Here is a 56,668-nt window from a genome sequence, read left to right as displayed (position 1 = left end):
CAGTGGTGGTCGCTGTTCACCAGCCTCTTCTTCGCCACCAACCCGCTGGCTTACATCGCGGCGTCGCTGATGATGGTCCTCCTGCTGGGACTTGCCGAGCGCAGGCTGGGCCGGCGGGCCGCCGTCGGACTGTTCTTCGGCGGCCAGTTCGCGGCGGTCACCGTGTTCCTCCTGGTGACCCAGCTGGCAGGATATGTGGGGGACGGCTGGCTGGACACCATGGCCGATGACAACCTGATTGGCCCCTACGCCCCTGTGCTGACCGCCGGCCTGGCCGCCAGCGCCCGGATCACCCTGCTGTGGCAGCGCCGGCTCCGCACCGTGGTGCTGTCCATTTCGCTCCTCCTGGTTCTTTACGTGGGACATGCGGAGACGGTGATCGGCCTGATCGGCGCGCTTCTTGGCCTCCTGGCAGGCTGGTGGATCCAGGGGGACCAGGGCCGCCTCCACCGCCACCGCTCCACCGGGCGCGAGACCAGGAACCTGCTGGCCCTCACCGTCGCGGTGTTTGCCGTGGGACCCATCCTGACCGGCATCACGCGGGCGCCCACGGGCCCGTTGGCCCTGCTGCGCGACGTCGTGCTGAGCCCGATGCCCACCCTCAGCCAACTGGTGTTCAACTGCGGCGCCACGGTTGACGCGTCCTGCCTGGAGACCGGTCGGGCGGGATTTGCCGGTCCGTTCGGTTTGGCGCTGGCGGTGGTGCCGGTGATCCTGCTGCTGATCTGCGCGGACGGCATGCGGCGCGGCCGCCGGCTGGCGCTCAACATCGCCCTGGCCATCCAGCTGGCTGTTACCGCGCTGGCCGCCGTCTACCTTGCCCTGTTCGCCCTGGTCCCGTCCCGCCTGCAGGGGACGCATGCCACGCCGCTGTCCTCGGCCTTCGCGCACGTGCTTCCGCTCGTGGTTGTCCCGTTGCTGCTGGCGGTGGTCCTGTGGCTGAACCGGCGGCAGTTCCGCGTGCAGACCCGTCCCGGCGCCCGCCGCGTGCTCGGTGCTGTTGTGTGCGGAACCTGGCTTGCCCTGGCCAGCTCCTACACCGTGGCCTGGTTTTTGTCCGGGGGCCTGGCCCGCGACGGCGGGTTGCTGGGCCTTTTCGCCGAGCTGGCGCGGCAGTATGTTCCGGTGCCCATTCCACAGCATTTCCGCCGGGTCTTTCCTGAGCAGGACAGTGCCGAGGCGCTGTTGTTCGCCTATTCCGGTCCGGTGTTCTGGCTGGTAGCCCTGGTGGCCGTGTGGTGGGTGCTGGTGGGCCGGCACCACGGCCTCAACTTCGGGCGGCAGGACCGGGACCGCGCCCGGGACCTGCTCCACCAGGGCGGGGGCCCACTGTCATGGATGGCACTCTGGGAGCCCAACACCTACTGGTTCAGCCCCGACGGCGCAGGTGGTATGGCGTTCCAGCAGCACGGGACCGTGGCGCTGACCCTGGGCGGTGCGATCGGCGACCGCGGGGCTGAGCAGCGGGTGACCGAGGGATTCCTGGATTACTGCCGCAGCCAGGCCCTGGTGCCTGCGCTCTATTCCTGTGACGACACCATGTGGCCGGTACTCAGGGAGCGCGGTTTTTCCCGCGTTGCCGTTGCCCAGGAGACCCGCCTGGCGCTGGATGAGCTCGAGTTCAAGGGCAAGGAGTGGCAGAACGTCCGGACAGCGCTGAACCGCGCGGCGAAGCTCGGGGTTCACGCGGTCTGGGGCTCGTACCACTCATTGCCGCCGGCGCTGCGGTCACGGCTGAACGAAGTGTCCGAGGAGTGGGCGGCCACCAAGTCGGTTCCGGAAATGGGCTTCACGCTAGGGGGAGTCGACGAACTCGATGACGAGGAGGTTCTCTGCTGCCTGGCGGTGGACGGCAACGGCACGGTCCACGGCGTGACCAGTTGGCTGCCCGTGTACGACGGCGGGCGGCTGGTGAGCCGGACCCTGGACGTCATGCGCCGGGGCAGCGAGGGATTCCCGGGCGTGATGGAATTCCTGATCGCCTCGGCTGTCCTCGAGTTGCGGGACTCGGTGGACATGATCTCCCTTTCCGGCTCGCCGCTGGCCAGCCGACCGGACGGGCAGCCGGGGACGGGAGCCGCCGCGGAGGAAACGGGGACGGCGGACGGAAGCACGGAAGCGGGCGCCACCGACGAGGGCGCGCAGAACCTCGTCAGGATCCTGGATCTGGTAGGCCACGCGCTTGAACCGGTCTACGGGTTCCGCTCCCTGGCGGCGTTCAAATCGAGGTTCAAGCCGGAGTACCGGGCGCTCTACCTGTACTACCAGGACCCGCTGCACCTGCCCGCCATCGGCCGCGCGCTGACCCGGGCCTACCTCCCCGGCCTGTCCCTGGCACAGGGTGCCCGGCTGGTCCGTAAATTGGTCACCTAAAGGCCGTTAAGCCATCCTGGAAATGCCCCGCTGGATAGTGCCCGGCAGTAATGTGGCATTTACGCTGCCAAATTCTCGGAAATACAAAATGGTCCCCGGCAGAATTGCCGGGGACCATTTGTCGCTGACAGCCGCGGAAGCGGCCGGGCGGTTTACTTAGACGACAGTTACGCCGGTGGCCTGGGGGCCCTTGGCACCCTGGCCGATTTCGAACTGAACGCGCTGGTTCTCGTCGAGGGTCTTGAAGCCGCCGGTCTGGATTTCGGAGTAGTGAACGAAGACATCGCCATCGGAGTCGTCCGGGGTGATGAAGCCGAAGCCCTTTTCAGCGTTGAACCACTTGACGGTTCCCTGTGCCATTTATTTCTCCTCATTGTGGAACTTTTTAAGACCGGCACACCTCGTGCCGCCCTTGGTCACTCCGCGAGAAGAATCCTGGATTGCCACGCCCGGAAAGGGGCCCGACGCTGCAGGAGCTTCGCGCTCGCAACATGTCTTGCGAGCATGAAAAACACCTACACAAAGACTGAGATAAGAATTTCATGCCTGTTCCCGCAGGTCAACGGCCCGAACAGCAAAAAGGCGAAAATTTAGGTAAAAAACAGGTGACGAAGAGACCTGCTTCGAATGCTGCCATTTAGGTGCCTGAAGCAACAATGGAAACGGCTAGAAGAGCCGGGATTCGCTGTCGTCCACTCCGCGCATCGCGTCGTAGTCAAGCGTTACGCAGTCGATTCCGCGGTCGTTGGCCAGCACCTTTGCCTGCGGCTTGATCTGCTGGGCGGCAAAGATGCCGCGCACAGGTGCCAGCAAGGGATCGCGGTTGAGCAACTCGAGGTACCTCGTGAGCTGCTCCACGCCGTCAATGTCTCCCCGGCGTTTAAGCTCAATGGCCACCGTGGCGCCGTCGGCGTCCCGGGCCAGGATGTCCACGGGACCAATCGCCGTGAAGTACTCGCGCCTGATGAGGGAGTAGCCCTCGCCCAGGGTTTCAATCTGTTCGGCCAGCAGCCGCTGCAGGTCAGCCTCCACGCCGTCCTTGATCAGCCCCGGGTCCACGCCCAGGTCATGCGAGGACTCGCTGATCTTTTCGTGGATGTTGATGATCAGCCGGTCATCGGTCTTGGCGGACTGGACGGTCCACTGCTCCATTACGCCGAGCTCCAGGTCCACCTCGTCCGGGGACGAAACCCGGAGCGTGGCCGGAGGGCTCATCCAGTTCAGCGGCTTGTAGGAACCGCCGTCGGAATGGACCAGCACCGAGCCGTCCGCCTTCACCAGCAGGAGCCGGGTGGCGAGGGGGAGATGGGCTTTGAGCCGGCCAACGTAATCAACGGAGCAATGGGCTATCACAAGTCGCACGCCGTACAGACTATCGCGTGGGCCGGGGCCGGCAGTGTCCGACGGCGGGACGCACCTTGCGGGGCGCGATCCAGGGGCAGTGGCGCGGCTGGGGCAGAATGGATACATGCCGCGCTCCAACCGTCCCCGCCGTCCCGCTTCCGGCCGGGGTCCCGTTTCCGGCAGAGGCGCAGGGCGGAAAAGCAACGGCGACGTTCCCGAGCTGGACCTGGAACGTGCGCGGGCCGGAATCGCCCGCAGGGAGAGCGCCCCTGACGGTGAGTGGATGGTGCGCACCATGACCGCCAGGAACGCTGAGAAGACCTACATCTGCCCGGAGTGCTCCACAGCGGTGCTGCCGGGGGTTGCGCACCTGGTGGTCTGGAAGGACGACCACCTCTTCGGCGCCGCCGCCGGCCTGGCCGAGCGCCGGCACTGGCACACCAACTGCTGGCTGACGCGCAGCTACCGCTACCGCTGAGCGGGGTGCCCGTCGAAGGTACCGGCGGGGAACGCCGGATGCCCCCGCTGTCGCTAAGCTGGCAGGCATGACTTTTGATCCGGCGTCGTACCAGTTCACCCAGGCCCAGGGCCCCGTTCCCATCCGTGCCTCCACGGTCCTGCCCGCCCGGCGCGAGAACATCGAGCTGCAGACGGAGGACGGCCACACCCTGGTGGGGGAGCTGGCCCTGCCCGAATCCGGTCCGGTGAAGGCCACGCTGATCACGCTCCACCCGCTGCCCACGCACGGCGGCTTCATGGACTCCCACGTCTTCCGCAAGGCCTCCTACCGGCTGCCGGCGCTGGCCGGCATCGCGGTACTGCGCTTCAACACCCGGGGTACCGCTTCTCCCCGGGGCACCAGCAGCGGGGGCTTCGAGGAAGGAATCGGAGAACGCCATGACGTTGAGGCGGCCGTCCGTTTCGCCGTCGAACGGGGCCTGCCCAACCGCTGGCTCGTGGGATGGTCCTTCGGCACGGAACTGGCCCTGATGTACGGTGCCGTGGAGCCGGTAGCCGGCCAGATCGAAGGCGCGGTACTGCTGTCGCCACCACTGCACCGCGCCACGGACAAGCACCTGCAGCTGTGGGCGGAGTCCGGCAAGCCCCTCACCGTCCTGGTGCCGGAGCACGATGACTTCCTGCAGCCTGCGGAGGCCACCGCCCGGTTCAGTATGGTGCCGCAGGCCCGGGTGGTGGGCGTGGCCGGGGCCAAGCACCTGTGGGTGGGGGAGAAGTACGCTGCCCGGGTCCTGAACGACATTGTGGTGCAGGTCAGTCCCGGGCAAGGCGCGGAGTTGCCGCACGACTGGGACGGCCCGACGGCGACTGCCGGGGCCTAGCACGCACGCCCGGCTGGGCGGCGCTACAGGCCGCCGCCGGACAGCGGGGTCAGTGCTGGGTTTGCCGGACCCTTAGTGCTGGTCCTGCCGGACAATGTAGATCTCCCGGACCAGCAGCAGTACGGCGGCGGCGGTAGGGATCGCGATCAGGGCCCCCAGGACGCCCAGGAGGCTGCCTCCGGCGATGACCGAGATCACCGCCACGGCACCGGGCACGGCAACCGCCTTCTGCATGATGCGCGGTGAGATGAAGTACGCCTCGAACTGCAGGTAGGCGAAGTAGCAGATGGCGTAGATGGCGGCCACCTGCCAGCCTTCGGTCAGGGACACGAGGGTTACCACGATGCCTGCGATCATGCCGCCCACCAGGGGGATAAAGGCAAGCAGGACCACTACGAACGCCAGGAGCAGCGCGAAGGGGACGCCCACGATGGACATCACCACGAAGGCAAAGGTGGCGTTGAGCAGCGCCACGCAGGCCTGGCCGATCACGTAGTTTCCCACTGAACGGGTGATTTCCTCCGAGAGGGCGGCCACGCGCTTTCGCCGCGAGCGTGGTGCCAGGCGGTAGCCCCACTTCTTCATGGCCGGCAGCGCTGCCAGGAAGTACAGGCTCAGTACCAGGACAATGAGGGCGCCGAAGAGGCCATTGGCCACGGTGGATCCGAAGCCCAGCACGCCGCCGAAAATGCCGCCCATCGCGGCGGGGTCGTTGACGAACTTGTTGACCTCCTCGGTGATGCGGTCGCGCACGCCGAACTGGTCGTCAAGGCTGCGGAAGAAATCCGAGTCCATGAAGTTGTGCATCCAGTCCGGTGCCTGCCGCACGATCTCGGAGACCTGTTCCACGATGGTGGGAATGAGCGTGGCGAAGAATCCGACGACGGCGCCCATCAGGACCGCCACCGAGACCAGGATTCCCGCCGGCCGGGGAATTTTGCGGCTCTCCAGCCAGCCCACCACGGGCTCCAGGCCCAGGGCGATAAACAGTGCCGCCACGATCCACAGCAGCAGCTGCGTAGTGTGGGAGCCGATCCAGTAGACCAACAGCGCCAGGCCCACGCCGACAGTACCCATGAAGCCCATGTACAGCGGATGCTGCGGTGACATGCGCGGACCCGGGTGGCCGAACTGGGGCTCCTCATCGCCGCCGTGCTCCGTGTCCGGGGCCTGCCCGGTGTATTCCGGCGGCATCTCGAACCGGAGCCGGGGCTGCGCCCCGGGCAGGGGCTGCCGAAGGCGGCGGACCACCTGTCCAAGGGCTGCTGCGGCAGTACCCCTGCGGCGGGCTGTTGCCGCCATACCGAGGGGAGGTACCGGAGCGGGGACAGGGCCCTTGGGATCCCCGGGATTTGCGGCTGCCGCCGAGGACGGGTCCGTCTTGTCAGTCACTGGTTCTAGGGGCCTGTTCCGTGCGTGGCTCCGCCTTCGCGGGCCGGTGTGATGATCATCGCAAACACTATCAGCAGGCTTGCCACCACCTGCCGAAGGCGCAGCCCGGGGGCCCGCAGGGAAGGGTGTGGAAGATCCGGACAGGGGCCCCTGGTAACAAAAAGGTTACTATTGAAGGCAAACCCCCGCTGATGATAGGTGTTTCCCTTGCGTTTAAAGACTGCAGCCGCACTTGTGCTGCTCGGCCTCCTGACACTTTTGGCCGGCATCGGCCAGAGAACCATCTGGGCTCCATCCGAGACGTTCACCGCCTCCGCGCCGGCCGACGCCGCCGCCGCGCCGCTGACGGTCATTGACCAGAAGCTGCGCACCCTGCATGGCGGAACCGTCAAGATCAACATCCAGGGCGACGGAAACTTCATGCTGGCATCAGGCCGCCCCGACGACGTCGATGCCTGGGTTGGGAAGACGGCCCACAACACCATCACCGGGGTTTCCGAAGACGAAAAGTCACTCCAGGTTGACCACGCCGACGGCGATGCTGCGGCCCCGAACCCGGCCGGCTCCGACCTGTGGGTGACCAACGAGAACGCCAGCGGTGAGCTTGAGTACACGTGGACCCCGCCGGCTGACGGCGAGTGGACCCTCCTGCTCGCCTCCGATGGCACCAAGCCGGCGCCTGCCTCCGTGTCCATGACGTTCCCGAACGACACCTCCACCCCCTGGGCTGTGCCGCTGATGGTCCTGGGCAGCCTGCTGATCGTGGCGGGAATCGTCCTGGCGCTGCTGGCAGCCCGCCGGAAGAACGGCGAAGGCGACGGTCACGGCAGCGATGGCCACAACAGCGACGGCGGCAGCAGCAGCTATGCCCGCCGCGCCCGTGCACGCAATGCCAAGCCGGCCGGCGCCGGCTCACAGAACGAGGGCGTACTGAACCCAGGGACACCAAACGGCACCCAAAACCAGGCGCCGTCGTCGTCCTCGTCCTCCTCCAAGGCCACCATGGTGGCAGCCGCCGTTGCTGCCGCCGTACTGGCAGGTTCCGCCACCGCCGCCCAGGCGGCCAGCCCCAGCCCGCAGCCTTCCGGCAGTGCCTCGTCGCCTGCCAAGGAAGCAGCCACTGTGCCGGTCCTGCTCGACGCCCAGTTCCGCCGGATCCTGGAGCAGGTCTCCAGCGCCACCGATGCCGGGGACGCAGCCAAGGATGCGGCGAAACTTGCCGGCCGGGTAGGCGGACCCGAACTGGAGATCCGCACGCAGAATTACAAGATCCGCTCCCAGGTTGGCTCCTACGAGCCGCGGATGCCGGTGCGCTCCACCAAGCTGCTGACGTACGTGGTCACCAGCGACCGGAACTGGCCACGTTCGGTGCTGGCCGTGACCCAGGGTGAAGGCAACGTGGTTCCGCAGATCCTCACCCTGGTCCAGCAGTCGCCGCGCGAGAACTACAAGCTGACGGAAACCACGCCCCTCCAGCCGGGCACCACGTTCCCCAACATCAACCGCGGGGGCACCGAAACCCTTGCCGCCTCGGACAAGTCCGGCCTGCTCTACAGCGGCGAGGAAGCGATGTCCGGACTCGCCGATCGTCTTACATCGGCCGACTCGCCCTTCAAGGACAAGCTGGTCGAAGGCCAGTCCTCGCCGTACATCGCGGACACCCTGTCCTACCAGGCCGAGGTGGTGAAGTCAGGCGAAAACGGCAACTTCTCCTTCACCCACAAGGTGGTTCCGGAAAATACCGTCGTGTTCCGCACCGCTGACGGCGGGGCCCTGGTCCTGGGCCGCATCAACTTCGGCTTCGAAGGCACTCCCAAGGCGGCCGGTGACAAGCTCAGCATCGGTGACGACGCCGCAGCCCTGGCCGGCGGCAAGGAAACCACCACGGGCATGGTCCTGAACTTCGCCGAATCCATGGCGGTCTATGTGCCCCCGGCAGGTTCCACGGACCCGATGAAGCTTGTTGCCGCCACCCGCGGCCTGGTCGGCGCCAGCTTCAAGTAGGGCCTGGACCTATTACCACCGGCAGCGGCCGGAGAGTGGCTAGAGTGGGAAACATGAGTTCGCCAGCTTCCCGCCCAGTCCCTCCTGCCGCTGCCAACCTGCTTAACCTGCGCGGCGCCGTCGACCTTTCTTCGCTGAAGCGCCCAGCAGCTCCGTCCGGCCCGGCTCCTTCCGGGCCCGCGGCGGGAACGCCCCAGGGGGCGCAGCCCGGCGGCCCCGACGGAGGGCCGGAACTCAAAGTCAACGTCACCGAAGCGAACTTCCAGCAGCTGGTTGAGCTGTCCGCGCAGGTGCCGGTGGTGTTTGCACTGTGGGCCCCCTACTCGCCGGAGTCCAGCAGGATGCTGGACACCCTTGACCGGGTGGTGGCCTCCTACGGCGGACGCCTGGTCCTTGGGGCGGCTGACATTGAAGCCTTCCCGCAGCTTGCCCAGGCCTTCCAGGTGCAGGCTGTTCCCACTGCCGTTGCCGTCCTCAAGGGACAGCCGGTGCCGCTCTTCCAAGGCGCAGCGGACGAGCAGCAGGTGCGCAGCCTCTTCGACGAACTCCTCAAGGTTGCCGCGGCGAACGGGGTCACCGGAAGCCTGGATGCGGGCGCGTCCGGCGCCCAGGAGCCTGCCCCGCTGCCGCCGCTGCACCAGGCGGCGTTTGACGCCATTGAGGCCGGCGACTACGCCGCAGCCGCCGAAGCCTACCGCCAGGCATTGAAGGAAATGCCGTCGGACCATGATGCCAAGGCGGGTCTGGCGCAGGTGGAGCTGATGGAACGGCTGCAGTCGGTGTCCGCCCAGGACAGCGACGCGCTGCGTGCACTTGCCGCCAACGAACCGGACAACCTGGACGCGCAGCTTGGCGTGGCGGACCTGGACGTGGCCGGCGGGCACGTGGAGGACGCGCTGAACCGCGTGGTGGCCTTCATTGGCAGGAATTTTGGCCCCGAACGCGAGGCCGCCCGCGTGCGGCTCCTGGAACTGTTCGACGTGGTGGGCGCCGGTGACGAGCGCGTGGCAAAGGCGCGCCAGGCACTCGCGCGGGTGCTGTTCTAATGCCGGCCCTGTTCCAGCCGCTGACCCTGCGTTCCATGGAGCTGCAGCACCGGGGCTGGGTGTCGCCCATGTGCCAGTACAGCTGCGATCCCGACGACGCCCCGGGCGTTCCGCACGACTGGCACCTGGTGCACCTGGGCGGTTTTGCCGTGGGCGGCGCGGCGATGATCCTCACCGAGGCCGCCGCAGTGAACGCCGAGGGCCGGATCAGCCCCCGCGACGCAGGCCTCTACAACGACGAGCAGGCGGCGGCGTGGGAGCGGATCATTTCCTTCGTCCACCGGAACGGCGTGGCCGGCACCAAAATCGGGGTCCAGCTGGCCCACGCCGGCCGGAAAGCCTCCACGTACTGGCCTTTTTCCGGCAAGCACGGCAGCGTCCCGGTGTCCGAGGGAGGCTGGGAGACTGTGGGCCCGTCCACCACGTCCTTTGAGGGCTACGCGGCGCCTGCCGCCATGACCGTGGAGCAGATCCACGGCGTCATCGACGACTTTGCCGCCGCCGCTGTCCGTGCTGTGGATGCCGGTTTTGACACCATGGAGATCCACGGGGCGCACGGCTACCTCCTGCACCAGTTCCAGAGTCCGCTGATCAACCAGCGTGAGGACGAATGGGGCGGGGACGAGGCCGGACGGAACCGGCTGATGCTGGCCGTGGTTGATGCCGTCAGGGCGGTAATTCCTGATTCGATGCCGTTGCTGCTCCGGGTCTCGGCCACCGACTGGGCGCCGGGCGGCGTGGACCAGGCGGCGTCGGTCCGGCTGGCCCGGGACGCGGCTGCCCACGGTGTGGACCTGGTGGACGTCTCCAGCGGGGGAGCTGTTGCCCACCAGCAGATCAAGCCGGGGCTTGGCTACCAGACCGGTTTCTCGGCAGCCATCCGCGATGAGGCCGGCATCGCCACCGGCACGGTGGGCTTGGTGACCACTCCCGGCCAGGCGGAGCACGCCATTGCCACCGGACAGGCCGACGGGGTCTTCATCGCCCGGGCCGCGCTGCGCGATCCGCACTGGTGGCTCCGTGCCGCCTTCGAGCTGGGCCACGACCTTCCCTGGCCGCCCCAGTACGAGCGGGCTGTCCCGCGGCGCACCTTCTAAACCGTATCTTTTGACGCAGGGAGTCCGGCATGGCGCGCAGCGGCGGGAATGATCAGCGAAACCCGGTTGAAGGGCAGCTGGAAGCCAAGATCCTGGAACTCCTGGCGGCCAGGGCGGCAACCTCCACCATCTGCCCGTCCGATGCCGCCAGGGCCGTGGGAGGCGACGAATGGCGCCACCTCATGGAACCGGCACGGGAGGCCGCCCGGCGCCTGGTCGACGCCGGCCAGGTGCACATCACCCAGGGCGGAACCGTCGTCGATCCCGCCACGGCGAAGGGCCCGATCCGGATCCGCAAGGTACGCCCGCCGGCCACACCCGGTCAGCCCAGCAACTCGTCCACGTAGCACCAGCGCCAGTCTTCGCCGGGCTCCGCACTGCGCATGACGGGGTGGCCCGTTTCCTTGAAGTGGCGGCTGGCATGGCGGCCGGCTGAGGAGTCGCAGCAGCCAATGGTCCCGCAGGCCAGGCACATGCGCAGGTGCACCGGCGAGGTTCCCTCCCGTTCGCACCCGGCGCAGGCAGGGCTGTCGGGGACCGGTGCCGGCAGGGCAGCCGTAAGGTGGTCGCACACGCCGCCCGGCTGGGACAGCCCCTCGCCGCCGCCGCCCTCGGCGGCGGAATCGAGCTCATTGAAGGAAGCGTCCAGCATGGACTCCTCCACGTCCAGCCGCTCCAGGACTTCGCTGAGCACTTCATGGGCAAAGTCCCCGCCGCGCCTGAGCTCCAGCACCTTGTCCCGCTCAGCCTCCAGCATGGCCATCCGCAGCTGGGCGTAGCGCTGGCTGGGGGTTGCGGCCTCGGCCGCCGGCCTGCCCAGGCGCTCCCAGGCCGCCAGCCCGCGTTCCTGGGTCCGGCGCCGGAGCATGTCCATGACCTCCGGCGGGTCGCTCTCCCGCCGCAGCTGTTCCAGCCGCTCCATTCCTGCCGCCGTGGCCAGCTGCATCAGCGAGGCCTGGTTCAGGGCGTCCTCCCGCCGGTCCGGCCCCGGCACCCCCAGCGCCCGCACCAGGGCGGGCAGCGTGAATCCCTGCAGCACCAGCGTGCCGCCCACCACCACCATGGCCGCCAGGACCAGCACGTTGCGGTGCTCCAAATCATCGGGCAGGGTCAGGACGGCGGCCAGGGTGACCACGCCGCGCATGCCGGCCCACGACACGATGGCCGGGAACTGCCAGGGCGGTGCCGGGTCTGCCCGCTGCACGGAAGGGATCAGGCGGGGCAGGTAGGTGGCCGGGAAGACCCAGACGGGCCGCAGTACCAGCACGGCCAGAAGGATCACCGCGCAGCCAAGCCACACGCGCCCCGCGCCCAGGGAATCGTCCTGGACGCTTTCGACGATGGTCCGTACCTGCAGGCCGATGAGCAGGAACACTGAGTTCTCCAGGAGGAACTGGATGGTGTCCCAGTTGCTCCTGGCGCTTTGCCGCGCGGCGCCGTTGGGCATGGACGGTGCCTTGGTGCCCATCACCAGGCCGGTGACGACGACGGCGAGCACGCCGGACGCGTGGATGGCCTCGGCGGGCAGGTAGGAAACGAAAGGTGCCATCAGTGATGTGGAAGTGTTGATGGCCACGTTGTGGACACGTTTCCGGATTTCAGTGAGGACATACGCGACGGCGAGGCCCACCGCCAGGCCGCCGCCGGCGGCCACCACGAACCCGCCGGCGACGTCCAGGGCGGAGACCGAACCCGCGATGGCCGCTACCGCTGCCCGCAGGCACACCAGCGCCGTGGCGTCATTGACCAGCGATTCGCCTTCCAGGATGTTGACGATCCGGCGGGGCATTCCCACTTTGCGGGCAATGGCCGTGGCGGCTACCGCATCCGGAGGCGCCACCACGGCGCCCAGGGCGAAGGCGGCGGCCAACGGGATTTCCGGAAACAGCCACCACACCACCACCCCCACGCCCAGGGTTCCGAAGATGACGTACCCCACGGACAGGAGCCCTATGGAACGTCGGTTGGTCTTGAAGTCGAACAGCGACGTGCGGAACGCGGCCGCGTAAAGCAATGGCGGGAGCAGGCCAACCAACACCAGCTCCGGGTTCAGCTCAACCGGCGGAATGAGCGGCAGGAACGATCCCGCCACCCCGGCCAGCACCAGCAGCAGGGGAACGGGGATATTCAGTTTGCGGCCCAGGGCGCTGCCGGCACACACCACGGCAACGATCACCAGCAAACCCAACGCGATGTCCATTCCGTAAGTTTCGCACCCCCGCGGCGCTGGTCCGCCGACTAGGCTGGCACCATGACTGCTCCGACACCTGATCAGGCGCCGAATCCCGGGCCAACGGCGGCCCTTTCCCTCCGCGGGCTGGCGAAACGGTTCGGCAGGAAAATCGCGGTGGACGGCATCAGCCTGGAAGTCCCGGCGGGTTCGTTTTTCGGCATCGTGGGTCCCAACGGTGCAGGCAAGACCACCACGCTGTCCATGGCCACCGGCCTCCTGCGCCCCGACTTCGGAACTGCTGTGGTGCATGGCGTGGACGTCTGGCAGCACCCGCTGGAAGCCAAGCGGTTCATGGGCATCCTGCCCGACGGTGTCCGCTTGTTCGACCGGCTCAGCGGAGAGCAGCTGATCACGTATGCCGGGCTGTTGCGCGGCATGGACAAGGCGGTGGTGGCCGCCCGGGTGGGGGAGCTGCTGGCGGCCATGGACCTTACCCAGGACGCCGGCACGCTGGTGGTGGACTACTCCGCCGGCATGACCAAGAAAATCGCCCTGGCGTCCGCCCTGATCCACGCCCCGCGGCTCCTGGTGCTGGATGAGCCCTTCGAAGCCGTCGATCCGGTGTCGGCAGCGAACATCCGGTCCATCCTGGACCGGTACGTCGCCTCCGGTGGAACGGTCATCGTTTCCAGCCACGTCATGGACCTGGTGCAGCGCATGTGCGACCACGTCGCGGTGGTGGCCCGCGGCCGGCTCCTGGCGGCGGGAACGGTTGACGAAGTGCGCAACGGCATGTCCTTGGAGGACCGGTTTGTACAGTTGGTGGGCGGGCACAGCCACACGGAAGGGCTGGAATGGTTGCGCACCTTCTGAGGCTCAAGCTCACGCTGCTGCGCAACGGACTGCGCCGCAGCCCCTGGCAGCTGGTGGGCATGGCCATCGCGGGACTCTACGCGCTGGGAGTCGTGGCAACACTGGTCATCGCGCTCGTCCTGCTCCGGGGGGCCGGACCCGTGACCGCCCATACAGCGGTGGTCCTGGGCGGTTCCGCCGCAGTTCTGGGCTGGGGTGTGGTTCCGGTGGTGGCCTCGGCCACGGACATGACCTTGGACCCGGCCCGCTTCACCACCTTCGCCATACCCATGAAGCAGATGCTCGCCGGCCTGGCGCTCGGCGGGTTGATCGGCATTCCCGGCCTGGCCACCGCGCTGGTGGCCCTGTCCACGGTGGCCACCTGGTCCCGCGGAGTGCTGCCCGCGCTCGCAGCCCTGCTCGGCGCATGCCTTGGCGTCATGACCTGCGTGGTCCTCGCCAAGGCGGTCACCACGGCTACGGCAAGCCTTGCTGCCTCCCGGCGGTTCAAGGACATCAGCGCCATCGCGTTCATGGTGCCCCTGGTCCTGCTGGGCCCCATCGTCGCAGGCGTTGGGCGCGGCATCTCCGCCTCCACCGGGTTCCTCCCGGAGTTCGCCCGGAGCCTCTCCTGGACGCCGCTTGGCGCCCCGTGGGCCCTCGGCGGTGACATCGCGTCCGGGCGTCCCGCGGAGGCCGGGGTGAAGCTGCTGCTTTCGGTGGTTGTCCTGGGCGCCCTTGCCTGGTGCTGGAAGCTGCTGCTCGAGCGTGCGCTGGTCACCCCGCCCTACGCCGGTGCCGGGAAGCGCAGGGGCGGGAAGCTGGGGCTGTTCGGCGTGCTGCCTGCCACCCCCGCCGGTGCGGTGATGGCAAGGTCGCTCACTTACTGGCTCCGGGACCCGCGCTACTCCGGTTCCCTGGTGGTCATCCCGCTGCTGCCCGTGGTGCTGGCGTTCCAGGGAACGCAAACCGGAAGCTACGGCAGCCTGGCCTTCCTGGCCCCGCTGGCCGCGTTCATCCTGGCCTGGTCAATCTCCGCCGACGTCTCCTACGACAACACCGCCTTCGCGCTGCACCTGGCCACCGGCGTCCGCGGCGTGGCCGACAGGCTGGGCAGGGCATTGGCGTGCCTGACGTTCGCCCTGCCGGTGGTGCTGGTGTTCTCGCTGGGCTACGCGGCGTTCACCGGCAACTGGACGGCGTTGCCAGGACAGCTGGGGCTCAGCCTGGGAATCCTCTTCACCGGCCTGGGCCTGTCCTCGGTGGTGTCTGCCCGGTACACGGTCATCGTTCCATTGCCCGGGGACAGCCCGTTCAAGAAGCCTCCCGGCAACGTGGGGCAGACCATGGCCGTGCAATTCGTGGGAATGCTGGTCCTGATTGTCCTGGTCCTGCCCGAGGGCGCGCTGCTGGTGGCAAACGCAGTGACAGGGAACATCCTGTTCGGCTGGCTCACCCTGGCGGCGGGTGTCGTCCTGGGCCTGGTCCTCTTCCTGGCCGGTGTACGGCTGGGCGGCAAGTGGCTCGATGCGCGCGGACCCGAGCTTCTGGCACAAGTCACCGTCAACCGCTGACAGCTCAAGGAAAGGAACACCATGGAGATAGTGATCCTTGGCGGCAGCAGGCAGATTGGAAAGCTCGCTGCCGACGCCATTGAACAGCTCATCCGGCGCAAGCCCAACGCTGTCCTGGGCCTGGCCACGGGCTCCTCGCCGCTGCCCGTCTACGATGAGCTCGCCGTCCGGCACGAACAGGGCCTGGACTTCAGCGGGACCTCTGCTTTTGCACTGGACGAGTACGTGGGCCTGCCCGCCGGCCACCCCGAGTCCTACCGTGAGGTGGTCCGACGGGAGTTCACCAACAGGGTGAACATCGCGCCGGAGAACGTCCATGGCCCCGACGGAACCGCGGCAGACATCCCCGCTTCCTGCGAAGCCTATGAACAGGCCATCATTGCGGCCGGCGGCGTGGACCTGCAGCTGCTCGGCGTGGGCACCGACGGTCACATCGGCTTCAACGAACCAGGCTCTTCCTTCGCCTCCCGGACGCGGATCAAAAGCCTGATCGAACAGACACGCCGGGACAACGCCCGGTTCTTCGACAGCCTCGCGGAGGTGCCGCACCACGTCATCACCCAAGGCCTGGCCACCATCATGGCAGCGCGCCACGTGGTCCTCGTGGCCACGGGCGCGCAGAAGGCCCAGGCCGTACGCGATTTCGTGGAGGGTCCCGTCGCCGCCATCTGCCCCGCATCCATACTGCAGTTCCATCCGCACGCCACCGTCCTGCTGGACGAGGCCGCTGCCTCGGCCTTGAAGCTGGCGGATTTCTACCGCCATACCTACGAAAACAAGCCCACTTGGCAGGGGCTCTAGCAAGGCCTGCAGGTGCGCCGCCTCGGAGCAAAAAGCACGACGGCGGGCGGTGCCGGATCCCGGCGCGGGCGTACCGCCGTCGAACGCGCGGCCGGCGGAACGGCTAAGATGGATGGCATGACTAGCATGACGGACCCTCTCGAAAACGACCCCATGCGCGAGCTTTCCGGGGCTGGAACGTCCACGGCCACCATTGAGCGCGAGGAACTGCGCCAGGAAGTGGAACCGGGGGACCGGGAGCGCTTCGCACACTATGTGCGAAAGGAAAAGATCATGGAGTCCGCCATGACCGGGGAACCCGTCATTGCCCTGTGCGGCAAGGTCTGGACCCCGGGCCGGGATCCGAAGAAATTCCCCGTTTGCCCCGAGTGCAAGGAAGTCTATGACGGCCTCCGCCCGGGCAACGACGGCGGGAAGGGTCCGGGCGGCTCGGGCAACAACAAGTAGTGACGGAGACGCTCTTTGGCGGCCCCACCCTGCCTCCGGCCTACCCGGAACGTGCAGCCTGGGGAACCGCCCCGAAACTCCGTGCCTGGCAGCAGGAAGCCCTCGACCTCTACCTGAAGAACAGCCCCCGCGACTTCCTCGCGGTGGCAACCCCCGGTGCCGGTAAAACCACCTTTGCGCTCCGGATCGCCTCCACCCTGATCGATTCAGGTGCCGTGAACCGCGTGACCATCGTTGCGCCCACGGACCACCTGAAGCGCCAGTGGGCGGACGCGGCCGCGAAAGTGGGCATCGCCATCGACCCCAACTTCAAGAACTCCGACGGCCAGCACGGCCGTGGCTTCATCGGCGTTGCCGTTACGTATGCCCAGGTTGCCAGCAAGCCAATGCTGCACCGCGCCAAGACAGAGGCCGCGCGCACCCTGGTGATCCTCGACGAAATCCACCATGGCGGCGAAGCCCTCTCCTGGGGTGACGGCCTGCGCGAAGCGTTCGATCCCGCAGTGCGCCGGCTCTCCCTGACGGGTACGCCGTTCCGCTCGGACACCTCGCCCATCCCGTTCGTGGAGTACGCGGAGGACCGGGACGGCATCCGGCGCTCCAAGGCTGACTACACCTATGGCTACGGCAACGCGCTCCGGGACCACGTGGTGCGCCCCGTGATGTTCATGGCCTACTCCGGCCAGATGCGCTGGCGCACCAGTGCCGGCGAGGAGATGGCTGCGTCGCTTGGCGAGGCTGCGGTGACCAAGGACATCACGTCCCACGCCTGGCGTACCGCGCTGAACCCGGCGGGGGAGTGGATTCCCGCCGTCCTTGCCGGTGCCGACAGGAGGCTCAGCGAAGTCCGTCGGACCGTGCCAGACGCCGGTGGCCTTGTCATCGCCACCGACCACGAGGACGCCCGCGCCTACGCCGGCCAGCTCAAGAGGATCACGGGCGAATCACCCACCGTCATTCTCTCCGACGACGCCAAGGCCTCCAGCAAGATCGAGGAATTTTCGGCCGGAGACAAGCGCTGGATGGTGGCCGTCCGCATGGTGTCCGAAGGCGTTGACGTGCCCCGGCTCTCCGTCGGCGTCTACGCCACCTCCACGTCAACCCCGCTGTTCTTCGCCCAGGCCGTGGGACGCTTCGTGCGTGCCCGCAAAAGGGGCGAGACGGCGTCGGTCTTCCTGCCTTCCGTCCCGCAGTTGATGGCGCTGGCCAACTCCATGGAGATGGAGCGGGACCACGCGCTGGACCGGCCGGAAAAGGAGGATGGCGACGGCCTGTTCAACCCGGAAGACTCGCTGATGGACGAGGCCAACCGGGAGGAAAAGGCCTCGGACAGCCTGACCAAGGGCAAGTTCGAGGCGCTGGACTCCCAGGCCTCCTTTGACCGGGTGCTGTTCGACGGCGGCGAGTTCGGCACCGGCGGCGAAGTGGGGTCCGACGACGAAATGGACTTCCTGGGCATCCCCGGGCTCCTGGATGCCGAGCAGGTGGGTATGCTCCTGCGCCAACGCCAGCACGAGCAGTTGAACCGGCGGAACCGTAAGGCTCCTGCCGCGTCCGCTGAAAGTGCCGCACCCGCCGTGCCGGACCACCGCATGCTGATGGACCTGCGCAACGAGCTGGCCAAGAACGTGGCGGCGTGGTCCGCCCGGACCGGCACGCCCCACGGTGTGGTCCACACCAAGCTGCGGACCGTCTGCGGCGGCCCGCCCGTGGCGCAGGCCAACGAGGAACAGCTGAAGTCCCGGCTGCGCAAGCTCCAGGACTGGTTCGTGGGCCGCAAGTAGCGGCTCAGGCGATGTCGGCCCCGCCGAGTTCCAGCTCGGCCACGGTGTCTTCCAGGTCCTCGGCGATCCCGGCGGTCAGCGACCTCACCACCGTGACGCCGTACCCTGCCTGGACGGCATCCAGTGCCGTGGCCTTCACGCAGTAGTCGGTGGCGATGCCCACCACCACCAGGTCCTCCACGTCGTGGCTCTGCAGCCAGTCGTCGAGGCCGATGGCGTCGTCGCCCGGCTCCAGTGACTCGGCGTCCATTTCACCGCCGCCGCCAGGCAGCGCCCCGGCCTGGCGTTCGCCCGTGGGGACGGCGTCCTCGGGAGCCAGCAGGCCCTCGAACCCGGAGTAGGCGGCAGCGAACTGTCCTTTCCGGAAGTACGCGTCCACATATTCGGTGTCCAGGTCCGGGTGGAGCTCCGCTCCGCGGGTGCCTGCCACGCAGTGCCGCGGCCAGCTGTCCTTGTAGTCCGGCGTATCCGAGAAGTGGCTGCCGGGATCAATGTGCCAGTCCTGGGTGGCGATGACATAGTCGAACTCGCGGTGATGGGCGTCCAGGTACTCGCTGATGGCTCCAGCCACCGCCGCCCCGCCCGGAACGGCAAGCGAGCCGCCCTCGCAGAAATCGTTCTGGACATCCACGATGATCAAAGCGCGGGCCATCAGTGCTCCTTAGTTGTCTTCGTAGAGAGTGGGAATTGCGGCCTCGCCGCGCTGCAAGCGGTTGACCACGGGCGGCAGTTCGGCCATGGAGTCCGCATGGCGCTGCCGCGCGCGGAGCACGCCCTCGTGCCCGGTCCAACCCGGAAGCAGTTCGCCGTTCTTCATGAACTGCTGCAGCAGCGGGCGGTCGTTGCCGTCGTCCTCAGGCCGGTGGCCCACGCCCACCACCTCGGCGGTGGCCCTGCCGCGTTCGTCCAGCTTCCGCAGCGCGTACTTGCGCCCGCCCACGCTGGCCTTGTTCTTGGCAGCCTTTGCCACGGATACGAAGTTGCCGTCATCGTCCGTGCGGCTGACCAGTTTGTAGACCATGCTGGCGGTGGGGGCGCCGGAACCGGTCACCAGCGAGGTGCCCACCCCATAGGAGTCCACAGGGGCTGACTGCAGGGCCGCGATGGCGTACTCGTCCAGGTCGGAGGTGACCACGATCTTGGTGTGCTCGTTGCCCAGGTCGTCCAGCAGCCGGCGCACCCACTGTGCCTGGGCCACCAGGTCGCCCGAGTCCAGCCGGACGGCGCCCAGCCGGGGCCCTGCCAGGTCAACGGCCGTGCGGACGGCCTTTTCGACGTCATACGTGTCCACCAGGAGGGACGTGCCCTCGCCCAGCGAGGCAATCTGGGCCTCGAAGGCCTCCCGCTCCGTGTCGTGCAGGAGGGTGAAGGAGTGGGCGGCGGTGCCCACGGTCTTCACGCCGTAGCGGATGCCCGCCTCGAGGTTGGAGGTGCTGTCAAAGCCGGCGATGATGGCGGCCCGCGCCGATGCTGTGGCGGCTTCCTCATGGGTGCGCCGTGAGCCCATTTCGATGCAGGGCCGGCCGCCCGCCGCGCTCACCATCCGCGAAGCGGCGGAGGCGATGGCGGTGTCGTGGTTCAGCACCGAGAGCAGGTAGGTCTCCAGCATGCAGGCTTCCGCGAACGACGCCTCCACAATCAGGATGGGCGAGTTGGGGAAGTACGCGTCGCCTTCGGCGTAGCCCCAGATGTCCCCGGAGAATTTGTAGTTGGCCAGGTATTCCAGCGTCTCCTGGTTGACCACGCGTGTACGTTCCAGGAACTCCAGCTCGGCCTCCCCGAAGCGGAAGTCCGCAATGCCCTCCAGGAGTCGCCCGGTGCCGGCAACGATGCCGTAGCGCCGTCCGTCGGGCAGCCGCCGCGCGAACGCCTCGAACACCGACCTGCGGTGCGCGGCCCCCGAATGGAGGGCTGCCTGCAGCATGGTCAGCTCGTAGTGGTCGGTATAAAAGGACGTGCGGGGATGGTCCCAGCCGGCTGAGGTGCTCACGACAGTCACTCTAGTCCCCACCGGCTCCCGCGTCTCGCTTCGCTTCGCCGTGGGGCCCTCGCCGGCGTGGGCCCACCCACCGGCTCCCGCGTCTCGCTTCGCTTCGCCGTGGGGCCCTCGCCGGCGTGGGCCCATGCGCCCCATAGAATGGACAGATGACCATAAGCGTTGCGCCCGGCCCTGATACACAGGAGGGCATCCGGACCGGTACAGCAGAGTCCACCGACTCCCTGACCGCGCCGGACATCCCCTGGAACCTGGTGATCTGGAACGATCCCGTCAATCTCATGAGCTACGTCAGCTACGTGTTCCAAAGCTACTTTGGCTATTCGGAGACCAAGGCGAACAAGCTGATGATGGAGGTCCACAAGAAGGGCCGGTCCATCGTCGCCTCGGGCAGCAAGGAACAGGTGGAGCGCCACGCCGTGGCCATGCACGGGTTCGGGCTCTGGGCCACGGTGGAGAAGGCCAGCGGTGGCCCCGGCGGCAATTCAGGCAAGTCCGGCGGTCCGGGCCAGGGTAAGGGGAAGCGTGGCTAAGGCATTCAAATATGGACTCAAAGGCATCACCGGGTACCTGGAACCGGCCGAACGGGACCTGCTGCGCAGCCTGATTGACGATGTCATTTCCATGCTCCAGCCGGAGGACCGCGCCGGGCAGGACCCGCTGGCGGCGCTGATCGGGCTCGACATGGACGTGGCCGAGCCAACGGACCGTGCCGTTAAGCGGCTGCTGCCCAACGTGGTAAAGGACGACGGCGGCGCCTCCCTTGAGTTCCGCCAGCTCACCGAGCGTTCACTGCGGGAAACAAAGATCGGTGCGCTGCGTGCGGCGGCGCTGGACCTGGACAAGGACGAGATCGTGCTCACGCCCGAGGGCGCAAAGCATTGGTCGATGGCGCTGAACGATGTGCGCCTTGTGCTGGCAGAGCGGTTGGACATCAGGGACGAAGCCGACGCCGAGCATGTCCACCGCATGCAGGACTGGTCCCAGGCCGAGGATGTGGAGAGCTACCTGGCGCTGGTGTACAACTTCACCACCTGGCTGCAGGAGTCCCTGGTCCAGGCCATGCTGCAGTCCCTGGAATCCCGCCGGTGAGTCACGGCGGCCAGGGGGAGGCCGTCCGCTGTGACACAGCAGACACGAGTCGCCGGACACAAGATGATGACTGACGCTTCCGGGACCACCTATCCTCGAATAACCATGACAACAGCCTCGAGCGCGGAACCACCGGCGGAAACATCGCCCGCGGCCGCCGCAAGTGACCTGCCGGCCGCCGCCCCTGAAGCCCGGCCCATCGGCGTCTTCGATTCCGGCGTTGGCGGCCTCACCGTGGCCCGCTCCATCATCGACCAGCTTCCCAATGAGTCGATCCTCTATGTGGGGGACACCGCCCACGGCCCGTACGGGCCGCTGCCCATCGCGGAGGTGCGGGCCAACGCCCTGGGCGTGATGGACGAACTGGTGGACTCCGGCGTCAAGCTGCTCACCATCGCCTGCAACTCGGCGTCGGCCGCTGTCCTGCGGGACGCCCGTGAGCGGTACACCGCCAGGTACGGCATCCCGGTGATCGAGGTCATCCAGCCCGCGGTGCGGCGCGCCGTTGCCGCCACCCGCAGCGGGAAGGTCGGCGTGATCGGAACCTCGGCAACCATTGGTTCGCGCGCCTATGACGACACCTTTGCCGCCGCGCCGGACCTAGAGATCACCTCCGCCGCCTGTCCCGAGTTCGTCAGCTACGTGGAGGCCGGCATCACCACCGGTCCCGGACTTCTGGCCGTCGCGGAGGAATACCTGGCCCCGCTCAAGTCTGCCGGCGTCGACACCGTGGTGCTGGGCTGCACGCACTACCCCCTGCTGACAGGCGTGATCTCCTACGTCATGGGCGCCGACGTCACCCTGGTCTCCAGCGCCGAGGAGACCGCCAAGGATGTCTACCGTGCCCTCGCCACCCACAACCTGCAGCGCACCTCGGAGGCCCCTCCCGAGCACCACTTTGTAGCCACCGGCGACGCGGGGCAGTTCGAGGCGCTCGCCCGGCGGTTCCTGGGCCCGGAGGTCCTGTCCGTCCGGCACGTGGACCACGTAGCCGCGCAGTACCCCACGGGGAGCCTGGCCCGCATCACCCCGGAGATGATCGCCGCGGCACAGAGCGCGCGGAACCGGCCCAGGATCTCCAACTTCGTGGGCGGGTTTGCCGACGCCTGCCGCACCGGAGGTCCCGGCCAGTGAAGCTGACCATTGTGGGTTGCACGGGCTCGTTCCCCGGGCCCGGCTCGCCGGCGTCGTGCTACCTCCTGACCGCCACCGACGGCGAGCGGACCTGGAAGGTGGTGATGGACCTCGGCAGCGGCGCCCTGGGGGCCATCCAGCGCTACACGGACCTGGAGGACATCGACGCGATCTTCCTCACCCACCTGCACCCGGACCACTGTATGGACCTGTGCGGCCTGCACGTGGCCATTCGCTGGAAGCCCGGAGGCTGGGGCCGCGGCCGGATTCCCGTTTGGGGCCCCGCCGCCACGGCGGACCGGATGGCCACCGCCTACGGGCTGGACCTGGACCCGGGCATGCATGAAGAGTTCGACTTCACCAACTGGACCGAACGCAAGCCGGTGACCGTGGGCCCCTTCACCGTCACCCCGTTCACGGTCAACCATCCCATCGAGGAGGCCTACGCCCTCCGGGTGGAAGTGGTTGAACCGGGTAAGGACGGCACCCCGGTGTCCCGCGTCCTGACCTATTCCGGTGATACCGATTCCTGTTCCGGCCTCGAGGAAGCTGCCAAGGACGCGGACCTGTTCCTGTGCGAGGCAGCTTTCGAAGAGGGCCGGGACGACGGCATCAATGACGTCCACCTCACGGGCAAGCGGGCCGGGGAAGCGGCGGCAGCTGCCGGTGCGCGGCGGCTCCTGCTGACCCACATCCCGGTGTGGACCTCCCAGACCACCGTCATGGCCGAAGCCCGCCCGGTGTTCCCGGGCGACGTTGCCGTTGCGGTGGCGGGCGTGCACTACACCATCTAGCCGGCTTGTGTTTGCCGTGCGGCGGTGTCCTCGCCGGCGCCCGCTGCACCGCCACCGGCCGCAGCGGCACTCGATAAGCTAAAGGCATGACATCTGAAGCAACTGCAGTGCCCATTGTGCGCGCCGACGGCCGTGCCCCCGACCAGCTCCGGCCCATCAGCATCACCCGCGGATGGTCCAACCAGGCTGAAGGATCCGCACTGATCGAGTTCGGCAACACCAGGGTGCTGTGCACGGCCTCGCTGACCGCGGGTGTTCCGCGCTGGCTCAAAGGCGAGGGCCGCGGCTGGGTCACGGCGGAGTACGCCATGCTGCCCCGCGCCACCAACACCCGTTCGGACCGTGAGTCCGTCAAGGGCAAGATCGGCGGCCGCACCCACGAGATTTCGCGGCTGATCGGACGCTCGCTGCGCTCCATCATCGACACCAAGGCCCTCGGCGAGAACACCATTGTTCTGGACTGCGACGTCCTCCAGGCCGACGGCGGCACCCGCACCGCAGCCATCACCGGCGCCTATGTTGCCCTGGCCGATTCCATCCGCTTTGCCCGCGACAACAAGCTGATCGCCCGGAATGCGCAGCCGCTGATTGATACCATCGCAGCGGTGTCCGTGGGAATCATCGACGGGGTCCCCATGCTGGACCTGCCGTACGTGGAGGACGTCCGGGCCGAAACCGACATGAACGTGGTGGTCACGGGCTCGGGCAAGTTCGTGGAGGTGCAGGGCACCGCGGAGGGCGCCCCGTTCGACCGGGATGAGCTGAACCAGCTGCTGGACCTTGCGCTGCTCGGTACGGCCCAGCTGGCCGCGATCCAGCGCGAGACGCTGGCGGACACCCTGTGAGCGGCGCGGCGCCCCGGCTGGTGCTCGCCACGCACAACAAAGGCAAACTCCGGGAGCTCCGCGAACTGTTGCGCGGGCAGGTGCCCGGACTCGACGTCGACACCCAGGTGGTGGACGCCGCTGCGGCTGGTGCGCCGGACGTCGTCGAAACCGGCGTGACGTTTGCCGAGAACTCGCTGCTGAAGGCGCGGGCAGTGGCCGGCGCCACCGGCCTGGTGGCCATTGCAGACGACTCCGGACTGGCCGTGGACGTCATGGGCGGGGCTCCTGGTATCTTCTCCGCCCGCTGGGCCGGGCGGCACGGTGACGATACCGCCAATTTGGAACTCCTGCTGAACCAACTGTCCGATGTCCCGGATGAGCACCGCGGGGCCGCGTTCGTGTGCGCTGCCGCCCTGGCCCTGCCGGCGGATGGCGAGGGGCCCGGCCGGGAAGTGGTGGAGTACGGCCAGCTTGAGGGGATCCTCCTGCGCGAACCTCGGGGAGCCGGCGGGTTTGGCTACGACCCGGTGCTTCAGCCCGCCGGCGAGGACCGCAGCTGCGCCGAACTGTCTGCCGAGGAAAAGAACGCCATCAGCCACCGCGGAAAGGCGTTCCGGGCGCTGCTGCCCGCGATTATTGCAGCCCTGGAAGAGGCGGGCTAGGAGATATCAAAAAAGGTGCGCACCCCGCGTGGGGTGCGCACCTTTTTGCTGCCGCTGGAGGGTACGGCGCTGCTACTCCGGCCGGCTGCCGTGGATGTTGCGGGGCGTCTTCTGGTCCTCTTCCGGCCCGTGCTCCTCGATGAACTCATCCACGGCGTCGGTGCCGTAGGCCTGGGCCTGGCGCTTGGCCGACAGGCCGCGCAGGACCTCGATCCCGATGGGAATCACCGAGACCAGCACGATGGCAATGAAGATGATGTCCAGGTTGTCGCGGACCCACGGCACCTTGTCACCCAGCAGGTAGCCGAGCAGCGTGACGCCGCCGCCCCAGAGCACGGCGCCGATGACGTTGTAGAGGAAGAACTTCCGCTTGCTCATCTGTGCAACGCCCACAATGACGGGAACGAAGGTGCGGATGATGGGCACGAAGCGGGCCAGGATCAGGGCTTTGCCGCCGTGCTTTTCAAAGAATGCGTGGGCGTTCTCCACGTTTTCCCGCTTGAACAGCTTGGAGTTGGGCTTGTTGAAGATGGCGGGCCCCGCCTTGGACCCGATGAGGTACCCGGTCTGGTTGCCGATGATCGCCGAGACCACGATCAGCAGGGCCAGCAGCCAGATGTTGAATTTGATGGTGCCCGTGGCCACCAGCAGGCCGGCGGTGAACAGCATGGAGTCGCCGGGCAGGAAGAATCCCACCAGCAGGCCTGTCTCAGCGAAGATGATTCCGCACACCAGCAGCACCACCCAGGGGGCGAGCGCCGGATCGGCCAGGAAGACCTGGGGGTTCAGCCAATCGGGCAGGAAGGAAGCCATTCTCGGCTGGACCGGTCCCGCGCCTGCCAGCATGGACACAGCGAGGTCATTCATCACAGGAAAGTTCACCCCTCAAGGGTACTTGACGGGCCTGTCCCGCCCGTGGCCGGACGTCCGCGGCGGTAAGGTAGGGGCCGTGGGTTTGGACTTTACGGCGATCGACTTCGAAACGGCCAACGGCTTCCGCGGCTCCCCGTGCTCCGTGGGGCTGACGAAGGTCAGGGGCGGCAGGATCGTCGAAGAGGCCTCGTGGCTGATGCGTCCACCGTCCGGGTACGACCACTTTGACCATCACAATGTTCGGATCCACGGGATCACTCCGGCCGATGTTGCCGGCATGCCCCGCTTTGGTGAGCTCTTCCCCGAGATCGGCGCCTTCATCGGAGACGATGTATTGGCAGCCCACAACGCCGCGTTCGACTTGGGCGTGATCCGCTCGGCGCTTGAAGTATCCGGCCTGCCCGGCCCCGCCTACGACTATGTCTGCACCGTCATGCTGTCCCGGCGCTGCTATTCGCTGGTCTCCAACTCGCTCCCGTTTGCCGCCGAGGAAGCAGGCGTCCCGCTGGTCAACCACCACGACGCTACGGAGGATGCCCGTGCCTGCGCCGGCATCCTCATTGACATCGCCGCCCGCAACGGTGCCAACAGCATTGCCGAGCTCTATCTTTCGCTGGGCCTGGCCGTACCGCGCCAACACGCCTTTGATCCAGCCAGCGGCGACCTGTCCAAGCCCAGCCTCGCGGCGGTCGCCGGAGCCTCGGGCAACGGCGCCGCACTGGTCAGACGGTTCCAGTCCGGCTGGCCAGAGGAAGGGGCCAACCCCGAGCCCAATGCGGACGCCGAACCCAGCCACCCGCTGTACGCCCAGACAGTCGTATTCACCGGGCAGCTTTCCATCAACCGCCCGGAGGCGAAGCTCCGCTCGGCCCGCTGCGGCGCCCGCACGGAAAGCCGCGTCACGGCCCGCACCACGGTCCTGGTGGTGGGGGACGGGTTTGTTGCCTCCGACCTGCGCTCGGGCAGGCTCACCGGAAAGGCGCGCCGCGTCCTGGAACTGCACGAGCGGGGACAGGCCATCGAGGTGCTGTCCGAAGGCGAGTTCCTGCAGATGGTGGGCGGGGACGTCCCCGGAAGTCCGCAGGCTGGCGGTGCGGATAGCTGGAACGGCGCGATGGCACCGGCGGTCAGTGCTTGAGCACCATGCCCTGACTGGCATGCCCTGACCCGCCGCGCTCCGGGGCGCCCACGGTAATCCGGCGCAACAAAGCTTGGCCGCCTGGCAGCCGCCTCCTACTCTTGCGTCATGTCCTCCCTGTTCGCGTTTCCCAATCCCGTCAATGAGTACGCCGCCCGGGTCACGGCCGCGCTCGTGGTGCTGCTCGCCGTCGTCACCGCCGTGGCAGGTTCCGGGTGGGGGCTGCTGGCCATTGCCGTCGGGTTCTGGCTCCGGCTGCTTTTCGGCCCGCGGATTTCGCCCCTGGCCCTGCTCTCGGTGAAGGTGATCACTCCGCGGCTGGGGAAGGTGCGGCTGGTTTCCGGGCCGCCCAAGCGCTTTGCGCAGGGGATCGGCGCGGCAGTGTCCACCGCAGCCCTGCTCCTGTTCGCTGCAGGCGCGGCACCGGCGGCCTGGACGCTCCTGGCCGTTCTGGTGGTGGCGGCGTCACTGGAGGCCTTCGCCGGATTCTGCCTTGGCTGCACCATTTTCGGGTTCCTGCAGCGCCGCGGACTGATCCCGGAGGACGTCTGCGAGGCCTGCAACAACATCAGCCTTCGCCGGTCGTAACCTTTACCAGCTGATCGCCCATGCCCCGGATGACCTCCGGCGCTTCGAGGGCCTGGACCCATTCCGCCGGCAGGCAGTCCTCCCCGTACAGGGCGCCCAGGATGTTTCCCGCCAGCGAGCCTGTGGTGTTGCTGCCGCCGCTGTGGTTGACGGCCACTGCCAGGGCATCCCGGAAATGCTGGTCCGGCTGCGCGTCCGCAGTGCCGGCCGGGAGCGTGGCAAGGACGGCGTAAAGCGCGACGGCGAAGGCCTCCTCCGCCAGCCATCCTTCGCCCAGTGCCTGCACCAGCTCCTCCGGGGCAACAGGTGCCTTCTCCGCGAGGAGGAGGGCGGCCTCCAAGCGCTCCGGCAATTCCGGCGCGACCTCCGGCAGGCTGGCGGCGCGGGCCGCGACTGCGGCCGCAGCGTCACTCAGCGCCTCCCCGGACACCAGCCGGTGGATCAGCAGGCTGAAGATTCCGGCACTTTGCTGGGCCGCGGGATGCCCGTGCGTCAGGGCGGCGGCGTCGGCACTCAGCTTGTAGACGGCGTCGGGCGTGATGTGCGGAATCAGCCCAAACGGCGCTGACCGCATCACCGTTCCGGGGCCTTTCGCGCCGGGATTGACGGGGCGGAGCGTGGTTCCCATCTCTCCGCTGGCCAGCCCGCTGATGCAGTCCTTGTCCGGGTGCCGGCGCTGCCGAAGCACCTCGTTGCCGTCGATCCAGCGGGGCTGGGGTGCCGGTGCTGACGGCCCGGCGTCCTCGCCCTGGGCGGCCAGCCAGCGCAGGTAGGCCAGCCAAAGGCAGGCGTTCACGTCCGCACCCACCCCGGCGTTGGCCCATTCCAGCGCCTCCACCAGGCCGTCGACGGTATACAGGGACAGCTGCGTGTCATCGGAAAAGTGGCAGGGGCCGGACAGGTCCCCAAGCCCGGTCAGGCCGTGCGCACCGAACCGTTCCCGGATGTCGCCGATGGAATCGAACTCCACCGCGTACCCCAGCGCATCTCCCAGCGCCCCGCCCAGCAGGCAGCCGTGAATCCGGGACTTAAGGGTGGGCGCGGGAATACCGGGGTCAGAGCTCATGCTGTCAATGTACCGTCCCCTGCACGCCCGCGGGTCAACCCGTGGCCCTGGCGCACCGTCAACAGCTGGTGTCCAGCAAACGCACAGCCTCGGCTGGAATACTGCTCGGATTGCCGTGGCCAGTCCGCCAGCAACCACTTGACTCCCACACGTAAGGTTTCCCCCATGAGCACCCCAGTCCCAGCCCGCGACGCACTGCAGCCCGGCGGTACTGCCACCGCCCCCGGCGGCCTGCTGCCCCGCCTGGTGGCCGAGGCCTTCGGCAGCCTCTTCCTGGCCGTGGCCGGGCTGGGTGTGCCCCTGTTCAGCATTCCGCAGTCCAGCCCTGTGCCCGCCGCGCTTGCTGCCGGACTGGCCATCACTGCCGCGATGCTCGCCTTCGGACATGTCTCCGGCGGCCACTTCAACCCCGCCATCACCTTGGGGCACCTCCTCGCCGGGCGGATCCGTGCCGGCGCCGCCGCAGCCTACGCCGCAGCCCAGGTGCTGGGTGCCCTGGTGGGCGCCCTCGCCCTGTTCGGCATCCTCCGGACCCTGCCCAGCATCCCGGACAGCCGCACGGCCTTCGACACCGTGGCAGCAGGTTTTGCTGACCACTCCATCATCCAGGCGCCCCTCGCCGCCGTCGTGCTCCTGGAACTGCTGGGCGCCGCGATCATCGTGGCAGTCTTCCTCGGCGCAGCCGGCCGCGGCGGCAACCGCACCGTGGCAGCCGTTGCCGTCGGACTGTCCTTCGCGGCGCTGCTCCAGGTTGGCCAGTCGGTGGGAAACCTGCCCTTCAACCCTGCCCGCGCCGTGGCCTCCGCCGTCTTCAGCTCCGGCTGGGCCATGGGGCAGCTGTGGGTCTTCCTGGTGGCGCCCCTGGCCGGCGCCGCAATTGCGGGCCTGGCGTTCCGGATCACGACGGGCGCTGAGCCTGCTGTCGCCAATGCGCGTTCCAACGATGGCAAGGCTGGTGGCGGCCGGATACGCACCGACGCGGACCTGCCGGAAGCGGACGACGCCGACGCCGACGGCCCCGATACGGACGGTCCGGGCGCGGACAGCCTGGACGGGGCCACCCTGGGCAATGACGACGACGGCGCCGCGGCCCCCGGCACCGGCGCCGGTACGCCCGCTACGGCTGGCCGGGAGAAGCCCCGCGTCAGCGAGGCCCAGGAATTCTTCGACGGGAAGCGGTCCTGATCACGGCACCGAGGCGCCGCACCGCGGCGTTTTTCTAAAGTGTCAGTGGCTGCCGATAGCTTAGGAATATGCGGTTACTTCACACCTCGGATTGGCATCTTGGCCGTTCGTTCCACGGCGTCGGTATGCTGGAGGCCCAGCGCGCCTTTGTTGACCAGCTGGTGGCAGCGGTCAAGCGCGACGGCGTCGACGTCGTCCTGATTGCCGGGGACGTTTACGACCGCGCGCTCCCGGGCGTGGACGTGGTCCACCTGCTTGACGACGCGCTGGTCCGGCTCACTGCCACAGGCGCCAAAGTGGTCCTCACCAGCGGCAACCACGACTCCGCCATCCGGCTCGGCTTTGCCTCCCGGCTGCTGGAGCGCGGGGGAGTGCACCTGCGCACCAGGGTGGAAGACCTGGCCCAACCCCTCCTGCTCCCGCTGGGAACGGATGCGGCCGGCAGGGACGCCGTGCTGGCGCTTTACGGCATCCCGTGGCTTGAGCCCCGGCTTGTCAGTGAGCAGCTCGGGGTGGAAACGGCGAGCCATTTCGAGGTCACCCGCGCAGCAACCGGCCTGATCCGGGAGGACGTCGCGCGCCGGTCGGAGTCCGCCGCGGTCCACTCGGTGGTCCTGGCCCACACGTTCGCCAGCGGCGGGATCAGTTCGGACAGCGAGCGGGACCTCAGCATCGGTGGGGTCGGCGCTGTGCCGCTGGACCTGTTTGACGGCTTCAGCTACACGGCCCTGGGCCACCTGCACGGCCGGCAACAATTGTCGGAAAGCGTCAGGTATTCAGGCTCTCCGCTGGCCTATTCCTTCTCCGAGTCCACCCACCAAAAAGGGGCCTGGCTCGTGGACATCGGTCCGGAGGGGCTCACCTCTGTGTCGGAGGTCCAATGGGAAGCGCCGCGTGCCCTGGCCGTACTGCGGGGGGAGCTGGAGGACCTCCTGGCTGAACCCGCCCATGCCTGGGCCGAAGCCGCCTATTGCCAGATCACCCTGACTGACGCCCAGCGTCCCGCCCGTGCCATGGAACGGCTCCGCACCCGGTTTCCGGACACCCTGGTCCTGGTATTCGATCCCCAGGGCGGATCGGCCCCTGCGCAGGCCAGCTACAGCAGCAGGCTTGCCGGTGCACCGGACGACCTCGCTGTCTGCTGCGGCTTCCTGGAACACGTGAGGGGTCGGAGCGCGGACCAGGCGGAAAAAGCTGCGCTCGCCGCGGCGCTGGAAAACGTCAGGCTGCTGGAGGCATCGCGGTGAGGATCCACCATCTGCGCATCTCGGGGTTCGGCCCTTTCGCTGGCACCGAGGACATCGACTTTGACCGGCTCAGCGCCCATGGTCTTTTCCTGCTGAACGGACCTACGGGCGCGGGAAAGACCAGCGTGCTGGATGCCATCTGCTTTGCCCTTTACGGGTCTGTTCCGGGGGCCCGGCAGGACGGCAAGCGGCTGCGCAGCGATCACGCCGAGCCCGGGCAGGAACCTGCCGTCACCTGTGAGTTTTCCGCGCAGGGCCGCCGGTTCGAGGTGACACGCTCCCCGGCCTGGGACAAGCCCAGCGCCAGGGGTAAGAACGGCTTCACAGTACAACAGGCCAAAACACTGCTCCGCGAGCGGGTGGACGGGGTCTGGGTGGAAAAGTCGGCCCGAAACGACGAAGCCGGCGCCGAAATCATGGCGCTGCTGGGCATGGACCGCGAACAGTTCACCCGCGTGGTGATGCTGCCCCAAGGCGACTTCGCTGCCTTCCTCCGCTCCAAGGCCGCCGACCGACTGGACCTGCTGCAGAAGCTTTTCGGCACCCAGCGGTTTGAGGCCCTGGAACAGGAACTTTCCCGCCAGTCCGTCGCCGCCCGGGAGGATGTGACGGTCCTGTCCAGCCAACTCGGACTCCTGGCCTCGCGGGCCGAAACCGAAGCCGCCCCGCTGCAGCTCCCTGAGGACGGCGCCCCACCCGCCGATGACGTTCCCCGCCGCCTGGCGTGGCTGCAGGATTCCGCCGCGCTGCGCCTTGCGGAGCTGAGGGACCGCGCCGCTGCCGCCGAGGCCGCCAGCAAGGACCGCCGCCACGAGGCGGAACAGGAGGCTGCGCGGCATGAGCGGAACCGGAAACTCCAGGCTGCCATCCAGCGGCAGGAGGCCGTGGAAGAAGGGGCACAAGGGCAGGAGGAGCTCCTGTCCCGGCTGGGGCGCCACCGCCAGGCCGAAGTCCTCCAGGGACAGCTGCAGGCCGTGGACGCAGCGTCGGCCAAGGTGCGTAGCGCCGCCGCCGCGGCCGAATCCGCCATGACGCTGCTCCGGCTTGCCGCCGTCGATGGCGGGGAACTTGCCCAGCTCGGCCTGGAAACGGCGGCGGAAGCTGCCGGTGCCGCCTTGGAGTCCGCAGCCTCCGCCGAAACCTCCGGAGCCGGTGAACGTAGCACTGCCGCCAAGGGCGGCATGCCGGGGGCCGCGGAAGAACTGGGCCGGCTGCGTTCGCTGCTGGCGGTCGTCGAGGCACGGCTGCCGGACGAGGACAGGCTCCGGGACCTCCGAAAGCGGCAACAGGTGCTGTCCGGGAAACAGGAGGAACTGCAGCAGGCCGTGGAGGCGCTGGGCAACACCGTCTCGCGGCTGCTGGTGGAACGTGAACAGCTGGTGGAAGGTATGGACGGGCTCGAAATCCGGTCCACCGACGCCGCACTGCGCCGCAAGGAAGCCTCCGCCGCCGCGGAACTGCTGGACGTGGTCCGGCGCCACGGGTCCGCCATAAAAGCATTGGGCCTCGTCAAAGCCCGCCACGCGGACTCGCGGGAAAACCTGCTGGAGGCCAAGCGCCGCTGGCTGGACGTGCGGGAGGAACGCCTGGCCAATGCCGCATCCGAACTGGCCGCGAAGCTGGTCGACGGGGAACCCTGCGCCGTGTGCGGCAGCGGGCACCATCCCAGTCCCGCGGACGCAGGCAGCGGAGGCCCGGGCCTGGCCCAGGAAGAGGAAGAAGCCCACACCATTTTCGAGGCTGCGGAGGCAGCCCACGCCTCGGTCAGCGCGGAGCTTGCCAAGGCCGAGCAGGCGGTGGCTGTCCTCGCCGGACAGGGCGGGAACACCCCTGAGGCAGAAGCGCGCGCTGCCGCGGACGGTGCCCTTGCTGCCGCAAACGACGCCGAGCAGGCAATGGAGGAACTCCAGGGCAGGCGGCAACGGCTCGAAGTACTGGATGCGGGCCTCGGTGAGGCACGGTCCAGTGTGGCCGAAGCCGAGGCGGACCTTTCCCGGGTCGCTGCTTCCCTTGCCGAGCAAGCTGAACAGGCAACTTCGCTGGACCAGGGCCTGGCAGGCCTGCGCGGCGGTCACCGGAGCCTGGACCGCCGCCTGCGGGCACTCGAGGAAGCCGTGGCGGTCCTGGATAAAGCCGTGGAAGCCCAGGCCCGCCTTGATGCTGCATTGCTCCAGGCCGGCGAAGCGCAGGAACACCTTGAACGCGCCCTGCCGGAAGCAGGCTTCGCCACCGTCGCCGACGTCCGCGGCCAGCTCCTTGAAGCCCCTGAGGCCGCCGCCCTGGACGCCGCAATACGCGCTGCCCGGGACGAGGCCGCCCGCGTGGCGGGATTGTTCGAGTCCGAGGACATCGTGCTCGCGCTGGCGGAAGCCGGGGAGGGCTTTCAGGTGGACGACGAGCGGCTGGCAGGAATGCGTGCCGGAGCCGCTGCTGCCCAGAACGACGCGCGGGAGGCCGATCTGGCCGCGGGCCTGGCAGCCCGTTGCCTGGCCTCGCTGACGTCGATCGCTGCTGAATACGAGACTCTGGCCTGCTCGTCACGGGAGCCTGCGGAGAAGGCACAGATGCTGGCGGGATTGGCTGATGCCGCGTCCGGCCGGGGCGAGAACACCTACCGGATGAGCCTTAACAGCTACGTCCTGGCCGCGCGGCTGGAACAGGTGGCCCTCGCCGCGTCCGAACGGCTGGTGGCCATGAGCGATGGCCGGTACCTGCTCCAGCACACGGACGCCAAGGCCGCGCGCGGTGCAAAGTCAGGGCTGGGACTCGAAGTAGTGGACCAGTGGACAGGCTACCGCCGGGACACGTCCACCCTGTCCGGCGGCGAATCCTTCATGGCGTCGCTGTCCCTGGCCCTGGGCCTGGCGGACGTTGTCCAGCAGGAAGCCGGAGGAGTTGAAATCGAGACCCTGTTCGTGGATGAGGGCTTTGGAAGCCTGGACGAACAGTCGCTGGAACAGGTGATGGATGCCCTTGAGGGGCTCCGCGACGGCGGCAGGGTAGTGGGACTTGTCAGCCATGTGGCCGAGATGAAACAGCGGATCGGTACGCAGCTGCAGGTGCACAAGAGCCGGAACGGTTCCACGCTGCGGATCTCCGAAAGCCTGGACGCGCTCGTCTGACCACGGCCGATATACTTGTACGCGTTACCGGGTCGCGCGCATCGGGAGGAGGGACGATGCGCACTTACTGAACGAGCCCGGAATTGACTCCACGCACATCTCCTTCAAGCACGAACGACGCCCCTGCCCGCATCTCCGCCTCGAACCCGGCGGAAGGGGCAGCGCCCGGACGCTTCCTGCGTCTCCCGCTGCTCGCAGGCCGGAGTTTCATCCCCCTGGGGCTCTTCGCGAGGCTTCCCCTGGCCATGCTGACCATGGGCACCCTAACCCTGGTCACTTCCGTCAGCGGCTCCTTTGCCGCCGGCGGAACAGCCGCCGGCGCGGTGGGGATCGGCTCGGGCCTTGGCGCCCCGCTGCTGGGGTCCCTGGCGGACAGGAGGGGACAGCGTCCAGTCCTGCTGCTCTCGGCTGTGCTCAATACCCTGGCCGTACTGGCCCTGGTGCTCACCGCCAACGCCACTGCTGCAGCTGGAGATTTCCCTCTCGCTGTCCTGGCAGTTGCCTTTGCCGCCGGTGCCACCAGCCCGCAGGTGGGCCCCCTGGCGCGCGTACGGTGGATGTTCCTGACGGCCAACGCGGACGGTTCGGCTCCACTCTCGGATCCTGCCCGCGACCTGGATACGGCACTGTCCTACGAGAGCACCGCGGATGAGGTGACCTTCGTCCTGGGGCCGGCCCTGGTGGGAATCCTGGCCAGCCTCGTTGCGCCGTGGCTTCCGCTGGTCATGGCCGCGGCCATGACCAGCACGCTTGTGCCGGGCTTCGCTGTCCATCCCACCCACCGGGCGGTTCCGGCCGCCCGTCGTTCGCCGGACGGGAAACGCCAGGGTGCCGGGGACACGAACACTTCGAAGCTGCCGTGGGTAGTGGCCCTGCCGGTCTTTGCCATGGTCTGCATGGGGACCTTCTTTGGCTCCACCCAGGCTGCCCTGAGCGCTTTCGCCGCCGGGCTCGCCGGCTCCGAAATAGCGGGGCTCCTGTATGCCGTCATGGGCCTCAGCTCGGCTGCCGCGGCACTCTCGGTTGCCTATTGGCCCCGCCGTGCAGGGCTCCCGCTGCGCTGGGTGCTCTGTGCTGTCCTGATGGCGGGACTGGCCGTCCTGCTGCTGGTTCCGTCGTCACTGCCCATGATGGCGGCGGTCCTGCTGCTTCTCGGGCTGCCGGTGGGCCCGGTGATGGTCACCGTCTTCGCCGTGGGCGGAAGGGTGGCGCCCGCCGGCAGGCTGGGTACTGTCATGACCGCGCTCGCCAGCGGGATTGTTGCCGGAACGGCCCTCGGGTCCTCTGTTGGGGGACAATTGGCGCAGCTGTACGGCCACGGCGCCGCGTTCCTTGTCCCGGTCTGCGCCGCGCTGGCGCTTGCGCTGCTTGGCGCGGGAGCCGCCGTCGTGCTTCGCCAAAAGGCCTGACAGCCAACCCTGGAGCGCCCGCCCGGCCGCTGTTTTGCCATGCTGGCGTTCTGCTAAGCGAGCTGGCTCTCGATCCGTGCCGCGCTTTCGGCGATGGCCGCCCCCACTGCTTCCGGGTCCTGGGCGGAGCGGATGTAGACGACGGCGAGGGCGGCCGGACGACCGCCAGGCACCCGGACCGGGGCTGCCAGCGAGGAGACCCCCGCAATGACCTCGTCATGGCTGGCCGAGTAGCCCCTCCGCCGCGCTTCCAACGCCTCCGGCCGGTAGGGGATCCCCGTGTCCAGCCGGTCCCACTCGGGTTCGGTGAGGGCCGACTGGATGGCAATACCCGGCGCCCCGGCATTGATCGGGTGGCGCGTGCCGGGACGCTGGGCCACGCTGGCTCCCGAATGCCGCGGTTCGACCGTAACGAGCGTGATGCAGTCGTGGTGGTCCCAGACCGCCACGAAAGCCGTCATGTCCAGCGAATTTGCCAGCTGGGTGAGCTCCGGGAGGGCGGCGCTTTGCAGGTTGCGGGATACGCCGCGTGCCAGGACCGCCAGGCCGGGCCCCGGCTGGACCCTTCCGGCGTCGTCACGGACCAGGAGGGAGTGGTCTTCCAGGGTGCGCAGGATCCGGTATGCCACCGAACGGTGGACACCCATGGCCTCGGCCAGTTCGGCGATGGTCAGCGGGCCGGGGGCAGCCGCAAGGATCTCAAGCGCACGAATGCCGCGTGACAGTGTCTGGGAGGGCGAAGCCTGCGGCGCAGTTCCGGCTTGTGCTGCGGCTGCTGGAGGAGTCATGTTGTCCATCCTAGGTTGCAGGGCGCCCCTGCCGTGACCCTTGTCTCACTTCGCGGGAGACGGTATTGTCCTCTATACGAACTTGCAGTTCAAATATAGAACAAGTTTCTCAAGGCTGCTTTGCAGCCGAAAATCCCCAAAGTTCGTGTTCCGCATCACAATTTCGTAGTACCCTACTAACTAACTGACCGTTCTGTCGGTAATTCTGAAGGCGTCCGGGTGGCATTGCTGCCCAATAAACAATGGAGTTTCAATGACCACACCTTCCAAGGTGGATACCCTCGCTGGCCCCAGCAGTCGGCGGGAGGAGCGCAAGGTCCTCGCCGGCACCCTGGTCGGCACCACAATCGAGTGGTACGACTTCTTCATCTTTGCCCAGCTGACTGCAACGCTGCTGTCACCGCTTTTCCTCGCACCCTTGAACGAGTCCAACCCCGGCCTGGCCCAGATCCTTTCCTTCGCCCTCATCGGCATCAGCTTCCTGTTCCGCCCGCTCGGCGCCGTCATCGCCGGTCACCTGGGTGACCGCCTGGGCCGGAAGGCCATGCTGGTCTTCACCCTGGTGATGATGGGTGCGGCCACCGCCCTCATCGGCATGCTGCCCACTTACGCGCAAATCGGCGCCTGGGCTCCCGTGCTGCTGATCCTGCTGCGGGTCATCCAGGGCTTCTCCGCCGGCGGCGAATGGGGCGGTGCCGCCCTCATGGCCGTCGAACACGCGCCAGTCAACCGCCGCGGCTTGTTCGGCGCCTACCCGCAGATCGGCGTGCCCGTGGGCATGATCCTGGCCACCGGCCTGCTTTTCTTCCTCAACACCAGCATGTCGAAGGAAGACTTCGCGGCCTGGGGCTGGCGCGTGCCGTTCCTGCTCTCCATCGTCCTGATCGTGGTGGGCTACCTGATTCGCCGGGCCGTCGCCGAAAGCCCGGTCTTCCAGGAAATGGCCCTGCGCAAGAAGGAGAGCAAGGCGCCGCTGGGCGAACTGATCCGGAACCACAAGCTGCCGGTGCTGTACTCCACCCTGATCTTCATCGGCAACAACGCGGCCGGCTACCTGCTGATTGCGTTCTTCATCTCCTACGCCACCAAGACGCTGAAGATGCCCACCCCGCAAATCCTCCTGGCCACCACCCTGGCTTCCTTCGGCTGGCTGATCTTCACCCTGGTGGGCGGATGGCTCTCGGACCGCATTGGCCGCGTCAAGACCTTCCTGATCGGTTACGCCATCGTCTTCGCCTGGATGATCCCCATGTTTGCCCTGATCGACACCAAGGACATCATGCTTTACGGCGTCGCCCTGTTCGTCCTGACCGTTGGCCTGGGCCTGTCGTACGGACCCATGTCCGCCATGTACGCAGAAATGTTCCCGGCAAACGTCCGCTACTCCGGCATCTCCATCGGGTACGCCTTCGGCGCCATCCTGGGCGGCGCCTTCGCGGCCACCATCGCGGAGTCACTGCTGCAGTCCACCAAGTGGACCGGCTCAATCGGCATCTACATCATGATCCTCTGCGTGATCTCCGCCGTCGGCGTGGTGCTGGCCAAGGAAACCAAGGGCCGTCCGCTGGGTGTCAGCAGCCACCACTAGTCCCCACCGTCCCCCTAACCTCGCTTCGCTTCGGCCAGGGAACCCTGACGGCGTGGGCCCAGCCACCGTCCCCCTAACCTCGCTTCGCTTCGGCCAGGGAACCCGGACGGCGTGGGCCCACCCGTCGCCAAACGCACAAACAGCAGGCCCGGACCGCTTGGTCCGGGCCTGCTGTATGTCCAGGTGTTGCTACTCTGCCAGCAGCCTGACTGCGTCATCGTCGCCCAGTTGGGGAAAGTGCCGGTAGTAGCTCCCCACGGCCCGGAACTTCCCGGGCAGGTGCAGGCAGACCACCGCGTCGCAAACCCGCTCGAGCAATGCCTGGGCATGGACGGAACCCACGGGGGCGGCGGCAACCACCGCAGCAGCGCCACCTTCCCGCACGGCCTCGACGGCGGCGCGCATCGTAGCGCCAGTGGCCAGGCCGTCATCCACCAGAAGCACCGTCTTGTCCACCATGTCCATAACGGCCCCCGGGTAGAGCTCTGCCCGGCGGAGCAGTTCAGCCCTTTCGCGTGCTTCCACGGCGTTCAGTGATTCCTGGGACACTCCATGTTCAAGGACCTGCTCCAGCAGCGGCCTATTGATCAGCCGGACCGTGCGGCCGCGGGTCATGGCCAGGGCACCGTAGGCGGTTTCCTCGTGCCCGGGGATCCCCAGCTTGCGCACCAGGACAGTGCCCAGGGGCAGGCCCAGCGCAGTTGCCGCCGCCGCCGCGACACCGACGCCCCCGCGGGCCAGGCCCAGGACCACGGTGTCCGGGCGCTCCCGGAACTGGGCCAGGGCAGCGGCAAGGCGTTGTCCGGCCGCAGTGCGGTCCTCGAAACGCATTCCCATGTGTCCTTCCCGGCGTTCTCTTCCTCGCCGCTGCAGCCCGCCGGCGGCGAACGCATCAAAGGCTGCCCGTCAGCAGCCCGGGGCATCGCTCAGACGGCCAGGAACGAAATGGCGGCCTGTTTGAAGGCCCTGCTGGTGATGGCGTTGGTGTGGTTCCGGCCCGGAAGGATCACCTGTTCGGCCATGGACCCTGCACTGCCGGCGAGCTCGGCAAGCTTGGGCAACGTGGCGGCCCGTTCGTCCTTGTCTCCAGCCACCAGCAGCATGGGAACGTGGGGGACCGCTTCGGCCGGGTCATAGGGCTCCGCTTTGATGGCCTCCACGAGGGACAGGAGCGCGAAAATGTTGTTGCTGGGCAGCAGCAGCGCCATCTTGAGCAGTTGGGCGGTGGACTCGTCCTTGATCGGAGTGCCGTCAGCCAGGTAGTCCTGGGCGGCTGCGAGGTCGAAGGCCGCCAGGGGGTCGGAGTCGTTGGGGCCGCCGAGCACCAGCCGGTGCACCAGCTCGGGCTGGGTTGCCGCAAACTCCCAGGCGAGCCGGGAGCCCAGGGAATAGCCCACCACGTCCAGCCCGCTGGAAGGATCGCCGTCCTGCAAAGGCCGGGCGCCGGCGTCGAACGCTGCCTGCAGCAGGTCCGCGCGGATCCGGCTGGGGGAGTAGGAATCCATGTCCTCGGGCGCACCACTGCGGCCGTGGCCCGGCAGGTCCACCGTGATCACCCGCCGGCCGGCGTCGAGCAGTGCCGAGACCCAGCCCGTGTCCTCCCAGTTGAGCTTGGACGAGGAGGAGAAGCCATGCAGCAGCAGGACGGGCCTAAGCCCTGCGTCGGCCGCGGGTTCATGAACTGCCACGTACAGCTGCGGGTCGGTGCCTTCAACGGTGTGCGCCTGCTGCTGGCCGCTGTGCCTGCCGGTCATGGTGTCAGTCCCCAATCAGGTACGGCGCCTGGGCGGGCCCGGCGCATCGGTGCGTCTTCAGTGGAAAGGTACGCACCACTCTACCTGTTGGCGGTCCGGTTCCTGCCGGTCAGCCGGGCTCCTGCGGCGCAGGCCAGCGCGATGCCGGCGATCAGTGCGAAGGTGCTGAACAGCTGCACGCGGCTGCCCTCCGCGCTGAAGCCGACGGCGAAGATCAGGCCCAGCAGCACCAGGCCCAGGATGGTCAGGCCGGGAAAGCCCTTCATCCGCAGGGGCAGCGCGGTCCCGTCGCGGTCTGCCCGCCGCCGAAGGATCAGCTGGGAGATCAGGGCGCTGCCCCAAACCACCAGGCACGTCGATCCCACCAGCTGGAACAGCGCGGGCAGGATACGGTCCGGGAACAGGAGTTCCAGGACGGTGGCCACGAATCCGAAGGCCACGGACACCGCCACCGCGGGCAGGGGCACGCCAGCGCGGTTGAGGCGGGTCAGGACGCGCGGCGCCTCGCCCCGCTGGGCAAGCGAGTAGACCATGCGCGAGGCGCCGTAAAGATTGGCATTAAGGGCGGAGAGGAGTGCGACTACGGCCACCAGCGTGATGGCGGTGGACGCGCCGGGGATCCGGGCCGCGTCGAGGACGCCGGCAAAGGGGGAGGCAAGGCTTTTGGAAGTGGCGGGAAGGACGGCGGCGATGACGAAGACGGAGCCGATGTAGAACACGAGGATCCGCCACACCACCGTGCGGATGGCCTTGCCCACGCTGCGTTCCGGGTCCTGGGTTTCGGCGGCCGCCACCGACACAATCTCCGTCCCGCCAAACGCGAAGATCACCACGAACAGTGCAGCAGCTACGCCGCCCAGGCCTTGCGGCGCGAAATTGCCGGTGAGGTTTGACGCGCCGGGAGAGTCGACGTCGGGCAGCAGGCCCAGGAGCAGCGCTGCACCAACTCCAAGGAACAGGACGATCACGGCCACTTTGAGGATTGCGAACCAGAACTCGAACTCACCGAAGTTCCGTACCCCGGCCAGGTTGATGGCGGTGAACACCACCATGAACAGCAGCGCCAGCGTCCAGACCGGGACCACCGGCCAGACGGAGAACAGCAGGCCGGCCGCACCCAGGGCCTCGGCTGCGATCACCACCACCAGCTGCAGCCACCACAGCCAGCCGATGGTGGCCCCTGCCGTGCGGCCCAGCGCACGCTGCGCATACACGGAGAAGGCCCCGCTGTTCGGGTTTGCTGCCGCCATCTCACCGAGGGCCCACATGACCAGGATGATCAGGGTTCCGGCCACGAGGTAGGAGATGAGCACTGCGGGCCCTGCCGCCTGGACTCCGGCACCCGACCCCAGGAACAGCCCGGCCCCGATGGCGCTGCCCAGCCCCATCATGGTCAGCTGGCGGGGCTTCATGCTGTGGACGGCTGCGGCCTTTGGTGTGGCGGTCGATGGCGTATGGGCAGACTTCATCGTCATGGGCAGGTGCACCTTCTGGGGCTTGATGGGTCCGGGGCCAGGGGCCCGGGGGTCCTTTTGGGACCTATTGAATTTACCGCTTCTGAGGGGCTGGCCGGAAACGGGGGGGCGGAACCGGCAACCCGTATCCGCGGCAGGAGTTGGAATGACCTGTAGCGGACGGCATGACCTGGATCCGGGCTGCGCCTGGAAATACGTGGGCAGAAACATTTCCCTTCGGGAACGCCCGGCCGTAGAATTAGTTTTGGTCAAGATGACCATAACTAAGGATGGCCGGCCCAATGCCGGCAGTCGAGGATGACGGAAGGTGGTGGGACGGGTGTATTACAGCTCGGCTAATGTTTCCGAGCGGCAGGCCGCTCCGCCGTCGCTGGCCATTTCCACGGTAATTTTCGCCCTCCGGCCCAGCGCCACCTCCGGCCGTCCCACCCTGTGGCTTCCACTGGTGCGCCGCATCCGGGAACCGTTCAAGGGGTTGTGGGCATTACCGGGTGGTCCGCTGAGCCATGACGAGTCGCTCCAGGACGCTGCGGCCAGGAACCTGCGAGAGACCACCGGCCTTGCACCCAGCTACCTGGAGCAGCTGTACGCTTTCGGCGGCCTCCACCGTTCACCCACCCAACGGGTCGTCTCCATCGTCTACTGGGCCCTGGTGCAGCCCACAGAAGCAGCGCTCGCAGACGAGTCCGAAAACGTGAAATGGTTCCGCGCGGACCGGCTGGGTGAGCTGGCCTTCGACCACAACGCCATTGTCGATTACGCGCTCTGGCGCCTGCGCAACAAGCTGGCCTACGGCTCGGTGGCATACCACCTGCTGGGGGAGTACTTCACGCTGGCCCAGGTCCGCGAAGTGTATGAAGCCGTCCTTGACCGCCAGCTGGACCCCGCCAACTTCCGGCGTCAACTCAAAGCCACCCCGGAAATCGAAGAAACCGGGGAGTACCTCCAGGGCGGCAAGCACCGCCCGCCACGCCTCTACCGCTTTACCGGCCGGCCAGGCCTTGACCCAGATAACAGGAGCACACCATGAGCAGCGTCAACACGGCAATCCAGCTGATCACGCGCGAACAGGCCGAAAAGGGCGCAGCCGCTGAACGCAGCACCTGCAGCCCGGCACTGGCCAAGGGCCCGTGGGACTACGACCTGGCCGAGGCGCTCGCAGGGATCCCGGCCTACGGTCCCGGAGCGTCCAGCGCCGATCCGGCCCCGGCCAGCACGCCGCGCCAGGGCCAGCTGCCCGAGGGATACAAGCTGGCCAGCGACGCCGAGCTCGGGGAACGCATCAAAGCAGCCAAGGCCGCGCTGGGGGACCGCGCGGTGATCCTGGGCCACTTCTACCAGCGCGATGAAGTCATCCAGTACGCGGACTTCGTGGGCGACTCCTTCCAGCTGGCCAACGCGGCGCTCACCCGCCCGGATGCGGAGGCGATCATCTTCTGCGGCGTCCACTTCATGGCCGAGACCGCGGACATCCTCTCCACGCCGGAGCAGGCCGTCATCCTGCCCAACCTCGCCGCCGGCTGCTCCATGGCCGACATGGCGGACGCGGACTCCGTGGAGGAATGCTGGGAGCAGCTGACGGAGATCCTCGGCACCGAGCCCGACGCCGAAGGCCGGGTTCCGGTCCTCCCCGTCACCTACATGAATTCCTCCGCAGCCCTGAAGGCGTTCTGCGGTGAGCACGGCGGCATCGTCTGCACCTCCTCCAACGCGAAAACTGTGCTGGAGTGGGCCTTCCAGCGCGCGCAGCGGGTGCTGTTCTTCCCCGACCAGCACTTGGGCCGCAACACCGCCAAGGCCCTGGGTGTGCCGCTGGAGCAGATGCCCATGTGGAACCCGCGCAAGGACCTGGGCGGCAACGACGAACAGACGCTGTTGGACTCCCGCGTGATCCTGTGGCACGGGTTCTGCTCCGTGCACAAGCGGTTCAGCGTGGCGCAAATCGAGAAGGCCCGGGCGGAGTTCCCGGGCGTCCAGGTCATCGTCCACCCTGAGTGCCCCATGGAGGTGGTGGACGCCGCGGATTCCGCCGGTTCCACGGACTTCATTAGAAAGGCCATCGCCGCCGCCACCGAGCCCACCACGTTCGCGATCGGCACCGAGATCAACATGGTGAACCGGCTTGCCGCCGAGTATCCGCAGCACACCATTTTCTGCCTGGACCCGGTGATCTGCCCGTGCTCCACCATGTACCGCATCCATCCCGGCTACCTGGCGTGGGTACTGGAGGAACTGGTGGCCGGCCGTGTGGTCAACCGCATCACCGTGGATGAGGACGTGCAGGACAATGCCAGGACCGCGCTCGAGCGCATGCTCGCTGCGAGGCCGTAATGACCGGGCGTCTGGCCGTCGTCGGCAGTGGCATCGCCGGCCTCTACGCGGCGCTCCTGGCCGCCGACGCCGGCGCGGATGTGGTGCTCCTGACCAAGGGTGCGTTGGATCAGAGCAACACCTGGTACGCGCAGGGCGGCATTTCCGCCGTACTGGACACGCCCGCACCGGGTGACACGGTGGCGGCGCACATCGCGGACACCCTCCGTGCCGGCGCGGGACACTGCGACGAAGCCGCGGTCCGGCTGATGTGCACGGAAGCGCGCCGCGACATCGCGGGCCTTCAGCGCTACGGGGTCGCCTTCGATGCAGGCCGCGCCGGGGCAACACCCACTGACGCAACGCACGACGGCGGCCCGGCCCTGGGGCTCGAAGCTGCCCACAGTGCCCCGCGCATTCTGCACGCAGGCGGCGACGCCACCGGTGCCCGCGTCGCCGGTGCGCTCATCCAGGCAGTGCTGGCCCGGCGGGACGAGGGAAAGCTCGCGGTCCTCACCCACGCCCATGCCACAGGGCTCGTCACCCGCTACGGAAGGGTGGAGGGCGTGGAATACCTGCACGACGGCAGGAACGCCCGCCTGGACGCCGACGCCGTCCTGCTCGCCACTGGGGGAGCAGGCCAGCTGTTCGCCCAGACCACCAACCCCGCAGTGGCCACCGCCGACGGACTGGCGCTCGCCGTCCGCGCCGGTGCGGCTACCGCGGACCTGGAGTTCTTCCAGTTCCACCCCACCTGCCTGGTCGGCTCCGCCGCCCACCCCGACCGTCTCGATGGGCCGCTGCTCATCTCCGAAGCGGTCCGCGGCGAAGGGGCCGTCCTGCTTGACGCCAACGGCCGGCGCTTCATGAAGGCATACCATCCCGACGCCGAACTGGCCCCCCGCGACGTTGTCTCCCGCAGCATCGCCCTCCACCTGGCCAAGCTCGGCGACCCCACCGGCCACGTCTACCTCGACGCCCGGACCATCGAACAGGCCAAGGGGGCAGGCTTCCTCCGCCGCCGGTTCCCCACCCTTACCCGCAAAACCCTCGACGCCGGCATCGACTGGACCCGCGAACTGGTCCCCGTCGCCCCCGCCGCGCACTACTGGATGGGCGGGGTCCGCACCGACCTTTCCGCCCGCACTACCGTTCCCGGCCTCTATGCCGCCGGGGAAGTTGCGTGCACGGGCGTCCAAGGGGCAAACCGGCTGGCCAGCAACTCCCTCCTCGAGGGACTCGTCTTCGGCCGCCGCGCTGTTGAAGCTTTCCTATCCGGTGACCCGGGCTGGGACGCGTCCCGCGTCAGCGATGCTCCGCGTGCTGTCTCGGCCGCGGGCGGCCTCCCCTTGACGCACGCTTCCGCATCCCTGCCGCGACACGCAAGTGCGCACGTCACCGTCCCTGCTGCTTTAGAAGGTGCGGTGGATCAGCCAGGTGCGCTCGCCGGGAGTTGGCCGTCCAGCTCCGGCGGGGCTAGGGGTCTGGATACTGCCTTCTCGCGCGGGACGCTCCGTTCTTTGATGACCTCGCATGCCGGGGTGTTGCGCTCCGGGGAGCTGTTGCTTCAGGCGGCTGCCACGCTTGACCGGTGGACCGGCGTCGTCCGTCCTGATGCTGTTGCTTCCTCTGTTGACCCTGTGGTTCTTGAGGACCGCAACCTCTTGCTGGCCGCACGGCTGCTGGTTGCTGCCGCCCTTGACCGCCGTGAATCCTTGGGGGCGCACTACCGCGATGACGATCCCCTGCAGACTGAAACTTCCTACCCTCCGCGCCAGAAAGCGAGCCTGCTCCATGACTGAAACCGCCGTGATCGACCCAGCCGCCGCACTGCGGCCGGCACTGGACCTCACCCTTCCTCCGGCCCCCGTCAAGGAGATCCTGGAACGGGCCTTCGCCGAGGATGCACCCGGCGGGGACATCACCTCGCAGCTGCTCATCCCGGCAGATGCCCGCGCCACCGCAGTCCTCAACGCCCGCGTCCCCGGCGTCCTCAGCGGCGCCACCGTCTTCCGGGACGCCATGCAGCTGGTGGACCCCGCCACCCAGGTGGAGCTCCTGCTGGCGGACGGTGAAACGTTCGACGCCGGCACGCACCTCGCACGGGTCAGCGGCGCTGCCCGCTCGGTGCTGATGGCAGAACGGGTGGCGCTGAACCTCGTCCAGCGGATGTCCGCCATCGCCACGAAGACCGCGGAGTTCGTGCGGCTCACCGAGGGAACCCGGGCCCGCATCACCGACACGCGCAAGACCACCCCCGGCCTGCGGATCCTGGAACGCTTCGCCGTACGGTGTGGCGGCGGAGCGAACCACCGCTACAGCCTCTCCGACGCCGTGCTGGCCAAGGACAACCACCTCGCCGTGATGACAGGGGGAGACCCTGCAAGGCTTACGGAACTCCTGCTCGCCGCCAAGGCACAGCTGGGCCACACCACCCACTTCGAAGTGGAAGTGGACCGCATGGACCAGATCGAGCCCGTGCTGGCCGCGGGAGTGGACACCATCATGCTGGACAACTTCACGGTGGCAGAGCTGAAGGACGGCGTGGCACTCGTGGCCGGACGCGCACGCGTGGAGGCCAGCGGCAACGTAAACCCCGGCACGGTTGCCGCCATTGCCGCCACGGGCGTGGATGTCATCTCCGTGGGTGCACTCACCCACACCGTGGCCGCCCTGGACCTGGGCCTCGACGTCGAACTGACCGCCGGGTGAGGATGCCGTGATCTTCCTCGACGCAGCCGCCACTACCCCCGTCCGCCGGGAGGTGCTGGACGCCATGTGGCCCCACCTCACCGGCGGATTCGGCAACCCGTCCAGCCACCACACCCTCGGCGAGTCGGCCGCGGCAGCGCTCGCAGGGGCGCGGTCTGCAGTCGCGGCCGTCCTTGGCTGCCGGCAGGGCGAGGTGGTTTTCACCTCCGGCGGTACCGAGGCGGACAACCTGGCCGTCAAGGGAATCGCCCTGGCCCGGCAGGCCGCAAACCCGCAGCTGGACCGGGTGGTGATCAGCGCCGTCGAACATCCGGCAGTGGAGGAATCCGCGCGGTACCTGGAACGCTTTCACGGCTTTACCGTGGACGTGGTGCCGGTGGACGCCGCTGGCCGCGTCACGCCGGAGGCCCTGTCAGCCGTGCTGCATCCGGAAACGGCCCTGGTGAGCATCATGTACGCCAACAATGAGGTGGGAACCGTCCAGCCCATCCCCGCCCTGGCGGAGCTTGCCCACGCCCATGGCATCCCGTTTCATACGGACGCTGTCCAGGCCGCCGGCTGGCTGCCTTTGGACACAAGGTCCCTGGGCGTGGACGCCATGAGCATCTCCGGGCACAAGCTCGGTGCACCTAAAGGCTGCGGCGCGCTGTTCGTCCGGAACCGCGTCCGGCTGGAACCGGTCATCCACGGTGGCGGGCAGGAACGGGGCCGCCGTTCCGGGACCGAAAACGTGGCTGGGGCGGTGGGCCTGGCCACTGCCCTCGGGCTTGCCCAGGACCGCCAGGCAGAGCAGCAGGCCCGGGTGCAAGCACTGCGTGACCGGTTCATCGGCGCCGTGCTGGCAGGAGTACCCGAGGCCATCCTTACCGGCCACCCCTCCGAACGCCTCCCGTCGGTGGCCTCGTTCTGCTTTCCCGGCACCAGCGGCGAGTCCGTCCTCCTGGAACTGGAACGGCGCGGCGTGGTCTGCTCCAGCGGCTCGGCGTGCGCTGCCGGCTCCGATGCGCCGTCGCCCGTGCTCACGGCCATGGGGATTCCCGCCGAGGTGGCCCAGACCGCTGTCCGGTTCAGTTTCGACGCTTCAGTGACGCAGGAGGACCTGGCGGCGGCCTCAGCCGCCGTACAAGCGGCGGTGGGCAGCGTCAAAAACCTGGGCGCGGGCCAGCGGCACTGACAGTCCCTGCCCTAGAATCAGCGATGCCGTTGTTCAGCGGTGCCGTGCCCGGCGGAAGATCCAGTGCCGCAGCATGCTGAACCGCACTGCGGTGGCCAGGAAGCCGGACAGCGTGGTGGCGACGAGTTCGTCCCCTACCGTGGCGGCCGGGTTGAACCAGTGCAGCACACCCAGGCTGCTGCCGGTGATCACCAGGGCCACACCGATCACCACCAGGCCGTTGAGGTGGTCGCGTGTGCGGCGCTGCTGCCCGGCGATCTTGAAGGTCAGCCGCCGGTTCAGCGCCGTGTTCAACAGGGACGTGAGGACCAGTGCCACCGCGTTGGCCAGCTGGGCGCCAAGCCAGGGCCGCAGCAGCGCATAGATGCCCAGGGACGCCGCCGTGCAGATGACGCCGACGCCGGAGAAGCGGATCAGCTGCCGGACGACGGGAAAGCGCAGGACTCCGCGGTGGTGCCTGGTGGCGGGAAAGCGCCGGGTGGCGGTCTCCGGCCCTGCCAGGGCTGACGTTTCCTCCCTCACGCGGCGGCACCGGCAATATTGTCAGTGCCGCGGACAGGGAAGAGCCAGGGTGCGCACTCGGAAGCGTTGCCACGACCCGCCACGGGTCAGTACAGCTCGCCGACGGGGATGTCCACAGCCAGCCGGTTGGACGGCCCGGGCAGGGGGCAGGCCCACGCTTCGTTGTAGGCGCAGGACGGGTTGTAGGCGAAATTGAAGTCCAGGACGAACGTGGCGCCGGGACCGCTGCCGTTCACACCGTGGAAGGCACCCTTGATGGTGTCCAGCAGGTAGCGGCCCGCCCCGTAGCTTCCACCCGGCTGGCCGGCCGTCGCGTCCCGGAACGGGACGAAGATCCCGCCGCCGTAGCCGTGGATCTTCCACACCCCCAGCTGGCCCATTTCGGGAAGATCAAAGGTGCCCAGCCGGACAAAGTGGACCACGCCGTCGGTTCCGGTGTCCACGCTCATCTCCCGGCCGGCGCCCTCCTTTGTCAGCGGGACGTGGAAACGGTAGATGGGATCGTAGTCGGCGGTCTTCAGGCCGGAGAAGCGCGCCTTGTCCGCTGCGGTCAGCGCGGACGCGGGATGGGTGGCGAACATCAGGTCGCGCTGGTGGCGCCAGTACGAGTGCGCCTCGGACGGGCTCTCCGCAGAGATCCGGCGGACAGCGTCGTACAGAGCGAAGGTCCGCAGCCGCCAGTCGGCAACATCCACGGCGGACATGTTCAGGGCGGAGTTGTCCGCGGGGTTCTCTTCGGCTGCGCCGTTCTGCTCTTCCGCCATAGCTTCCAGCCTAGTCCCAGCCCGGGATGGTAAATGTCCGACGGCGGCACGCCGGGCAGGTGCCCCGGCTGGCAGCTGGTTGTTTGGCCCGCGGAAGGGCCCGCAGTGATGCGAAAAACACCCCCGCGTGCGCGCAGGGTAGCGGACGGAGCGCCGCTAGGCTTGCTTCCATGACAGGCAAGGCAGCATCCCCCCTTTTTTCCGGAGCATCCCTTGTTGCTGCCGCATTCCTGCTGGCGGCCTGCTCCGGAACACCGTCCGGAAGCTCCGGCTGGACGGCGCAGCCGGCACCCTCCGGAACGGCTGCGAACGGGGTGGCAACGTCTGGCAGCCCCGCGCAGGGAGCCACCCCGGGTGCAACCGGCAGCAGCCCTGGAGCCACCTCCGCAACGCCGGCCGGACCGCAGGGCGCGGCCACTGCCGCTGCCTGGAAGACGTTCTCGGACTCCGCAAAGACGGTCAGCTTCGACCTGCCGGCGGACTGGATCGCCCAGTCCGTGCCAACGGAGGAAGGCGTCCTTCCCGGCGGACTGAAGGTTGACGTGAAGAAGCCCGACGGTACCTTCGTTGCCGCGCTCAGGACGGGACTCCCGCCGTCGTCCGCTGACTGCCCGGACAGCGCAAAGCACCCGTACACCGTGATCAGCAGCGTACCCATCGAACCCGCCGCGCAGGGCGGGGAAGGAACCATCCCGCCCCGGATGGTCTACCGGGTGATCCAGGGCTACCGCTACTTCGGCTCCTACGGCATCACCAACCTGGTGGGCGGCGCGGACGGCAAGGCGTGCGAGCTGCGGAACGTGGTACGCGGCCCCGCCGGCAAGGGGGACTACTCCTTCGGCGACCTGGTGGCGCTCACAGCCTTCGCCCCGGACCAGAAGGTGGCTCCGGCGAAGGCCTTTGACACCCTGGGCCAGGCAGCGCAGTACGTCAACGACAGCAGTGACTTCGCCAACGTGCAGCGGATGCTAATGTCGCTGAAGGTCAAAAACTAGTCCCGCTTCCCGCACTCACCAGGTGCCGGGGCACGCGACTTTCCGTCCGCCCCCAACACCCCCGGAGAGACATGGAACGCTCTGTTTCCGCACGCCTGGTTTTCAGGACCATCGCCAACACCAAGGTGGCCATGGCCATCGCCGTAGCGAGGAACAGCGGCTACTCGTCCTTCGACGAAAGCCTGTCCGTGACCGCCGGCGGAGCCGACGTTCCGCTCACGGATGTTTCGGACCACCACGGCGGCCGGTTCCACTACATGGAGTTCCCCGAGCCCACCGAGGTCACGGTGGAATACTCCGCCACGGTGACCGGCCGGGGCCTGCCGGAGGAGGCCAGCCTGGCAGACCGGATCCGCTACGTGCGGCCCAGCCGCTATGCCGAGTCGGACCGGCTGCTGCCCACGTCGTACGCGGAGTTCGAAGGGGTCCAGGGGGCGGACCTGGTCCACGCCGTCCGCGACTGGGTTAACGGTGAACTGCGGTACATCAGCGGCTCCTCCCGCGGCACCGACGGCGCGGTGGAAACCCTGCTCAGCCGGCGCGGCGTCTGCCGCGACTTCGCCCACCTGGCCATCGCGCTGCTCCGCTCCAAGGACATCCCCGCCCGCCTTGCCGCGGTTTATGCCCCCGGCCTGAACCCCATGGACTTCCATGCCGTGGCGGAAGCCTACGTGGAAGGCGCCTGGCACATCATCGACCCCACGGGGCTGGCCCCGCGGGAGTCGATGCTGCGCATTACCGCCGGCCGCGACTCGTCGGATACTGCCTTCCTGTCCACGGTGGGCGGAAGCCTGGTGCTGAACCAGCTGCGCGTCACCGCGGTGGTCAACGGGGACCTGCCGGCTGAGGATCCTGCACAGCTGGTGCAACTCGGCTAGCGTTTCCGCGGCAGGGGGCCCAGCGAGTTCCGCAGTTTGTCCGTAAGCCGCATCAGTTCCTTCTGCTCGGCGGCTGTCAGCGCGGGACCCACCAGCGCCGAGATGTCCCGCACGTGCTCCCGGCCAATCTCCTTCTGCAGCTCGCGCCCTTCGTCCGTCAGCTTCAACAGAACGCCACGGCCGTCCTCCGGCGCCGGCATCCGGGCCACCAGCCCCCGCTTTTCGAGCCGCTCCACCAGCCTGCTGAGGCTGGACTGGCTCAACAGGACATTGTCGTTGAGCTCGTTCAGCCGCAGCCAGCCTGACGGGCAGCGGGACAGCGTGAACAGGACGTCGTACTCATTGAGTGCCAGCTTCCGGAATGCCGGCCCGGACTGCAGCTTCCGCATCACGGCAACCTGCGCCCGGAACAGCGATTCCCACGTTTCGGCCGCCAGCCGCACCGGCGATTCGGATCCCCCCGCAGCCATTACGCCTCCGAAGTGGCTTCTGCGGCGTCCTGCGATGCCAGCAGGGTTGCCACGCGTCCGGCGTGGGTTGGCGGTTCCGGGACGTGCGCGGGCTTGAGGGCCGCGTATTCCTTGCGCAGGACGGGCAGGACTTCCTCGCCGAACAGGTCCAGCTGCTCCAGCACGGTCTTCAACGGCAGCCCGGCATGGTCGATCAGGAAGAGCTGGCGCTGGTAGTCGCCGAAGTACTCGCGGAAGGTCAGCGTCTTTTCGATGACTTCCTGCGGGCTGCCCACGGTCAGCGGGGTCTGCGAAGTGAAGTCCTCCAGGGACGGCCCGTGGCCGTAGACGGGGGCGTTGTCGAAGTACGGCCGGAATTCCTTCACGGCGTCCTGGGAGTTCTTCCGCATGAAGAACTGGCCGCCGAGGCCGACGATGGCCTGGTCCGCCTTGCCGTGGCCGTAGTGCTCGTAGCGTTCACGGTAGAGGCCGATGAGCTGCTGGTAGTGCTCCTTGGGCCAGAAGATGTTGTTGGCGAAGAACCCGTCACCAAAGTAGGCCGCGACCTCGGCGATCTGCGGGGTGCGGATGGAGCCGTGCCACACAAAGGGGGCCACGCCGTCCAGCGGACGCGGCGTGGAGGTGAAGTTCTGCAGCGGGGTGCGGAACTTGCCGGACCAGTTCACGGTGTCCTCATCCCAGAGCCTGCGCAGGAGACTGTAGTTCTCGATGGCCAGCTCCACGCCGTCCTGGATGTTCTTGCCGAACCAGGGATACACCGGGGCCGTATTGCCGCGGCCCAGGACCAGGTCCACCCGTCCGTCCGCAAGGTGCTGCAGCATGGCGAAGTCCTCGGCGATCTTTACGGGGTCATTCGTGGTGATCAGCGTGGTGGCCGTGGAAAGGATGATCCGTTCGGTCTGGGCTGCGATGTAGGCCAGGGTGGTGGTAGGGGAGGAGGAGAAAAAGGGCCGGTTGTGGTGCTCGCCCAGGGCGTAAACATCCATGCCGATTTCCTCGACCTTCTTGGCGATGGCCACCGAGGCCTTAATGCGTTCGTGCTCGGTGGGGGTGCGGCCCGTGGTGGGGTCCGTGGTGATGTCGCTGACGCTGAAAACACCGATTTGCATGGCGTGCCTTTCCGTTCCTGGGCTTGCTGGGCTTGGTCCCATTCTAGACCAATTTAGATGCATTTGCATCTATCGCCTTCTGTAACACCGGGCAGCCGTGGTTATTCCCGCATTCGTCCAACGCGGGACGGTGCGTTAAACGGCGATGCCCGCACCGCGGGGCGGTACGGGCATCGCCGTGAGCGGCGTGCGCTATTCGGCGCCGGGGGCCGCGCGGCGGCCGCTGACCTTGGGAACCTGGCCGGTGGTCCAGTCCCGGAACTCCGCGTCGACGTCGGACCCCGGCCCTGTCTTCACGCCGGGCTCCGGGCTGGCCCGCAGGTCCTTCAGCAGTGCCTTCTTCTCGCGCCGCCCCTCCACCAGCCGGTACAGCACGGGGACCAGGATCAGGGTCAGGGCCGTGGAGGACACCAGGCCGCCGATCACCACCACGGCCAGCGGCTGCGAGATGAAGCCGCCGCCGCCGGTGAGGCCCAGCGCCATGGGGGTCAGGGCGAACACGGTAGCCAGCGCCGTCATCAGGATGGGCCGCAGGCGCTGGCGTGCGCCGTTGGTGATGGCATCCGCCACGTTCATGCCGGGACGGCCGTCGCGCGGCTGCCGGTACTGGTTGATCAGGTCGATCAGCACGATCGCGTTGGTGACCACGATGCCCACCAGCATCAGCATGCCGATGAGCGACGGCAGTCCCAGGGGCACTCCGGTGAGCAGCAGCAGGGCCACGGCACCGGTGGCCGCGAACGGAACCGAGACCAGCAGGATCAGGGGCTGGACGAGGGACTTGAAGGTGGCCACCATGATCACATACACAATGGCGATGGCCGCCAGCAGGGCCAGGCCCAGCTGGCGGAAGGATTCGGCCTGCTGGGTGGTGGCGCCGCCGATCGTGGCGGTGACCCCCGGCGGCAGCTGGACGTCGGCCAGCCGCTTCTGGACTTCGCTGTTCACCGCACCCAGGTTGGAGCCCGACGGCGTGATTGACACTTTGGCGGTGCGCTCACCGTTGCTGGCGGTGATGGAGACGGGGACGTCCACCTGCTCCACGGAGGCGATGCTGCCCAGCGTCACCGGCCGGCCGCCGGCAGGCAGCGGGATGTTCCGGACGGCGTCGATGCTGGTGAACTTGGTGCCCTGGCCGATCCGGACGGGGAAGTCGTTGGTGTCGATCCGCACGGTGCCGGCGGGGATGGGGCTGATGGTGGATGCAAGGACCCCGGCCACCTGTTCCTCGTTCAGTCCGGCGGCTGTGGCTTTGGCCCGGTCCACCTTGACCTGCACAACCGGGTTGCTGGCGGCCAGGTTGCTTTCCACCTCGCTGGTGCCGGGCACGCCGGTCATGGCCGAGACCATGGTGTCGCTGGCGGACTTCAGGTCGGCGCTGGTGGCTGCCTTCAGGGTGATGTCCACGGTGGAGGAGGTGCCGAAGCCGCCCTGCTGGGTGCCTACGGAAACCTTGCCGGCGTCGGGCACCTTGGCAAGCTCCGAACGCACGGTGTCCTGGAGCCGTTCCTGGTCGGCCTTTTCATCCGTGACCACTGTGAAGGTGGAGTTGGAGGATCCGGTGGAGGTGAGGGCGGCGAAGCCGGCCTGGGCGTTGCCCGAGGTCACCTGTACGTCCTTGATGCCGTCGATGCCGCGCAGTACCTCCTCGAGGCGGATGGCTGCAGCACTCGTGTCAGCGAGGCTGGTGCCGGCAGGCAGCACCTGGCGGACCGTCAGGCTGTTCTGCCCGGAATTGCCCAGCAGGTTCGTGGCCAGCAGCGGCGTCATGGCTCCGGTGGCACCGAGCACCAGGACAGCGGCCACCAGCGTGATTACCGGGTGCCTCTGGGTTGACCGAAGGATGGGGAGGTAGCCGCGCTGCAGGCGGCTGCGCTGTTCGGCGTCGTGGGCTTTCGCCTTCGCCTCTTCGGCCATCCGCCGCGCTTCGGCGGAACCTGCGGGGGCTGCAGCCCGGGCCTTGGGGTTTTTGAGGAACCAGTAGGCGAGCACCGGAACGATGGTGAGGGAAACCAGCAGCGAGGCCAGCAGTGCCATGGTCACCGTCAGGGCAAACGGCCGGAACAGCTCACCGGCAAGCTCGCCGACGAAGGCGATGGGCAGGAACACCGCCACCGTGGTCAGGGTGGACGCCGTGATGGCGCCGGCCACTTCCCGGATGGCGGTGAGGATCGCCGTCGACTTTTCCTCGCCGTAGCTCAGGTGCCGTTTGATGTTTTCGATGACCACGATCGAGTCGTCCACCACCCGGCCGATCGCGATGGTGAGCGCGCCGAGCGTCAGGATGTTCAAAGAGTAGCCGGTGCCCGACAGCCCAATGAAGGTGATCAGCAGGGACAACGGTATGGACACCGCGGTGACCAGGGTGGACCGGGCGGACATGAGGAACAGGAGGATGACGGCGACGGCGAACCCCAGCCCCAGCAGGCCTTCGGTGGTGAGGTCCTTGATGGACTTTTCGATGAAGGGTGCCTGGTCGAAGACGGGGGTGAACTTGGCGTTTGAACCCAGTTCCGCTTCGAGCTCATTCAGGGAGTCCCGCACCGCGTGCGAAATCGCCACCGTGTCGCCCTCGGGCTTCTTGGTGACGGAGACGGCAAGGGTCTCTGCCCCGTTCGTGCGGGTGATGGAGGTGCGTTCGTCATCCTTGATCGACACATCGGCCACAGAGCCGATGGTGGCCGCGTTTTTTGCGCCGGCCAACGGCAGCGCCTTGATGGCATCCAGGGAATCCACCGGGCTGCCGATCTGCAGTGACAGGGTCTTTCCCTGGTCCTCGAGGGTGCCCGCAGGAACCAGCGCGCCGTTGTTGGACAGGGCGTCCCGGATGGCGGTGAGGCCCGTTCCCGCCGCGGCCATCGCGTCAGCCCGGGGGAGGATCTCGATGTGCTGGGTGGCGCCGCCGGTCACGTCAGCGCTGCGGACGCCGTCGATCTTCTGCAGCCGGGGCACGCTGAGGCGCTGCAGGTCCGCGTTCAGGTCGCTGAGCGGCCTGTCCGAGGATACTGCCAGGAAGACGATGGGGAAGTCGCTGATGCTGCCGGCGATGGCCTGCGGCTGGACGTCGCTGGGCAGGGTCCGCTTGGCGTTGGAGATGGCCCGGTCGATTTGGTTCCGGGCCCGGTCCAGGTTCGATCCGTAGGTGAACACCATGGTGATCTGGGAGACGCCGGTGCGCGACGTGGAGGAGGTGGATTCCAGCCCCTCCACGCCGTTCAGCGCCTTCTCGAGCGGACCGCTGACCTGCTTGTCCACCACTTCCGGCGACGCGCCCGGCATGGAGCTGAGCACCGTGATCTGCGGGAACTCAATGGAAGGAATGAGCTCCTGTTTCAGCGATGACATCGTGATCACGCCAAAGACCGAGGCGAAGACCGTGATCAGCGCGATCAGGGCCCGGTTCGCCAGGGAAAGGTGCGCCAGCCGGAACATGGGTGGTCTCCTGGGGGTTTAAGTGACTGGTACATGCCCTGGGGGTGCCAGCCGCTGGCCCCGGCAGGGTCAGTGGCTGGCGGAAACGCTCTCCAGCTGGAGGGACTTGGCCGTGGCCCGTTCCAGCTCCGCGGCGAGGTCCGGATTTTCATCCAGCTTCACCCCGTAGCCGGGCATCATGTCCTTAAGCTTGGACTGCCAGCCCTTGAAATTCTTCGGGAACGTCTTCTGCAGCAGCTCGATCATGATGGGGACAGCGGTCGAGGCTCCGGGCGAAGCGCCCAGGAGCGCACCGATGGAGCCGTCGCGGCCGGCGATCACTTCGGTTCCGAACTGAAGGATGCCGCCCTTTTGCGGGTCTTTCTTGATGATCTGTACACGCTGGCCGGCCGTGATGAGTTCCCAGTCCCCGCCCTTTGCCTCCGGGTAGTACTCGCGCAGTGCTTCGACCTTCTGGTCGTGCTTCTTGACCACTTCCTTCACCAGGTAGGCGGTGAGGTCCATGTTGTCCTTGGCCACGGCGAGCATCGGGATGATGTTGCCCGGGCGGATGGACAGGGGCAGGTCCAGGTAGGAGCCGTTCTTGAGGAAGTTGGTGGAGAAGCCCGCGTACGGTCCGAACAGGAGGGAGCGCTTGCCGTTGACGTAGCGGGTATCCAGGTGCGGGACGGACATGGGGGGAGCGCCCACCGAGGCCTGGCCGTACACCTTGGCGCTGTGCTGGGCGGCGATGGTTTCATCGGTGCAGCGGAAGAACTGGCCGGAGACCGGGAACCCGCCGTAGCCCTTGCTCTCCGGAATGCCGGAGGCCTGGAGCAGGTGCAGGGCACCGCCGCCGGCGCCGACGAAAACGAACTTCGCGTGGATTTTGCCGTGTTCCCCGGACTTGGGGTACTTCAGCGTCAGGTCCCAGCCGCCGTCGGACGCGCGGGTGATGCCGGTGACGTCATGGCCGTAGTTGATTTCGACGCCGTTGTTCCCCAGGTAGGTGGTCAGCTCACGGGTCAGCGCGCCGAAGTCCACGTCGGTGCCCTCGGCGGCGCGGGTGGCGGCGATCTTCTGCTGCGGGTCGCGGCCCTTGACGATGAGCGGGGCCCACTTGGCGATCTGCGCGTGGTCCTCGGAGAACTCCATGCTCCGGAACAGGGTGTGCGGCTTCAGTGCCTCGTAGCGGGTCTTCAGGAACCGGCTGTGGTCCTCGCCGATCACGAAGCTCATGTGCGGAACCGTGTTGATGAAGCCCTTGGGTGACCCAATGAGGCTGTTGTCCACCAGGTGGGACCAGAACTGGCGGGACAGCTGGAACTGTTCGTTGATGAGCAGTGCCTTGGCGGGGT

50 protein-coding genes (2 of these 50 cut by a window edge) are annotated in these 56,668 nt (G+C 67.8%); 32 read left to right on the top strand and 18 right to left on the bottom strand.

Annotated features, from left to right (window positions below):
* Positions 1-2,373, top strand: the 3' portion of a protein-coding gene (locus ACIGJD_RS12385; protein WP_483689492.1) for a phosphatidylglycerol lysyltransferase domain-containing protein. Its footprint begins 186 nt before the window's first position; only the last 2,373 of its 2,559 coding nucleotides appear in the window; its start codon lies off the left edge, out of view; it ends in the stop codon at positions 2,371-2,373.
* Positions 2,374-2,529: 156 nt separating this feature from the next.
* Here ACIGJD_RS12385 and ACIGJD_RS12380 read toward each other — a convergent pair whose 3' ends face one another.
* Positions 2,530-2,733, bottom strand: coding sequence for a cold-shock protein (locus tag ACIGJD_RS12380; protein WP_003804766.1), 204 nt, complete (start codon positions 2,731-2,733; stop codon positions 2,530-2,532).
* Between the two features lie 306 nt (positions 2,734-3,039).
* Complete coding sequence (gene nucS, locus ACIGJD_RS12375) at positions 3,040-3,735, bottom strand: endonuclease NucS (protein WP_483686439.1); 696 nt, start codon at positions 3,733-3,735, stop codon at positions 3,040-3,042.
* A 106-nt stretch (positions 3,736-3,841) separates the two neighbouring features.
* On the opposite strand from nucS, the gene ACIGJD_RS12370 reads away from it, so the two are divergent.
* Entirely contained in the window at positions 3,842-4,195 is a 354-nt protein-coding gene (locus tag ACIGJD_RS12370) for an ATP/GTP-binding protein (protein ID WP_483686438.1), read from the top strand.
* A gap of 67 nt (positions 4,196-4,262) precedes the next feature.
* Positions 4,263-5,057, top strand: coding sequence for an alpha/beta hydrolase (locus ACIGJD_RS12365; protein WP_483686437.1), 795 nt, complete (start codon positions 4,263-4,265; stop codon positions 5,055-5,057).
* Between the two features lie 72 nt (positions 5,058-5,129).
* Here ACIGJD_RS12365 and ACIGJD_RS12360 read toward each other — a convergent pair whose 3' ends face one another.
* Positions 5,130-6,449 (bottom strand): AI-2E family transporter, encoded by a 1,320-nt coding sequence (locus ACIGJD_RS12360; RefSeq protein ID WP_483686436.1) that lies wholly within the window; start codon positions 6,447-6,449, stop codon positions 5,130-5,132.
* A gap of 234 nt (positions 6,450-6,683) precedes the next feature.
* Between ACIGJD_RS12360 and ACIGJD_RS12355 the strand changes: the two genes are divergently transcribed.
* Genes ACIGJD_RS12355 through ACIGJD_RS12340 form a run of 4 tightly spaced genes read left to right on the top strand, consistent with a single transcriptional unit; the run spans position 6,684 to position 10,943 of the window.
* Positions 6,684-8,453: a DUF8094 domain-containing protein gene (locus ACIGJD_RS12355; RefSeq protein ID WP_483689491.1), complete on the top strand. Its 1,770-nt coding sequence runs from the start codon at positions 6,684-6,686 to the stop codon at positions 8,451-8,453.
* Positions 8,454-8,506: 53 nt separating this feature from the next.
* Positions 8,507-9,499, top strand: a complete 993-nt coding sequence (locus tag ACIGJD_RS12350) for a co-chaperone YbbN (protein ID WP_483686435.1) — start codon at positions 8,507-8,509, stop codon at positions 9,497-9,499.
* The gene (locus ACIGJD_RS12345; protein ID WP_483686434.1) at positions 9,499-10,596 is read left to right on the top strand and encodes an NADH:flavin oxidoreductase/NADH oxidase; all 1,098 of its coding nucleotides are present in this window, start codon (positions 9,499-9,501) and stop codon (positions 10,594-10,596) included. Before ACIGJD_RS12350 ends, ACIGJD_RS12345 begins: the two co-directional genes overlap by 1 nt.
* Before the next feature lie 29 nt (positions 10,597-10,625).
* Positions 10,626-10,943: a DUF3253 domain-containing protein gene (locus ACIGJD_RS12340; protein WP_483686433.1), complete on the top strand. Its 318-nt coding sequence runs from the start codon at positions 10,626-10,628 to the stop codon at positions 10,941-10,943.
* On the opposite strand, the gene ACIGJD_RS12335 is transcribed toward ACIGJD_RS12340, so the two are convergent.
* Positions 10,919-12,796, bottom strand: coding sequence for a Na+/H+ antiporter (locus ACIGJD_RS12335; RefSeq protein WP_483686432.1), 1,878 nt, complete (start codon positions 12,794-12,796; stop codon positions 10,919-10,921). The two genes, ACIGJD_RS12340 and ACIGJD_RS12335, sit on opposite strands and share 25 nt — an antisense overlap.
* Before the next feature lie 51 nt (positions 12,797-12,847).
* On the opposite strand from ACIGJD_RS12335, the gene ACIGJD_RS12330 reads away from it, so the two are divergent.
* The 5 genes from ACIGJD_RS12330 (at position 12,848) to ACIGJD_RS12310 (ending at position 18,227) form a co-directional block, all read left to right on the top strand.
* Positions 12,848-13,642, top strand: coding sequence for an ABC transporter ATP-binding protein (locus ACIGJD_RS12330; protein WP_483686431.1), 795 nt, complete (start codon positions 12,848-12,850; stop codon positions 13,640-13,642).
* Complete coding sequence (locus ACIGJD_RS12325) at positions 13,624-15,195, top strand: transporter (protein WP_483686430.1); 1,572 nt, start codon at positions 13,624-13,626, stop codon at positions 15,193-15,195. The genes ACIGJD_RS12330 and ACIGJD_RS12325 overlap by 19 nt, the downstream gene beginning before the upstream one ends.
* A gap of 21 nt (positions 15,196-15,216) precedes the next feature.
* Complete coding sequence (nagB, locus tag ACIGJD_RS12320; RefSeq protein WP_483686429.1) at positions 15,217-15,996, top strand: glucosamine-6-phosphate deaminase; 780 nt, start codon at positions 15,217-15,219, stop codon at positions 15,994-15,996.
* A 108-nt stretch (positions 15,997-16,104) separates the two neighbouring features.
* Positions 16,105-16,443, top strand: a complete 339-nt coding sequence (locus tag ACIGJD_RS12315; RefSeq protein WP_142133448.1) for a DUF3039 domain-containing protein — start codon at positions 16,105-16,107, stop codon at positions 16,441-16,443.
* Entirely contained in the window at positions 16,443-18,227 is a 1,785-nt protein-coding gene (locus ACIGJD_RS12310; RefSeq protein ID WP_483686428.1) for a DEAD/DEAH box helicase, read from the top strand. Before ACIGJD_RS12315 ends, ACIGJD_RS12310 begins: the two co-directional genes overlap by 1 nt.
* Positions 18,228-18,231: 4 nt before the next feature.
* On the opposite strand, the gene ACIGJD_RS12305 is transcribed toward ACIGJD_RS12310, so the two are convergent.
* On the bottom strand, positions 18,232-18,879 hold the full coding sequence (locus ACIGJD_RS12305; RefSeq protein WP_286397745.1) for an isochorismatase family protein: 648 nt from the start codon (positions 18,877-18,879) through the stop codon (positions 18,232-18,234).
* A gap of 9 nt (positions 18,880-18,888) precedes the next feature.
* Entirely contained in the window at positions 18,889-20,217 is a 1,329-nt protein-coding gene (locus ACIGJD_RS12300) for a nicotinate phosphoribosyltransferase (protein WP_483686427.1), read from the bottom strand.
* A 155-nt stretch (positions 20,218-20,372) separates the two neighbouring features.
* Between ACIGJD_RS12300 and clpS the strand changes: the two genes are divergently transcribed.
* The 6 genes from clpS to rdgB all read left to right on the top strand — a co-directional run bounded on the left by clpS (position 20,373) and on the right by rdgB (position 24,732).
* Positions 20,373-20,756: an ATP-dependent Clp protease adapter ClpS gene (gene clpS, locus ACIGJD_RS12295; RefSeq protein WP_286397741.1), complete on the top strand. Its 384-nt coding sequence runs from the start codon at positions 20,373-20,375 to the stop codon at positions 20,754-20,756.
* Positions 20,749-21,315, top strand: a complete 567-nt coding sequence (locus ACIGJD_RS12290) for a DUF2017 domain-containing protein (RefSeq protein ID WP_483686426.1) — start codon at positions 20,749-20,751, stop codon at positions 21,313-21,315. Before clpS ends, ACIGJD_RS12290 begins: the two co-directional genes overlap by 8 nt.
* Positions 21,316-21,381: 66 nt before the next feature.
* Positions 21,382-22,449 carry a glutamate racemase gene (murI, locus tag ACIGJD_RS12285; RefSeq protein WP_483689490.1) on the top strand — a complete coding sequence of 356 codons (1,068 nt, stop codon included), beginning with the start codon at positions 21,382-21,384 and terminating at the stop codon, positions 22,447-22,449.
* Entirely contained in the window at positions 22,446-23,243 is a 798-nt protein-coding gene (locus tag ACIGJD_RS12280) for an MBL fold metallo-hydrolase (protein ID WP_483686425.1), read from the top strand. Before murI ends, ACIGJD_RS12280 begins: the two co-directional genes overlap by 4 nt.
* Positions 23,244-23,329: 86 nt before the next feature.
* Positions 23,330-24,088 carry a ribonuclease PH gene (rph, locus tag ACIGJD_RS12275; protein ID WP_142133456.1) on the top strand — a complete coding sequence of 253 codons (759 nt, stop codon included), beginning with the start codon at positions 23,330-23,332 and terminating at the stop codon, positions 24,086-24,088.
* A complete protein-coding gene (rdgB, locus tag ACIGJD_RS12270) occupies positions 24,085-24,732 on the top strand; it encodes an RdgB/HAM1 family non-canonical purine NTP pyrophosphatase (RefSeq protein ID WP_483686424.1) in 648 nt (215 codons plus the stop codon). Before rph ends, rdgB begins: the two co-directional genes overlap by 4 nt.
* 72 nt (positions 24,733-24,804) lie before the next feature.
* Here the strand turns inward: rdgB and ACIGJD_RS12265 are convergent, their stop codons facing one another.
* Positions 24,805-25,599, bottom strand: coding sequence for a DedA family protein (locus ACIGJD_RS12265; protein WP_483689489.1), 795 nt, complete (start codon positions 25,597-25,599; stop codon positions 24,805-24,807).
* A gap of 82 nt (positions 25,600-25,681) precedes the next feature.
* Between ACIGJD_RS12265 and ACIGJD_RS12260 the strand changes: the two genes are divergently transcribed.
* Positions 25,682-26,743 (top strand): 3'-5' exonuclease, encoded by a 1,062-nt coding sequence (locus ACIGJD_RS12260; RefSeq protein WP_483686423.1) that lies wholly within the window; start codon positions 25,682-25,684, stop codon positions 26,741-26,743.
* Positions 26,744-26,851: 108 nt separating this feature from the next.
* Entirely contained in the window at positions 26,852-27,331 is a 480-nt protein-coding gene (locus ACIGJD_RS12255) for a DUF4395 domain-containing protein (RefSeq protein WP_483686422.1), read from the top strand.
* On the opposite strand, the gene ACIGJD_RS12250 is transcribed toward ACIGJD_RS12255, so the two are convergent.
* Positions 27,312-28,397 carry an ADP-ribosylglycohydrolase family protein gene (locus ACIGJD_RS12250; RefSeq protein WP_483686421.1) on the bottom strand — a complete coding sequence of 362 codons (1,086 nt, stop codon included), beginning with the start codon at positions 28,395-28,397 and terminating at the stop codon, positions 27,312-27,314. The two genes, ACIGJD_RS12255 and ACIGJD_RS12250, sit on opposite strands and share 20 nt — an antisense overlap.
* Before the next feature lie 165 nt (positions 28,398-28,562).
* Here ACIGJD_RS12250 and ACIGJD_RS12245 point away from each other — a divergent pair, with 165 nt between their 5' ends.
* The 4 genes from ACIGJD_RS12245 (at position 28,563) to ACIGJD_RS12230 (ending at position 35,360) form a co-directional block, all read left to right on the top strand.
* On the top strand, positions 28,563-29,582 hold the full coding sequence (locus tag ACIGJD_RS12245) for an MIP/aquaporin family protein (protein WP_483686420.1): 1,020 nt from the start codon (positions 28,563-28,565) through the stop codon (positions 29,580-29,582).
* A 68-nt stretch (positions 29,583-29,650) separates the two neighbouring features.
* The gene (locus tag ACIGJD_RS12240; protein ID WP_483686419.1) at positions 29,651-30,829 is read left to right on the top strand and encodes an exonuclease SbcCD subunit D; all 1,179 of its coding nucleotides are present in this window, start codon (positions 29,651-29,653) and stop codon (positions 30,827-30,829) included.
* Positions 30,826-33,951 carry an AAA family ATPase gene (locus tag ACIGJD_RS12235; RefSeq protein WP_483686418.1) on the top strand — a complete coding sequence of 1,042 codons (3,126 nt, stop codon included), beginning with the start codon at positions 30,826-30,828 and terminating at the stop codon, positions 33,949-33,951. Before ACIGJD_RS12240 ends, ACIGJD_RS12235 begins: the two co-directional genes overlap by 4 nt.
* An 83-nt stretch (positions 33,952-34,034) precedes the next feature.
* On the top strand, positions 34,035-35,360 hold the full coding sequence (locus tag ACIGJD_RS12230) for an MFS transporter (RefSeq protein ID WP_483686417.1): 1,326 nt from the start codon (positions 34,035-34,037) through the stop codon (positions 35,358-35,360).
* A gap of 53 nt (positions 35,361-35,413) precedes the next feature.
* Here ACIGJD_RS12230 and ACIGJD_RS12225 read toward each other — a convergent pair whose 3' ends face one another.
* Positions 35,414-36,148: an IclR family transcriptional regulator gene (locus tag ACIGJD_RS12225; RefSeq protein ID WP_483686416.1), complete on the bottom strand. Its 735-nt coding sequence runs from the start codon at positions 36,146-36,148 to the stop codon at positions 35,414-35,416.
* Positions 36,149-36,401: 253 nt separating this feature from the next.
* Here ACIGJD_RS12225 and ACIGJD_RS12220 point away from each other — a divergent pair, with 253 nt between their 5' ends.
* Entirely contained in the window at positions 36,402-37,736 is a 1,335-nt protein-coding gene (locus ACIGJD_RS12220; protein WP_142133466.1) for an MFS transporter, read from the top strand.
* Between the two features lie 189 nt (positions 37,737-37,925).
* Here the strand turns inward: ACIGJD_RS12220 and ACIGJD_RS12215 are convergent, their stop codons facing one another.
* From ACIGJD_RS12215 to ACIGJD_RS12205, 3 genes are all read right to left on the bottom strand, one after another.
* On the bottom strand, positions 37,926-38,573 hold the full coding sequence (locus ACIGJD_RS12215; protein ID WP_483686415.1) for a phosphoribosyltransferase: 648 nt from the start codon (positions 38,571-38,573) through the stop codon (positions 37,926-37,928).
* Between the two features lie 89 nt (positions 38,574-38,662).
* Entirely contained in the window at positions 38,663-39,490 is an 828-nt protein-coding gene (locus tag ACIGJD_RS12210; protein ID WP_483686414.1) for an alpha/beta fold hydrolase, read from the bottom strand.
* 80 nt (positions 39,491-39,570) lie between these two features.
* The gene (locus ACIGJD_RS12205) at positions 39,571-40,965 is read right to left on the bottom strand and encodes an amino acid permease (protein ID WP_483686413.1); all 1,395 of its coding nucleotides are present in this window, start codon (positions 40,963-40,965) and stop codon (positions 39,571-39,573) included.
* Between the two features lie 319 nt (positions 40,966-41,284).
* Between ACIGJD_RS12205 and ACIGJD_RS12200 the strand changes: the two genes are divergently transcribed.
* Genes ACIGJD_RS12200 through ACIGJD_RS12180 form a run of 5 tightly spaced genes read left to right on the top strand, consistent with a single transcriptional unit; the run spans position 41,285 to position 47,161 of the window.
* A complete protein-coding gene (locus ACIGJD_RS12200) occupies positions 41,285-41,995 on the top strand; it encodes an NUDIX hydrolase (protein WP_236798721.1) in 711 nt (236 codons plus the stop codon).
* Positions 41,992-43,296 carry a quinolinate synthase NadA gene (nadA, locus tag ACIGJD_RS12195; protein ID WP_483686412.1) on the top strand — a complete coding sequence of 435 codons (1,305 nt, stop codon included), beginning with the start codon at positions 41,992-41,994 and terminating at the stop codon, positions 43,294-43,296. Before ACIGJD_RS12200 ends, nadA begins: the two co-directional genes overlap by 4 nt.
* The gene (locus tag ACIGJD_RS12190; RefSeq protein WP_483686411.1) at positions 43,296-45,077 is read left to right on the top strand and encodes an L-aspartate oxidase; all 1,782 of its coding nucleotides are present in this window, start codon (positions 43,296-43,298) and stop codon (positions 45,075-45,077) included. The genes nadA and ACIGJD_RS12190 overlap by 1 nt, the downstream gene beginning before the upstream one ends.
* Entirely contained in the window at positions 45,070-45,987 is a 918-nt protein-coding gene (gene nadC / locus ACIGJD_RS12185; protein ID WP_483686410.1) for a carboxylating nicotinate-nucleotide diphosphorylase, read from the top strand. The genes ACIGJD_RS12190 and nadC overlap by 8 nt, the downstream gene beginning before the upstream one ends.
* A 7-nt stretch (positions 45,988-45,994) precedes the next feature.
* Complete coding sequence (locus ACIGJD_RS12180) at positions 45,995-47,161, top strand: cysteine desulfurase family protein (protein ID WP_483686409.1); 1,167 nt, start codon at positions 45,995-45,997, stop codon at positions 47,159-47,161.
* Positions 47,162-47,194: 33 nt separating this feature from the next.
* On the opposite strand, the gene ACIGJD_RS12175 is transcribed toward ACIGJD_RS12180, so the two are convergent.
* Both ACIGJD_RS12175 and ACIGJD_RS12170 read right to left on the bottom strand, forming a co-directional pair.
* Positions 47,195-47,683 (bottom strand): GtrA family protein, encoded by a 489-nt coding sequence (locus ACIGJD_RS12175; protein WP_483686408.1) that lies wholly within the window; start codon positions 47,681-47,683, stop codon positions 47,195-47,197.
* An 86-nt stretch (positions 47,684-47,769) separates the two neighbouring features.
* Positions 47,770-48,447 carry a DUF1684 domain-containing protein gene (locus tag ACIGJD_RS12170; RefSeq protein WP_483686407.1) on the bottom strand — a complete coding sequence of 226 codons (678 nt, stop codon included), beginning with the start codon at positions 48,445-48,447 and terminating at the stop codon, positions 47,770-47,772.
* A gap of 170 nt (positions 48,448-48,617) precedes the next feature.
* Here ACIGJD_RS12170 and ACIGJD_RS12165 point away from each other — a divergent pair, with 170 nt between their 5' ends.
* Entirely contained in the window at positions 48,618-49,442 is an 825-nt protein-coding gene (locus tag ACIGJD_RS12165; RefSeq protein WP_483686406.1) for a hypothetical protein, read from the top strand.
* A gap of 71 nt (positions 49,443-49,513) precedes the next feature.
* Positions 49,514-50,320 carry a transglutaminase-like domain-containing protein gene (locus ACIGJD_RS12160; protein WP_483686405.1) on the top strand — a complete coding sequence of 269 codons (807 nt, stop codon included), beginning with the start codon at positions 49,514-49,516 and terminating at the stop codon, positions 50,318-50,320.
* Here ACIGJD_RS12160 and ACIGJD_RS12155 read toward each other — a convergent pair.
* The 4 genes from ACIGJD_RS12155 to ACIGJD_RS12140 form a co-directional block, all read right to left on the bottom strand.
* Complete coding sequence (locus tag ACIGJD_RS12155; protein ID WP_142133479.1) at positions 50,317-50,790, bottom strand: MarR family winged helix-turn-helix transcriptional regulator; 474 nt, start codon at positions 50,788-50,790, stop codon at positions 50,317-50,319. The genes ACIGJD_RS12160 and ACIGJD_RS12155 overlap by 4 nt on opposite strands.
* Complete coding sequence (locus tag ACIGJD_RS12150) at positions 50,790-51,899, bottom strand: LLM class flavin-dependent oxidoreductase (protein WP_483686404.1); 1,110 nt, start codon at positions 51,897-51,899, stop codon at positions 50,790-50,792. Before ACIGJD_RS12150 ends, ACIGJD_RS12155 begins: the two co-directional genes overlap by 1 nt.
* A 192-nt stretch (positions 51,900-52,091) precedes the next feature.
* Positions 52,092-55,331, bottom strand: coding sequence for an efflux RND transporter permease subunit (locus tag ACIGJD_RS12145; protein ID WP_483686403.1), 3,240 nt, complete (start codon positions 55,329-55,331; stop codon positions 52,092-52,094).
* Positions 55,332-55,400: 69 nt separating this feature from the next.
* A protein-coding gene (locus tag ACIGJD_RS12140) for a malate:quinone oxidoreductase (protein ID WP_483686402.1) crosses the window boundary here: on the bottom strand, positions 55,401-56,668 show its 3' portion. 235 nt of this gene lie beyond the right edge of the window; 1,268 of the gene's 1,503 nt are visible here — the last part of the coding sequence; its start codon lies beyond the right edge, outside the window — the gene reads right to left on this strand; it ends in the stop codon at positions 55,401-55,403.

The sequence above is a fragment of the Arthrobacter sp. E1SS-5 genome (genome assembly GCF_057073715.1).
The sequence above is the reverse complement of the archived record's forward strand: the minus strand, read 5'-3'. Positions and strand labels throughout refer to the sequence as shown.

What these genes read in the sequence shown, in the direction of transcription:
- ACIGJD_RS12380 (WP_003804766.1), bottom strand. Translation starts at nt 2,733, where the DNA reads ATGGCACAGGGAACCGTCAAGTGGTTCAACGCTGAAAAGGGCTTCGGC.
- ACIGJD_RS12370 (WP_483686438.1), top strand. Translation starts at nt 3,842, where the DNA reads ATGCCGCGCTCCAACCGTCCCCGCCGTCCCGCTTCCGGCCGGGGTCCC.
- ACIGJD_RS12365 (WP_483686437.1), top strand. Translation starts at nt 4,263, where the DNA reads ATGACTTTTGATCCGGCGTCGTACCAGTTCACCCAGGCCCAGGGCCCC.
- ACIGJD_RS12350 (WP_483686435.1), top strand. Translation starts at nt 8,507, where the DNA reads ATGAGTTCGCCAGCTTCCCGCCCAGTCCCTCCTGCCGCTGCCAACCTG.
- ACIGJD_RS12345 (WP_483686434.1), top strand. Translation starts at nt 9,499, where the DNA reads ATGCCGGCCCTGTTCCAGCCGCTGACCCTGCGTTCCATGGAGCTGCAG.
- ACIGJD_RS12340 (WP_483686433.1), top strand. Translation starts at nt 10,626, where the DNA reads ATGGCGCGCAGCGGCGGGAATGATCAGCGAAACCCGGTTGAAGGGCAG.
- ACIGJD_RS12335 (WP_483686432.1), bottom strand. Translation starts at nt 12,796, where the DNA reads ATGGACATCGCGTTGGGTTTGCTGGTGATCGTTGCCGTGGTGTGTGCC.
- ACIGJD_RS12330 (WP_483686431.1), top strand. Translation starts at nt 12,848, where the DNA reads ATGACTGCTCCGACACCTGATCAGGCGCCGAATCCCGGGCCAACGGCG.
- ACIGJD_RS12325 (WP_483686430.1), top strand. Translation starts at nt 13,624, where the DNA reads ATGGTTGCGCACCTTCTGAGGCTCAAGCTCACGCTGCTGCGCAACGGA.
- nagB (WP_483686429.1), top strand. Translation starts at nt 15,217, where the DNA reads ATGGAGATAGTGATCCTTGGCGGCAGCAGGCAGATTGGAAAGCTCGCT.
- ACIGJD_RS12315 (WP_142133448.1), top strand. Translation starts at nt 16,105, where the DNA reads ATGGATGGCATGACTAGCATGACGGACCCTCTCGAAAACGACCCCATG.
- ACIGJD_RS12305 (WP_286397745.1), bottom strand. Translation starts at nt 18,879, where the DNA reads ATGGCCCGCGCTTTGATCATCGTGGATGTCCAGAACGATTTCTGCGAG.
- clpS (WP_286397741.1), top strand. Translation starts at nt 20,373, where the DNA reads ATGACCATAAGCGTTGCGCCCGGCCCTGATACACAGGAGGGCATCCGG.
- murI (WP_483689490.1), top strand. Translation starts at nt 21,382, where the DNA reads ATGACTGACGCTTCCGGGACCACCTATCCTCGAATAACCATGACAACA.
- rph (WP_142133456.1), top strand. Translation starts at nt 23,330, where the DNA reads ATGACATCTGAAGCAACTGCAGTGCCCATTGTGCGCGCCGACGGCCGT.
- ACIGJD_RS12265 (WP_483689489.1), bottom strand. Translation starts at nt 25,599, where the DNA reads ATGAATGACCTCGCTGTGTCCATGCTGGCAGGCGCGGGACCGGTCCAG.
- ACIGJD_RS12255 (WP_483686422.1), top strand. Translation starts at nt 26,852, where the DNA reads ATGTCCTCCCTGTTCGCGTTTCCCAATCCCGTCAATGAGTACGCCGCC.
- ACIGJD_RS12250 (WP_483686421.1), bottom strand. Translation starts at nt 28,397, where the DNA reads ATGAGCTCTGACCCCGGTATTCCCGCGCCCACCCTTAAGTCCCGGATT.
- ACIGJD_RS12245 (WP_483686420.1), top strand. Translation starts at nt 28,563, where the DNA reads ATGAGCACCCCAGTCCCAGCCCGCGACGCACTGCAGCCCGGCGGTACT.
- ACIGJD_RS12240 (WP_483686419.1), top strand. Translation starts at nt 29,651, where the DNA reads ATGCGGTTACTTCACACCTCGGATTGGCATCTTGGCCGTTCGTTCCAC.
- ACIGJD_RS12225 (WP_483686416.1), bottom strand. Translation starts at nt 36,148, where the DNA reads ATGACTCCTCCAGCAGCCGCAGCACAAGCCGGAACTGCGCCGCAGGCT.
- ACIGJD_RS12220 (WP_142133466.1), top strand. Translation starts at nt 36,402, where the DNA reads ATGACCACACCTTCCAAGGTGGATACCCTCGCTGGCCCCAGCAGTCGG.
- ACIGJD_RS12215 (WP_483686415.1), bottom strand. Translation starts at nt 38,573, where the DNA reads ATGGGAATGCGTTTCGAGGACCGCACTGCGGCCGGACAACGCCTTGCC.
- ACIGJD_RS12210 (WP_483686414.1), bottom strand. Translation starts at nt 39,490, where the DNA reads ATGACCGGCAGGCACAGCGGCCAGCAGCAGGCGCACACCGTTGAAGGC.
- ACIGJD_RS12205 (WP_483686413.1), bottom strand. Translation starts at nt 40,965, where the DNA reads ATGACGATGAAGTCTGCCCATACGCCATCGACCGCCACACCAAAGGCC.
- nadA (WP_483686412.1), top strand. Translation starts at nt 41,992, where the DNA reads ATGAGCAGCGTCAACACGGCAATCCAGCTGATCACGCGCGAACAGGCC.
- ACIGJD_RS12190 (WP_483686411.1), top strand. Translation starts at nt 43,296, where the DNA reads ATGACCGGGCGTCTGGCCGTCGTCGGCAGTGGCATCGCCGGCCTCTAC.
- nadC (WP_483686410.1), top strand. Translation starts at nt 45,070, where the DNA reads ATGACTGAAACCGCCGTGATCGACCCAGCCGCCGCACTGCGGCCGGCA.
- ACIGJD_RS12170 (WP_483686407.1), bottom strand. Translation starts at nt 48,447, where the DNA reads ATGGCGGAAGAGCAGAACGGCGCAGCCGAAGAGAACCCCGCGGACAAC.
- ACIGJD_RS12165 (WP_483686406.1), top strand. Translation starts at nt 48,618, where the DNA reads ATGACAGGCAAGGCAGCATCCCCCCTTTTTTCCGGAGCATCCCTTGTT.
- ACIGJD_RS12160 (WP_483686405.1), top strand. Translation starts at nt 49,514, where the DNA reads ATGGAACGCTCTGTTTCCGCACGCCTGGTTTTCAGGACCATCGCCAAC.
- ACIGJD_RS12155 (WP_142133479.1), bottom strand. Translation starts at nt 50,790, where the DNA reads ATGGCTGCGGGGGGATCCGAATCGCCGGTGCGGCTGGCGGCCGAAACG.
- ACIGJD_RS12150 (WP_483686404.1), bottom strand. Translation starts at nt 51,899, where the DNA reads ATGCAAATCGGTGTTTTCAGCGTCAGCGACATCACCACGGACCCCACC.
- ACIGJD_RS12145 (WP_483686403.1), bottom strand. Translation starts at nt 55,331, where the DNA reads ATGTTCCGGCTGGCGCACCTTTCCCTGGCGAACCGGGCCCTGATCGCG.